Raw genomic sequence first — 55,103 nt, 5'->3', positions numbered from 1 at the left:
CGGACGGCGCGCCGGTGCTTATCGTCGATGTCGAGGACATGATCCGGTCGATGGAGCGCCTCGCCTCCGCGAACCGCCTCAGCAAGGTGCGTGAGGAGAATGTCGGCGCCCAGGTGCGAAAGCGCAAGCGGGTGCTGGTCGTGGACGATTCGCTCACCGTGCGCGAGCTGGAGCGCAAGCTGCTCACCCGGCACGGCTACGAGGTCGATGTCGCGGTCGACGGCATGGACGGATGGAACGCCGCGCGCGCTGGCGGATTCGATCTCGTCGTGACCGATATCGACATGCCGCGCATGGACGGCATCGCGCTGGTGGCGCTGATCCGCAAGGACCAGAATCTGCGGTCGACGCCCGTGATCATCGTCTCCTACAAGGACCGCGAGGAGGATCGCCAGCGCGGGCTGGAAGCGGGCGCCGACTTTTACCTGACCAAAAGCAGCTTCGACGACGACAGGCTGGTGCAGACCGTCGTCGACCTGATCGGCGAGGCGGCGGCGTGAGGATCGGGCTGGTCAACGACATGCCGATGGCGATCGAGGCTCTGCGGCGGGCGCTGGCGCTGGCGCCGGAGCATGAGATCGCCTGGACCGCGCGTGACGGCATCGATGCCGTCGAGCTCTGCGCAAGGGATAAGCCGGACTTGATCCTGATGGATCTCGTCATGCCGCGCATGGACGGTGTCGAGGCGACGCGCCGCATCATGGTCGCCACCCCTTGCGCCATCGTGGTGGTGACGAGCGATGTCGGGGTCAATGCCTCGCGCGTTTTCGAGGCCATGGGCCACGGCGCGATCGACGCGGTGGACACGCCGGTGCTGGGCGGGGCGCGCGATGGCGCCGCCGCCCTGCTCGGCAAGATCGCCACGGTCGGCAGGCTCTTGTCTCCGACCCCGCTCGCGCAGGCCGTGAAGCCTGCCGCCGGCCACGGCTCAAAACCGATGCTGGTCGCGATCGGGGCTTCGGCGGGGGGGCCGGCCGCGCTCGCGACGGTGTTGAGCGCGCTGCCGAAGGCTTTCGCAGAAGCCATCGTCATCGTGCAGCATGTGGACGAGAAATTCGTCGCCGGCCTCGCCCATTGGCTGTCGCAACAATCGCACCTGCCGGTGCGCATCGCCGCCGAGGGTGACCGGCCGCAGCCTGGGCGCGTCCTGCTCGCCGGCGCGGGCAACCATCTGGTGTTCAAGACGCCCGAAAAACTCGGCTATGCGCCCCAGCCGGTCGACAGCGTCTACCGTCCGTCGGTCGACGTTTTCTTCGAGAGCATATGCAAGCTTTGGCAGGGCCGAGCCATCGGCGTGCTGCTGACCGGCATGGGCCGCGACGGCGCGCTGGGTCTTAAAGCCTTGCGCGACAGGGGCCATCACACCATCGCGCAGGACGCCGCCAGCAGCATCGTCTACGGCATGCCCAAAGCGGCGGCGGATATCGGCGCGGCGGTTGAAATCGTTTCACTCGAACGCATTGCAGCGCGCCTCGCCGTGGCAGCCGCTGCGCGGGGCCAAGAAGGAGCTCGCCATGGAACACGCAAGTCCTGAAGACGCGGAGCTGCCCGGCGTTCCTCAGAACGACAAGGCCATGGTGCTGCTGGTCGACGATCAGCTCATGGTCGTCGAGGCGGTGCGACGCGCCCTGGCGGATGTGCCCAGGCTGGAGTTTCATTACTGCATGGATCCCGCCGAGGCCATCAAGGTGGTGCGCGCGCTAAGGCCGACGGTGGTGTTGCAGGACCTCGTCATGCCGGGCGTGAACGGCCTGGATCTCGTCAGCCAATACCGCGCCGATCCGGCAATCGGCGGCGTGCCGATCATCGTATTATCGACGAAAGAGGAGCCGGCCACCAAGAGCGAGGCCTTCCGGCGCGGCGCGAATGATTATCTGGTGAAACTGCCTGACAAGGTCGAGCTCATCGCGCGCATTCGCTATCACACCCGGGCGTATCTCAGTCAGCTTCAACGCGACGAGGCCTACCGCGCGCTGCACCAAAGCCAGCAGCAGCTCATGGAGGCAAATCTTGCGCTGCAGCGCCTCATCAAGGTCGACGGGCTTACCGGGCTCAGCAACAGGCGCTATTTCGACGAATATCTCGATGCCGAATGGAAACACGCCGCGCGCACCCAGATGCCGATTGCGCTGCTCATGATCGATGTCGATTGCTTCAAGGCTTACAACGACACATACGGCCATGTCGGGGGCGACGATACGTTGCGGAGAGTGGCCAACGCGGTCGCCGACAGTTGCAAGCGGCCCGCAGATGCGGCCGCACGCTATGGAGGCGAGGAGTTCGCGATCATCCTGCCGAACACGGACGGCGCCGGCGTGTTCGCCCTGGGCCAGATCGTGTGCCGCACCATCGAAGACCTGCGCGTCCCCCATGCCGGCTCGACCGTCGGAGGGCATGTGACCGTCAGCATCGGGGCGACATCGGCGATTCCGGGCCGGGCCTGTCAGGTGATGGCCACGTTGATCGAAACCGCGGACAAAGCGCTCTACGAGGCCAAACGAAGGGGAAAGAACTGCGCCGTCCTCATTCCCTGCGGAGGCGCGCCGGAGCGGGATCGGCAATAACTCACGCCGGAACCAAGCCGCAGCCGAAACCCCCTCCCTGGCAATGCGGCGCGCGGGGCCGATGCCGTCTCATGCGATCCCGCTCAGCCGCCCGACATCGCCGTCAGCACGTAGATTTTGGCGCCTTCGGGCAGCGGCGTCTCCAGGGCGGCGCGGCGGCCTTCGACGAAAATATTGAGATGGCGCCGGACGCGCGGGGTGGTGTCGCAGAGCCGGTCGCGCATTCCGGGCCAGCGGGCATCGAGCGCGTCGATCATCTCGCCGACCGTCGCGGCCGACATTTCGAGCTGTTTTTCAGCGCCCGGAAACAGGTCGAGAAGCGCGCGCGGCAGCGTCACCAGGACCGTGGGGGCGGATGTTGCGTTGTCTTTCGGCATCGCGGTGATTTCCTCAATTGGATCATGCGGCAGGGGCCGGTTTAGCGCAAGCGGCTCCCCTCACCCGGCCGCTTAACGGCGGGAGCCGAAGGCGACCGGTTGAGGGGGAGGCCACACGCACGGCGCCAGCCGCTAGCCCTTCATTACCAAAGTCTCCACAGAGTAGATCGGCGGCAGGTGCTCTGCGACGCAGGTCCAGCTCTCGCCCTCATCGGCGCTGGCATAGAACTGGCCGCCGCTGGTGCCGAAATAGACGCCGGGGCGGTCATGCTTGTCCGTCGCCATGGCCTGGCGTAGCACGCCGAAAAAGGCGTTCTCCTGCGGCAGGCCCTGGCGCAGCGCCTGCCAATTTTTCCCGCCATCGCGCGTCCGCCAGACGGCGGCCTTGGCGTCCGGCATGTAGCGGCCGACCTGATCGCCGTTCAGCGGCAGCAGATAGAGCGTCTCCGGATCGCTCGGATGGGCGGCCGCCGGGAAGCCGAAGGTCGAGGGCAGGCCGGCCTCGATGCTCTGCCATTCGCGGCCGCCATCGTCGCTGCGGTACATGCCGCAATGGTTCTGCTGATAGAGCCGCTCCGGCTTGTTCGCCGCCATCACCAGCGAGTGCACGCATTGGCCGAATTCGGGGTATTTCTGGTCGTCGGGCGCGTAGTCGTTGCGCGTGCCGCGATTGCGCGGCTCCCAGCTTTCGCCGCGATCGGAACTGTGGAAGACGCCAACCGAGGACATTGCCACCCAGATTTGCCGGTCGTCGTTCGGGTTGGTGACGATCGAATGCAGGATCAGCCCGGCGCCGCCCGGGTGCCATTCAGGGCGGGTCGGGTGATCGCGCAGCCCCGAAACATGCGACCAGCTCTCGCCGCCATCCTCGCTGCGGAACAGGCCGGCCGGCTCGACGCCCGCATAAAGGCAGGAGCCGCATTGCGCGAGGCTCCAGACCGATTTCACCGGCGTCTCGCCCGCCGCATAGGCGAGGCCCTCGCTCGAATGGGTCCAGGTCTCGCCGAGATCGGTGGATTTCCATACCGCCGGGCCGAACCATTCATTGCCGCCGCCGGCATAGATGGTGCCGGTCTCCGGGTCGGCGATGACGTGATTGATCGGCCATGCCGGATTGAACGGACCGCGCAAATCCCAGGAGCGCCGCGCGGCGTCGCTCTCGAACACGAACGCGCCCTTCTTCGTCCCTATCAGCACCAGCGTTTTGCTCGCCATGTCATCTTCCTTTGTTTGCCATAGACATCATTGCCCGCCGAAGCGCGCGATCAGGCTTTCTCGACGAAGCTCGGGTCCATATGCATGAATTCCCAAATATGCCCGTCCAGATCCTGAATGCTGTGGTGGAGCATGAAACCGTGATCTTGCGGCTCGCTAAACGTGGTCCCGCCCGCGTCGAGCGCCCGCCCGACCATTTCGCCGACCGCCTCGCGGCTTTCGCAGGACAGGCAGATCAGGACTTCGGTGCTCTTGGTCGCATCAGCGACCGGCTTCGGCGTGAAACTCTGGAATTTCGGATGCGTGAGAAGCATCACATAGATGTCTTCCGACACGATCATGCAGGTCGCGGTTTCATCGGTGAATTGCTGGTTGAAGCTGTAGCCAAGCTTGGTGAAGAACGCGACGGACTTGTTCAGGTCCTTCACCGGCAGATTGACGAAGATCTTGGATGCCATGGGTTGCTCCTAGCGATTGATATCGTTCTGGATTGGTCTTGCGGGTGTAAATTGTCTTTGCGGCTCAGCTATGCCGTGGCGGCCGTGTGGCAGCAGGAATCCGCGCCAGCTTGCGCCTCATACTCGTCATTGCGCTTCACCCATTCCATGATCCGGTCCTCGTTCCTTCCCTTCGGGGTCATGTCGAGATAGATGAAGGCGCCGATAACTTCCTCATTGCCGCGCGCATAGCTCGAATAGGTGTGAAAGACCTCGCCGGACTCGTCCTTGTAGAACACGCTGAATCCGGGCAGTTCGTCCAGTCCGTATTCTTCTGGGATCTCCTGATAATTGTAATAGAGCTTGCCGGAGGCCATGTCGTCCTTGCTGAAGGAGACGTGATAGTCGTAATTGAAGTCGCTGCCATAGGACGACACCCATTCGGCCGTCCAGCCGAGGCGTTTCTTATAGGCTTCCAGCTTGGCGAGCGGAGCGCGCGAGACGCGCACATAGCTGACATCGTGATGTTGGAGATGGACGAGGGCGCCTTCCGCGTGATCGGCGGCCAGGGAGCAGCTCACGCAGCCCTGATCCAGGTCCCAGCGCCACATGAAGTGATGGACGATGAGCTGGCTGTTTGCGCCGAAAAGCTCGGCGAGCGTCCGTTTGCCCTCGGCGGTGTCGAAGACATAGTCCTTCTCGACCTTCACCCAGGGCAAAGCGCGCCGCTCGGCGCTGACCATGTCGCGCATGCGGGTAAGGGCTTTTTCATTCTTGAGATGCGCCTTGCGGGCCGTCAGCCATTCCTCGCGCGAGACGATGCTGCGGGCCGGTCTCGCGGCAGTCCTGCCATTCGGGGCCATTGTCCAACTCCTCCGTCTGCGGCTTCCTCGGGGCTAAATGCCAGCTTAGGAAGCGGCGTGTGACAAAGGACGAAGCAGCAGAGCGCATCCCGACAAGGCGCCGAAAAAAAATCGCTGAGGGTTGCGGGCAACGGCAAAAAGGGCGCGGAGAGGCGCGGCCAGGCAGGGCGCCCCGCGGCTGGAGCGGCTTGCGGAGTTTTAACCCAGTTCGCTTTCCTGCACGACACGCTCGAAGCTCTCGGCGAGGCATTTGATGCGGTATTTCGGCTCGTCCGCGTCGGTGGAGAGCAAGCGCACGACCTTGCACTTGCTGGGACCGGCGCCAAAACTCATCCGGTGGGGGGTGAAATTGAGCGACTGGCCGATCTTGAACTTGTGTTCCGACATGGTGATCCTCGGGTCTTGGCAAGGGCGGACGCCTGCGCAAACGGCGCCGGCAGAAAACGGTGCCGGCGGCAAAATGTTCAAGGCATTCGGGACTAGAAATCCGGTGGGCGCGGCATCGACCGAGAATCCCCAGGTCTATTTCGGCGCCGCGCCTCGGTAAAAATACATAAGTATGGTCGCATGACAGACGCAGGAACACCATGGAATTAGCATGCGTTCCTTAGCGGGACGCAATTTACCCCTATGATAACTGTCAGCGAAATCGGCTTGTCCCCAGGGTAAAGAGAGGTTGTGCCGATGTCTGAAATGCGGTTGTCTGAGGTTCGGCTTGTCATAGGCGTCGTTAAGGACTAGGTTGCCGTCTCGACTTTGGCCAGACGATTGGTCCGTTACACCTTGGCGCTGCTAGGTGCACGTTCAGACTCTATCCAAACTTCGATATGGCGAGCGGTCGCTTACGCACCTTGCGTCGGCTGCTCATCTGCACTCGCAGTGAAAAGGTTGAATATCATGACTAACGGTACGGTTAAGTTCTACAACGGCCAAAAGGGCTTCGGTTTCATCGCTCCCGACGACGGCGGCAATGATGTGTTCGTGCATGCGACCGCTCTCGAGCGCGCTGGCATTCGCGGCCTCGCCGAAGGCCAGAAAGTCAGCTTCGAGACCGAGCGCGATTCCCGCACGGGCAAGATCGCCGTCAGCACGCTGCAGGTTTCGTAAGCCTTCAGTTTTTAGCGCGGCCCGAGGGCAGCGCCGAACGAAAGCCGCTCCCCTGGGGGCGGCTTTTCGCTGTCCGGCAACGTCAGGCGTCAGGATTGAGCGGCCACCGCATTTTCCTGCACCGGCACTTCGTCGGTCCAGACGCGGAAGCCGGACAGCACGCTCGGGCCGAAAATATGCGTCAGGGGGACATCGGCGGCGTCGCGGCCGAAGGCCATCAGGATGCGCCCGATGCGCGGCGCATTGTTGCGCGGATCGAACGTATGCCACTGGCCGCCGAGATAGACTTGCATCCAGGCGGCGAAGTCCATCGGCTCGTAAGGCGGCGGCTGGCCGATGTCGCTGACATAGCCGGTGCAATAGCGCGCCGGGATGTTCAGGCAGCGGCAGAAGGTGACGGCGAGATGGGCGAAATCCCGGCAGACGCCGCGGCGCTCGCGATAGGCGTCCGCCGCCGTGCGCGTCGGACTGGCCTCGGCATAGCCGAAAGTGATGTGATTATGGACGAAATCGCAAACCGCCTGCACGCGCGCCCAGCCGGGAGCGGTGTCCTTAAACAGCCGCCAGGCTTCGTCGGCCAGCTTATCGGTCTCGCAATAGCGGCTGCCGAGCAGGAATTGCAGCGTTTCGGCGGGCAGGTCTTGCACCTGGTGCTGGACGGCGTCCAGCTTGACGATGTCGGGGATGCCGCGATCGCGTATGATCGTATCGGTGCCGAGCGTGAAACGGCCCGCCGGCGCGACAAGGCGCGTGCACCAATTGCCGAACGAGTCCCGGTAGCCTTCGATCGGAACCGGCGGCGAGGTGGTCAGATGGTCCGGCCGCTCCAGATCCGAAACGCGCGAGAAATGCACGTTGAGCATGGCGATCAGCGGCGTGACTTGCGGAAATTCGAAGGTCAGCTCGCATCCGATTTGAATACGCACGTTGGTTCCGATCTGTGTGGAGCGAGGGTGGCCAAAATGACTGGCTTCGACAGGTCCCGGCCGCGCCCAAGCAAATCCGCGCCGTTCATCGATGCAACCCGTCAGGCGAGCTTTTGTTTCGAAAAGACTGTCTCACGCGGGGCACGATTTGGCGAGCGCGAAGATTGCGGCGCGGACGTCTCCGCCACTTATCCGCGTGTTGCATCCGCCGCGAGGCGCGATGTCTGAGCAAGGGAGCCCAGCCGGACTGGTCGCGACCGAGCTGCTCGATTGCCAGAGCTGCGGCGCCTGCTGTGCGTTTTCGCAGGAATGGCCGCGCTTCACGCTGGAATCCGATGCCGAACTCGATCTGATTCCTGCGGATTTCGTCAATGCCAGCCTGTCCGGCATGCGCTGCGAGGGCGACCGCTGCGTGGCCCTACAGGGCGAGATCGGCAAATCCACCGCTTGCGGAATTTATGGCCTGCGCCCCGACGTCTGCCGCGCCTGCCAACCGGGCGACGACGCCTGCCGCATGGCGCGGGCGCGCTACGGTCTCGACGGCGCCACATTCGGGTAAGCTACGCGCCACGCTGGAAAATCCTTCGCAATCGGGGCTGGCGCTGCCGCGATTATTCCAGCTTGGTGGCGTGATCCAAATTGCGTTTTGCCTTTCGCTCTATAATACGCCGTGTTATTTCTTGCGCTGCCTCGCTGGGGGTTCGATGCCGGGGTCACAGCCGCGAAGGACTAGGGGCACATTACGAGATTTTCGTCCTTCCGCAGCTTCGGTCTTCCCGTTGATCGTCTTCGAACATCACCGGACATCCAGGGCCAGGCGGGGCGATTTCGACGGGCCGCTGCTGGTAGGGAGCCTCGCGCGGCAACGACTTCCCAACTGCCTGACGCGCTCCGTGGAAGGACGATCCGCCTGAACCGCTTTTACGCTTCGGCCTGTGTGACCTTCGCGCCCGTGCAGCCTTGTTCGCGGCAGGGCCGCATTGAGCTCGCGATGGGCATCCGATGAATCGCACCGCAACGATGCCGCCCCGCAGCGACACGCCGGCGCCCTCGCTTATGGCGGCGGTCGCCAGCCACCCCGGCTTCTTCCTGCGGGCGGGACCGTTCCCGCTGGCCGTCATCGCAGAAGCCATCGGCGCGCAGCTCACCGACGCGGCGCAAGGCACCGCCATGATCGAGGACGTGCGTCCCTTGCGCGACGCCGGGCCTGGGCATCTGGCCTTCTTCGAGAACCGCAAATATGTCGGGCAACTCGCCGTCACCACCGCGCGCGCGTGTATCCTGGCCAGCGGCTTTGCCGCCCGCGCCCCGCGCGAGACCGCCACGCTGACCACCGCCGCGCCTTATCAGGCCTTCGCCCGCGCGCTGACGCTGTTCTATGCCGATGCTATGCGCAGCAAGGCCGCCGCCATCGGCGCCGAGGCCAATGGCGGCCTGATCCATCCGACGGCGCAGATCGCCGAAGGTGTCGTCGTAGAGCCGGGCGCCATCGTCGCGCGCGAGGCGGTCATCGGACCGGGCAGCATCATCGCCGCCGGCGCCGTGATCGGCTACCGCACCGTGCTCGGCGCGGATTGCTATATCGGCGCGGGCGCGTCTGTCACCCATGCGCTGATCGGCAATAACGTCATCATCCATGCCGGCGCCCGCATCGGCCAGGACGGTTTCGGCTTCGCCATGAGTTCGCGCGGCCATCTGAAGGTGCCGCAGATCGGCTGCGTCATCATCGGCGACGATGTCGAGATCGGCGCCAATTCCACCGTCGATCGCGGTTCCCTCGGCAACACCATCGTCGGCGAGGGCACCAAGATCGATAATCAGGTGCAGATCGCGCATAATGTGGTGGTCGGCCGTCATTGCGTGATCGTGGCGCAAAGCGGCATCGCGGGTTCGTCGGAGCTGGGCGACTTCGTCGTCATGGGCGCGCATTCCGGCGTGCTCGGCCATGTGAAGGTCGGCACGGGCGCGCAGATCGCGGGCATGGCCCATGTCAAGGACGACGTTCCCGCCGGGGCCCGCATGGGCGGGACGCCGGCGAAGCCCTTCAAGGAATGGGCGCGGGAAGTCGCCGTGCTGAAGAAGCTCGGCAAGCCCAAATCGCGCGCATCGCGCCGCCCGAAGGCGTGATGGGCGGCGAGGTCGGCGACGCACCCGCTGCTCGGTTCGCCCAAGCGCGCGGCCAGCCTGCTGGCGCCGCATTTGCCCGCGCGGCGGAGGCAGCGCGCGGCCGCAGCATCGTCGCGGCGCAGGACACCACCGAGATCAATTTCGCCGGCCGCAATAGTCGCGCTCAAGGCCGGCACGGTGGAGCTTCACCGTCCGGACGGCGGCCCAAACAGGACCCAGCCAGCCTGCGGCTCGGCCTGATCGAGGCGCGCGCAGTCGATCCGGCAGCGACGTGGACAAGCCGCTGATGTGGCGGCTTTTAATGGCTCTGCCGGCTAGGACCTTGGCCGCCCTCGCCCACCAGGGCCAAAATGTGTGAATCCCGCCGCTCCCATAGGGAGAAGGTACTCCGCTGCGGTCCGGTCGCGGCCGATCACTCGCCTGGGCGCGGCGTCAGGTCGTTGCGCAAGAGGCCGCGATAAATTTCGGCGTTGTCGCAGAGGCCAGCGAGGCGGCCGAGCTTGTCGACCAGCAGGATCGGGTGGTCGCTGCGCTGTTTCAGGGCGATGGCCTGCTGCAGCTTCAGATCGACCGGCGCCACGATCACGTCGCAGGGGACAATGCCGTTCTCGGAATTCGCGATAATGCCGATCCGGCCGTCGATCTCGACCCCGGTCGGGCAGCCGGCCTCGTCGACGGTGATGCTGACGCGCCCGTCCGGGCCGGCCAGCACCTTGAGGCCGTCGCGCGGCAGCGCCGCCGCCGGGGTCATCACCGCATTGCCGCGCAGCACGTTGAGCGGATTGACGTGCTTGACGAAATCGGTGACGTAGGCGTCGGCTGGGTGCAGCAGGATGTCCTCGGCCGTGCCCGCCTGCACGATCCGCCCGCCTTCCATGATGGCGATCGTGTTGCCGAGCTTCATGGCCTCGTCGAGGTCGTGGCTGACGAAGATGATGGTTTTCGAAATGCGCTCCTGCAGCGCCAGCAATTCGTCCTGCAGCTTGTCGCGGATGAGGGGATCAAGCGCCGAAAACGGCTCGTCCATCAGGAGGATGTCCGCGTCCGTCGCGAAGGCGCGGGCGAGGCCGACGCGCTGCTGCATGCCGCCGGACAGCTCATGCACATATTTGTCGGCCCAGCGCGACAGCCCGACCATCTCCAGCTTCTCGTCGACGATGCGGGTGTATTCGGCGAGCTTCATGCCGCGCAATTCGAGGCCGAAGCCGGCATTCTCGCGCACGGTGCGCCACGGCAGCAGGCCGAATTGCTGGAACACCATCGAGACCGTGCGTGAGCGCACGTCCCGCAGCATGGCGTCGGAGCAGGTGGCGACGTTGACCTGCTTGCCGTCATGCGAGACCAGCACTTCGCCGCGCGTCACCTCGTTGAGGCGGTTGACGGCGCGCAGCAAGGTCGATTTGCCGGAGCCGGACAGGCCCATCAGCACGCAGATCTCGCCGCGCTTCACCGCCAGATTGACGCCCGCCGCGCCGAGCACGCAGCCGGTTTCAGCGAGGATGCGCTCGCGGGCCGCCCCGGCATCGAGCAGCGCCACCGCCGCCGCGCGCTTCGAGCCGAAGATGATGTCGACATTGCGGAATTCGACGACGTTCATGGCGCTCACTCCCCCGCTCATTCCGGCCGCCGGAAAACGCGATCAAGAATGATCGCCAGGATGACGATGGCCGCCCCCGCTTCGAAGCCGGTCGCCACATTCACCGTGTTCAGCGCCCGCACCACCGGCTTGCCGAGGCCGTCCGCGCCGACAAGGGCGGCGATCACCACCATGGACAGCGACAGCATGATGCATTGGGTGATGCCCGCCATGATGGTGGGCAAGGCGGCGGGCAGTTCGACCTTGAACAGGAGCTGCGAGGGTGTCGCGCCGAAGGCGAGCGCGGCCTCGCGCAGCGGCGTCGGCACGGAGGAGACGCCGAGATGGGTGAGGCGCACCGGCGCTGGCAGCGCGAAGATCACCGTCGAGATCAGGCCGGGCACGGTGCCGAGGCCGAACAGCACCAGCGTCGGGATCAGGTAGACGAAGGTGGGGATGGTCTGCATCAGGTCGAGGATGGGGCGCAGCGCCGAGTAGAGCCAGGGCCGGTGCGCGGCGGCGATGCCGAGCGGCACGCCGATGATGACGCAGACGATGGTCGCGCAGGCCACCAGCGATAGCGTCTGCACCATCGGCTCCCAATAGCCGAGGTTGGCGACGAACAGCAGCGACAGCAGCACGAACGCGGTGAGGCCGATGCTGCGGTGGACGAGATAGGTGCCCGCCGCCGCGAGGCCGATGGCCAGCATGGGCGGCAGGGCCAGCAGCAGATTGGTCAGCCCGTCGATGATCGTGCCGAGCACCAGGGAGATGAAATCGAAAACACCGGCCGCATTCTGGGTGAGGAAGTCGATCAGCGACTTCATCCATCGGCCGAGCGGTATCTTGTGATCGACAAGCCAGTCATACATGCGCGCCACCTCGCCCTTAGAGCCGGATCGGTCATGACGGCCGCATGACCGGGCTCTAACTTATTGTTTGAGCATGATCTTCACCGCAAGAGGCCGGACCCGCATCCAGCCTTCCCGAATGATGCGGCAAGAACGGCCGCCGCGCCAGGGCCATGCGGCCGAGGCGCGGGGCTCGCGATGCGTCAGAGCTTGAGCGCGGCCTTGACGGCGGCGAGGCCCGGCTTGCCGTCGATGGTCGTCACGCCTTCCAGCCAGGGCGCCCAGGCGTCCGGATTGGCCTTCAGCCATTTCGTGGCGGCCTTTTCCGGCTCCATGCTCTCATTGAGGATGTAGTCCATGACGGTGTTTTCCGCCGTCAGCGAGAATTTGAGATTGCCGATCAGCTTGCCGGCATTGGGGCATTCCTTGGCCCAGCCGGCGCGGATATTGGTGTAGACTTCCGCCCCGCCGTAATTGGGGCCGAACACATCATCGCCGCCGGAGAGATATTTGATCGAATAGCGGGTGTTCATCGGGTGCGGCTCCCAGCCGAGGAACACGATCGGCTCCTTCTTCGGCGCCGAGCGCGCGACCTGGGCCAGCATGCCCTGCTCGCTGGACTCGACCAGCTCGAACCCTTTCAGGCCGAACTTGTCCTCGTTGATCATGCCAAGGATCAGCCGGTTGCCATCATTGCCCGGTTCGATGCCGTAAAGCTTGCCGCCGAGCTTGTCCTTGAACTTGGCGATGTCCTCGAAGGTCTTCAGGCCCGCGTCGTAAAGATAGGTCGGCACGGCCATGGTGTATTTGGCGCCGACGAGATTGGGGCCGATCACCTCGATGGATTTGTCGTCGTCATAGGGCTTGCGGTCGGCGGCCTGGGTCGGCATCCAATTGCCGAGATAAATGTCGATGTCCTTGTTCTTCAACGATACGTAGGTGACCGGCACCGACAGCACCTGGGTCTTCGGCGCGTAGCCGAGACCTTCCAGGATCGCCGAGGTGACGGCGGTCGTCGCGGTGATGTCGGTCCAGCCGACATCGGCGAAGCGGACGGCCTTGCAGCTCGCCGGATCGGCGGCGAAGGCGGAGGCGGTGCTAAGAATACCGGCGGCGAGTATCGCTGCGGCGGATGCGAAGTTCGACCTGATCATTGCTGCTCCCCATTTCCCCTGAATTCAGGACCTCGGAGCGGAAGGCGCCTGCCGAGTCGTAATCGCCCGCGCCCTTCGCCCGCTCACCCATTCTCGGCCAGCGCTGATCTGAAATTCAAACGGAATGTTAAGGATTTGTCACTGCCTATTTTTGATCATTCAATCAATGGATCTGCTCCCAAAGCAGTCAGATTTCTAAGCATTTTTCCTTAGCTTGCCTTGGAAACGGGCAGGTCTGGGCCCGTGCTTTTGTCTATTGATTGAACCTTCAATCAATGCATCATTATGGTGCGAATACCGCCCAGCCCTCGACCAAGGAGCAAGATGATGCGGGACGTTACGCTCGCCCGGGCCGAGGATCAGCGGCGGCAGCAGCTCATCGATGCCACCATCGAGACGCTGGCCGATGTCGGCTTCAGCGCCTGCACGCTCGGCGAGATCGCGCGGCGGGCGGGCGTGTCGCCGGGCCTCGTCGCGCATTATTTCGGCGACAAGGATGGCCTGCTCGAGGCGACCTTGCGGCATATGGTGAGCCGCCTTGGCCATTCCGCCGCGCGCCGGCTGAGCAGCGTCCGCGACCCGCGCGCCCGCATCCAGGCGGTCATCGACGCCAATCTCTCGCCCGAGGAATTCGAGCGCCGCACCGCCTCGGTCTGGCTCGCCTTCTGGGGCCAGGTGATCCACTCGGCGCGCTTCCGGCGGCTGCAGGCGATCTATCAGCGGCGGATGATCTCCAATCTCAGCCATGCGCTGCGCCAGCTCCTGCCGCCGCAGCAGGCCGTGGACATGGCGACGCTTGTCGCCTCGGTCATCGACGGGCTGTGGCTGCGCGCGACGCTTTCGGGCAAAAGCGAGACGGAAAGCGCCAATGCCCGCCGCTTTGCCACCGATTTCGTCGACCGGCAGCTTGGGGCCTTAGGCGCATCATCGACGCCAGCTTCCGCGCGGCGCGCGAAGGCAACGGCCACAGCGTCCGCGGCGGATCGGCCCGATGCCGCGAGCGAGACGAGCGCGACGCACTTCACCTCGATCAATCCCGCGACGGGCGAAGTGCTCGCCGAAATCAGGGTCTCGACCGCCGCGGATGTCGATGATGCCGTCGCCGCCGCCAAGGACGCGCAGACCCGCTGGGCCGCCCTGACCGGAGCCGAGCGCGCCCGCATCCTCCGCCGCGCCGCCGACCTCCTGCGCGCGAGCAATGCAGACCTTGCGCAATTGGAGAGCCGCGACACCGGCAAGCCGATCCAGGAAACCATTGCGGTGGACGTCCTCTCCGGCGCGGATTGTTTTGACTATTTCGCCTCCGTCGCCGCCACGCTGACCGGCGAGCAGATCGACCTCGGCCCATCGGCTTTCGGCTATACACGGCGCGAACCGCTCGGCGTGGTCGCCGGCATCGGGGCGTGGAACTACCCTTTGCAAATCGCCTGCTGGAAGGCCGCGCCCGCGCTCGCCTGCGGCAATGCGATGATCTTCAAGCCCGCCGAGCTGACGCCGCTCACCGCGCCCCGGCTCGAAGCCATCCTGCGCGAGGCGGGCGCACCTGACGGGCTGTTCACCGTCGTGCAGGGCTTTGCCGAGACCGGCCGCTTGCTGACCCGCCATCCCGGCATCACCAAGGTCTCGCTGACCGGCGAGGCGGGCACCGGCCGCAAGGTCATGGCGGATGCCAGCGCCACGCTCAAGCACGTCACGCTGGAACTCGGCGGCAAGTCGCCGCTGATCGTGTTCGAGGACGCCGATATCGACGACGCGGTGTCCGGCGCGCTGCTCGGCAATTTCTACTCGGCGGGTGAGGTTTGCTCAAACGGCACCCGCGTCTTCGTCCATGCCAAGATCAAGGCGGCCTTCCTCGACAAGCTGCTCGCCCGCACGAGGCGGATGAAGATCGGCGATCCGCTCGACCCGGCGACCCAGGTCGGCGCGCTGATCTCCGAGGCGCATATGCGCAAGGTGCTCGGCTCGATCGAGGCGGGCAAGCGCGAAGGCGCGGCGCTGCTGATCGGCGGCGAGCGCGTCACCGGCGGCGGCCTCGAGCGCGGCTTTTTCGTCGCGCCCGCCATCTTCGACCGCTGCACCGACGATATGAGCATCGTGCGCGAGGAGATCTTCGGCCCGGTCATGTCGGTGCTCAGCTTCCGCGACGAGGAGGAAGTCATCCGCCGCGCCAATGCCACCGATTTCGGCCTGGCGGCAGGCGTCTTCACCCGCGACCTCGCCCGCGCCCATCGGGTCATCGCGCGGCTGGAAGCGGGCACCTGCTGGATCAACCAGTACAATGTCACGCCCATCGAGCTGCCCTTCGGCGGCTTCAAGCGCTCGGGCCTCGGGCGGGAGAACTCCAGGGCCGCGATCGAGCACTACACCCAGATCAAGAGCGTCTACGTCAATCTCGCCCGCATCGAAGCGCCCTATTGAGACTCCAGATGGCCATCAACGACGTCACCACCTTCGATTACATCATCGTCGGCGCAGGCTCCGCCGGCTGCGTGCTCGCCGACCGGCTGAGCGCGGATGGCGCCAATCAGGTCTGCGTGCTGGAATATGGCGGCTCCGACCGCTCGATCCTGATCCAGATGCCCGCCGCACTCTCCATGCCGATGCGCTCGAAAACCTATAATTGGGGTTACCACACCGAGCCGGAACCAGGCCTCGGCGGGCGCATTCTGCATTGCCCGCGCGGCAAGGTGATCGGCGGCTCGTCCTCGGTGAACGGCCTCGTCTATGTGCGCGGCAACCCGCATGATTTCGACCGCTGGGAGAGCGAAGGCGCGTCCGGCTGGGGCTATCGCCATGTGCTGCCCTATTTTCGCCGGGCCGAGAAGCGCCGCGACGGCGGCAACGCCTATCGCGGCGATGCCGGTCCGCTCGCCACGCAATATGGCGCGCTGGCCAATCCGCTCTACCGCGCCTTCATCGAGGCAGGCAAGCAGGCGGGCTATCCGGCCAATGCGGATATTAACGGCCAGTCCCAAGAAGGTTTTGGGCGGCTCGACATGACGGTGAAGGACGGCCGGCGCTGGTCCACTGCGAACGCCTATCTGAAGCCCGCCATGAAGCGCCCGAACCTGACCGTGATCACCGGCGCGCTGGCGACGCGCATCCTGTTCGAAGGACGCCGCGCAATCGGCATCGCCTATGAGCGCGGCGGGCGGGCCTGCGAGTTGAGGGCGCGGCGCGAGGTGGTGCTGTCGGGCGGCCCGATCAACACGCCGCAGCTTCTGAAACTGTCCGGCGTCGGACCCGCCGGGGAACTGCGCCAGCACGGCATCGATGTCCTGCACGACCTCCCCGGCGTCGGCGAGAATTTGCAGGATCATCTGGAATTCTATTTCCAGGTCGCCTGCCGCCAGCCGATCACGCTCTATTCCTGGCAGGGCCTTTTAGGGCGGGCGAGGGTCGGCGCGCGCTGGCTCGCCTTCCGCAGCGGGCTTGGCGCGACCAACCATTTCGAGAGCTGCGGCTTCATCCGCTCGCGGCCCGGAATCGACTATCCCGACATCCAGTATCATTTCCTGCCGCTCGCCGTGAGCTATGACGGCAAGCACCTCGCCACCGAGCACGGCTTTCAGGCCCATGTCGGCCCGATGCGCTCGAAGAGCCGGGGCTGGGTGCGGCTGAAATCGGCTGACCCGCGCGACCATCCGCGCATCCTGTTCAACTATATGAGCCATCCCGACGACTGGACCGAAATGCGCGCCTGCGTGCGGCTGACGCGCGAGATCTTTGCGCAGCCCGCCTTCGATCCCTATCGCGGCCGTGAGATCCAGCCCGGCGCGGAGGTCACGAGCGACGAGGCCATCGACGCGTTCATCCGCGCCAAGGTGGAGAGCGCCTTCCACCCGTCCTGCACCTGCCGCATGGGCGCGCCGGGCGACCGCATGGCGGTCGTCGATCCGCAGGCGCGCGTCATCGGCCTCGATGCCTTGCGCATCGCCGACAGCTCGATCATGCCCTCGATCACGACGGGCAACCTCAACGCGCCCACCATCATGATCGGCGAGAAGGCGGCGGACCATATTCTCGGCAAGGGGCTGCTGGCGGCGTCGAACGCGGAATATGGCGCGCTCGGCCGCGCGGCGGAGTGAGCCTGACCGGGTTTGGGCCCCCCCGCCCTCGCACGGACCGGGCTCACCGCGCCTCGGGCTTTTGGCGGTATTTTGCGATGAAGGCGCGCAAGCGGGCGAGGGCGCCGAAATTATAGATGTCGGAATGCCCGGCCCCGTTCAGCACGGCCATCTGCTTGGGCTCCGGCGCCAGATCGAAAAGCTGCTTGCCGAGCGAGAAGGGCACGGTCCGGTCGGCGGTGCCGTGCATGATGAGGATGGGGGCTTTCACCCCCGCGATATGGCGCTTCGACTCGAAGCGGTCGACCATGAAGGTCTGCACCGGCATGATCGGGTAGAGCAGCTTTCCGACATCGGGCAGCGAGGTGTAGGGCGCGTCGAGGATCAGCGCGCCGACCGGCCGGGCCGCCGCCAATTGCACCGCGACGCCGGTGCCAAGCGATTCGCCATAGGGGATGATGTCGGAGGCCGGCAGGCCCTGCTTGCGCAGATAGTCGTAGGCGAGCAGCGCATCCGCCACCAGCGCCGTCTCGGAGGGCCTGCCGGAGCTGCCGGAATAGCCGCGATAGGAGGGCATGAACACGCCGAGGCCGACATTGGCGTACATCTTCAACCGCTCCGAGGCATCGACCAGATTGCCGGCATTGCCGTGGAAATAGATCAGCGTCGGCTGCCCCTTGGCGGCGCGCGACCACCAGGCGATGACCCGCTCGCCGTCCGGCGTGTCGAGCTTGACCTCGCGCACATCGGTCAGCCCTTCATCCTCGGGCGTGTAATAGGTCGAGTCGGGGAAATAGATCAGCCGCCGCTGCAGCATATAGAGCGAGAATGCCGCCGCCACGTACAGGCCCACGAGGCCGAGCGCGACGATGAGCAGCCCCTGCGTCACCTTCCCACCTGGGAGCTTGGGTGCAATGGCACGGCCTATCGCCGATAGGCGCGCGCCGTCAGCCAGGTCTGGGCCAGCGCGGCGACGGCGGAGATGATCGAGGACAGGATCGAGATGGTGACGGCCAAATCCTGCCGCTCGGAGGGTTTGGCGTCACTCCGGAACGACCGCTCGGCCGGGCCGGTGCCGTCAGGGCTCTTTTCGATGCCGCGCAGTTGCGGCTGCGAGGCGGTGGGCGCGCCGGCTTCCGGGAGGAAGGTCCGCCAATACAGCGCGCCGGCCGTTGCTATGATCGACACGACAAATAGAAACCTGAAAAACCGACGCATGACGCGAGCTCCCAAAACCTTCGCCGAGCGGGTGTTCTTGCCTCTGCTTACGGCTTTTCCGCGACAATTATCAAGCTCAGAAAGCTTTGACGATTTCCTCGGTCATCTTCTTGGCGTCGCCGAACAGCATCATGGTGTTGTCGCGGTAGAACAGCGTGTTGTCGATGCCCGCATAGCCCGAGGATAGCGAGCGCTTGATGAACATCACCGTGCCGGCCTTCCACACTTCCAGCACCGGCATGCCGAAGATCGGCGAGGACGGGTCTTCCTTGGCGGCGGGGTTGGTGACGTCATTGGCGCCGATGACGAAGGCGACGTCGGCCTGGCTGAAGGCGTTGTTGATGTCCTCGAGCTCGAACACCTCATCATAGGGCACGTTCGCCTCGGCCAAGAGCACGTTCATGTGGCCGGGCATGCGGCCCGCGACCGGATGAATGGCGTAAGAGACATCGACGCCGTGCTTCTTCAGCGTGTCGGCCATGTCGCGCAGCGCGTGCTGGGCCTGGGCGACGGCCATGCCGTAACCGGGGACGATGATGACCTTGGAGGAGTTCTTCAGAATGAAGGCGGCGTCGTCCGCCGAGCCCTGCTTGACGGGCCGCGTCTCGGCCTTGCCGCCGGCTGCCGCGGTCTCACCGCCGAAGCCGCCGAGGATCACCGAGATGAAGGAGCGGTTCATGCCCTTGCACATGATGTAGGACAGGATCGCACCCGAGGAGCCGACCAGCGCGCCGGTGATGATGAGAGCCGAATTGCCGAGCGTGAAACCGATGCCGGCGGCGGCCCAGCCGGAATAGGAATTCAGCATCGAGACGACGACCGGCATGTCCGCGCCGCCGATCGGCACGATGATGAGCACGCCGAGCACCAGCGCCACCACCGTGATCGCCCAGAACAGCAGCGCCGAGCCGCTGGTGCAGAACAGCGCGATCAGCACGATCAGGCCGGCGGCGAGCGCGATGTTGATGAGATGGCGGGCGGGCAAGAGGATTGGCGCGCCGGACATGCGCCCGTCGAGCTTCAGGAAAGCGATGATCGAGCCGGAGAAGGTGATCGCGCCGATGGCGACGCCGAGCGACATTTCGACGAGCGTCGCCACAGCGATATTACCGGGCGAGCCGATGCCGAAGGCTTCCGGCGCATAGAGCGCCGCGGCGGCGACGAACACCGCCGCGAGGCCGACGAGGCTGTGGAAGGCGGCGACGAGCTGCGGCATGGCGGTCATGGCGATCGAGCGCGCCGTATAGGCGCCGATGCCGCCGCCGATGGCGAGGCCGCCGACGATCATCAGCCAAGTGGTGCCGTCGCGCGGGGCGACCACGGCGAGTGTCGTCAGGATGGCGAGCGTCATGCCGGCCATGCCGAATTGGTTGCCCTGGCGCGCGGTTTCCGGGCTCGAAAGCCCGCGCAGGGCAAGGATGAACAGCACGCCCGAGACGAGATAGAGGAGCGCTACAAGATCAGCGGACATGTGGTTTTCCCTCGCCCTTAGCAAAGATCGGCGTGTTTATGGCTGCGAAGATCAGTCGGTGACTGGATGTGCGGTAACGATATCGGATGGTCGGCGGGATATTCGGCATGAAGAAGAAGGCGGCCCCCAATGCTGCTTTCTCCCCTTATTCGATCGAGATGATTTTGAGCGTCTTGGTCGCGTCGGACCAGATCGTCGGCGATGTGCCCATGCCGACCAGGCCGTCGAGATCCTTCACGTAGCAGTCGAACACATAGCTCTGCGCCTCTTCGCGCGCTTCGACCTTCAGCTTTTGCAGCAGGTCCGGCGCGAGGCCCCGGCAAACCGGGCGGATGATCACGCTGTCGCCGTCGCGCTTGGCGAAGATATAGGTCGCCTCGCCGGAATCGCTGGCTTCCTGGATGACATAGGCGTTTTCCCCGATTTCATGCAGCAGATAGGCCGACGGCACTTGCGGCGGCGGCTGGCCCTGTTCGATGAAGCGGTAGATATCGCCCTCCCGCTTCAGCGCCACGATCTGTCCTTCGTCGTCCTTCAGCGAAATCGCGGTAAACGGATATTTCGCATGGGCGGTGTCGATGAGCGGCGCGGCGGATTTGAAGCAGCCTGCCAGCGCCAGCACCATGGCCAGCGAGAGGACATGCCGAAAAACGCCGCGAGGCCCGGGTGTCATTTTTTTTCTTTCTTCTTGTACATTGCCAGCATGCGCTGGGTGACCAGGAAGCCGCCGAAAATATTGACCGCCGCCATCATCAGCGCCAGGAAGCCGAAAACCTTCGAGGCGCCCGCGCCCTGCAGCACATCGCCCGCCGCGTGCTCGACGCCGACGGCGAGGAGCGCGCCGACCACGATCACCGAGGAAATGGCGTTGGTGACGGACATCAGCGGCGTATGCAGCGCCGGCGTCACGCTCCAGACGACGTAATAGCCGACGAACACCGCCAGCACGAAGATCGAGAGCTGGAACACGAACGGGTCGACATGCGCGCCGCCCGCTGCCCAGGCCGCATTCGGGGTAAGGGCCGCCAGAGCCGCCGCCGCGCTCAAAATGCCTTTGCGTTTCATGCCTTGGCTCCCGTCAGGCTAGGGTGAACGATCTGGCCGTCGCGCGTCAGGGCGGTGCCCTTGATGATCTCGTCGTCCCAGTCGATTTTCAGCGCGCCTTCCTTCTTGTCGATCATCAGCTCGACGAAGGCGTAGAGATTGCGTGCGTACAGGCTCGACGCATTGCCCGAGACCTGCCCCGGCAAATTCAGCTCACCCATGATGGTGACGCCGTGATGGTCGACGATCTCGCCCGGCATGGTCAGCTCGGCATTGCCGCCGCGCTCCGCCGCCAGATCGACGATGATCGACCCCGGCTTCATGCTTTCGATCATCGCCTTCGAGATCAGCTTGGGCGCGGGACGACCCGGGATCAGCGCCGTGGTGATGACGATGTCCTGCGCCGTGACGTGATTGGCGACCAGCTCGGCCTGCTTGGCCTTGTATTCGGCCGACATTTCCTTGGCGTAGCCGCCGGAGGTTTCCGCCTGCTTGAATTCCTCGTCCTCGACGGCGACGAATTTGGCGCCGAGCGATTCGACCTGCTCCTTGGTCGCGGGCCGCACGTCGGTGGCCGACACCACCGCCCCGAGCCGCCGCGCCGTGGCGATGGCCTGGAGGCCCGCGACGCCGACGCCCATCACGAAGACGCGCGCGGCGGGCACCGTGCCGGCGGCGGTCATCATCATCGGCATGGCGCGGGAGAAGCGCGCCGCCGCATCGACGACGGCCTTATAGCCGGCGAGATTGGCCTGGCTGGACAGCACGTCCATGCTCTGGGCGCGCGAGATGCGCGGGATGAACTCCATCGAGAAGGCGTTGACGCCGGATTTGGCCAGCGCGTCGATCTCGGCGCCGCCGCCATAAGGGTCGAGCATGGCAGCCAGCACCGCGCCGGGCTTCATCGCAGCCAGTTCCGCGGCTGACGGACGGCGCACCTTAAGGACGATATCGGCATCCTTCAGCGCCGCCTCGGCGGTCGGCACGATGGTTGCCCCGGCATCGGCGAAGGCCTTGTCCGGAAAATGCGACGGCAGGCCGGCGCCCGCCTGAAATCTCACCTCGACGCCGAGGCCCTTGAACTTCTTCGCCGTTTCCGGCGACAGAGCAACACGCGTCTCGCCGCCGCTTTCAGCGGTAGCCGCTACCACGATCATATTTGACTCCGCGCCGCCGACCGACAGCCTGACTGGATTGAGGGCATTCTCAGACGAGGAAGATCCACATCAGGAAGAGGACGAGGACGACCCCGATCGTGCCGTACTTCACCAGCCCGGTGAACAAATCATAGGTGCGCTGATGCGCTGCGTAATCCATATTCTCATTGCCTTCAGACATATCGACTGTCATCAGAGCCTCCATTCGCCGACCGCGTGCAATTCGCGCCGGACTATAGCAAAGCTTCCGTCTACAGCAATCGCTCGTTCATGCGTCTTATAGGCCCGTTCAGTTTCGCAGGCGTATTTTGCGCCGCCCGGAGCGATCTCCCGGCGCCGCCCGTCCCCGATTTTGCTCGCGGAACCGGCCGGCTGGATTTGGTTTTGCCATACGGATTTGGTTTCATTGGGCGCAAATTTAGGCATTTGGGCGGAAAGGCGATGGGCATGAAAGGCGGGGTGAGCTTTGCGTGGGGGATTCTTGCACTGGGTTTTGGCCTCGCCGTCGGAGCGGGGGCGGGGCGGGCGCAGCAAACCGAGTTGCCGACGGACAAGGAGGGTCAGCGCCAATGCGACCGGGATCTGTGCGCGATCGTCAATGCGCCGTCCGCCTCGGGCGCGGGCCTGAAATGCGACCTCGCCGAAACCTGGTACAAGGAAGAGATCACCAAGGCGGTCAAGAAGGGCAAGATTAGCTGGCCGTTCGGCGACGCGCGCTGCTCCGCCAAGTTCGACGTCAGCCGTGCCCTGCTCGCCCCCGCCCTGACCGAGGCGAAATATACGCTGAAGGCGCCGCCGCAGCCGGTGCGCTGCGAGATCGACGCCGAGGGGGGCCGGCACGAGCTGAGAGCCAATATGGCGCCGGTGATTGAGTTCAAGGACGGTAAGGCGACCTCGGTTTCGCTCGGCCTGCAGGACATTGAGGGCACCGCGCTGGTGCGCAACGTCGTCTGGGCGGCGTGGAAGTTCGAATCGACCTTCGGCTATTTCCACAGTGATTTCATCAAGGGCGTGAACGAGTATGTCGGCGCTCACTGCCCGAAGATGAAATAGCGAGTGCCGTCGACCCGCCGCTGCTGCGGGGGATAGCAAAGCTGGGGTCTTTATTGGGTGGCTAGGACGCCGCCCCGACCAGCAGCAGCACGGCGCCGAGCGCCAGCATCGCAAGGCCGGGCCAGTTGGCGCTGAAGCCGAGGCCGCTGGCCGGCTGCTCCGGTTCCAGCGTATTGCCGGGCCGCGCCGGGCGAACGCGCCTCAGACGGCTGAACCGTCCTCCGAGGATGGGCTGAAGCGCCATGAACAGCACTCCGCAAAGGATCAACAGCGCGCCAAGCCATATGAGTGTCATGCTCGCCTCCGCTCGGGCCATCCAGACTATCGGAGTACGGATGTTTCGTCCAGGCGGAGGGTGTCGTGATTAGCAGGGGAGGTTGAGCGGCGGCAAAGCCCCCTCACCCACCCGCCTGACGGCGGGGGCCCTCTCCCTCAAGGGGAGAGGGCAAGAGGGACGAGCGGTGAAGCGATGCCCTCGATCTCGTTCGGCTTAGCCCTCTCCCCACGAGGGAGAGGGCGGACGCGAAGCGGCCGGGTGAGGGGGAGATGCTAGGCTCGGCCTAAATTACCCGCCTCAAACCAACCCCTCGAAATCCGGCGCGGGCAGGCCGCGGCGCAGGCTGGCGGCGCGCAGCGTGTTGGCGAGCAGGCAGGCGACCGTCATCGGCCCGACACCGCCCGGCACCGGCGTGATCGCCCCGGCCACCTGACGGGCCTCGGCGAAATTCACGTCGCCCACGAGCCGCGTCTTGCCCTCGCCCTTCTCCGGCGCGGCGATGCGGTTGATGCCGACGTCGATCACCGTCGCGCCCGGCTTGATCCAGTCGCCGCGAATCATCTCCGGCCGCCCGACCGCCGCCACCACCAGATCGGCGCGGCGGATGATGCCTGGCAGGTCGCGCGAGCGCGAATGCGCCATCGTCACCGTCGCGTTCTCGGCGAGCAGCAATTGCGCCACCGGCTTGCCGACCAGGATCGACCGCCCGACGACGACTGCATCGAGCCCGGTCAGAACCGGCACCACAGACTTTGCCAGGATGATGCAGCCGAGCGGCGTGCAGGGGACGAGGCCCGGCAGCCCCGAAGAGAGCTTCGCGACGTTCACCGGATGCAGCCCGTCCACATCCTTATCCGGGGAAATGCGCGCGATCACTTTCGAGGCGTCGATCTGTATGGGCAGCGGCAATTGCACCAGAATGCCGTCGACCTCGGGGTCGGCGTTCAGGCGGTCGACCAGCGCCAGCAATTCCGCCTCGCCGACCTCGGCGGGGAGGCGATGCTCATAGGAGCGCATGCCGGCTTCCTCGGTGGTGCGCACCTTGCTCGCCACATAGACCTGGCTTGCGGGATCGTCCCCGGCCAACACCACGGCAAGGCCGGGCGCCGCGCCGTTGGCCGTGCGGAAGGCGGCGGCGAGCTGCTCGACGCGATGGCGGAGCCGCGCGGCAATGGCTTTGCCGTCGATGATCGTTGCATCAGCCATGGTGTTCTCCAGATTTGAGGGCCGCCAGCTTCGCGGCGAGCCGGTCCATCAGCCCGCCGGTATCGCCGCGGACCAGGATTTGCTTCAGCCGCGATTTACCGCCGGTGACCAGTTCGGCCTTGCTTTTCGGCTGATCCAGCCAGTCGGCGATCAGCGCGACGAGGGCGGCATTGGCCTTGCCCTTCTCGGGCGCCGCCCGGACCCGCGCCTTGAGCATAGCGAGCCCGTCGTCCATGATCTCGACGCCGGTGACGGCATCGGAGCCCGCCTTCGGTGTCAGCCGCACCGCCAGGACGATCCCCTCCGCCGTGCGCCGGGCCGGCAGGGGATCGCCGGGCGCGCCGGTCACACGAAAGCGGGGATCAGCCAGCCGCCGATCACCACGTCACGCACGAAGATAAGCCCCAAGATGAGCACGACCGGCGAAATGTCCAGCCCGCCGAAATCGGGCAGCGCGCGGCGGATCGGGCGCAATGCCGGCTCGGTCAGCCGCTGCATCGAATCGGCGACCGTGTAGACGAACTGGTTGTGCCGGTTGATCACGTTGAAGGCGATGAGCCAGGATAGTATGGCGCTGATGATGATCACCCACATATAGAGTGTGATGACCATCCGGATGAAATCTAATAGCGGAATCATAGCGGGTGCCCTCTGCCGACGTCTTTGCGTGGTTTACCGCGCCCGCCTCTGAGCCGCAAGCCGTCACCCGAGCTGTTGGTAAGACACGTCGTGGTTTTTCCGCGCCTTTCACCCGTGACGGCCGCGGCGAAGCCGTCGCGTCCCTTGACGCCAGCATGGGGCGGATGTAAATGACATCTGCCGGTAAGGGGCCATAGCTCAGTTGGGAGAGCGCAGCAATCGCACTGCTGAGGTCGTCGGTTCGATTCCGACTGGCTCCACCATAATCTCTTTGCGGCACATTGCTGGCCTCGCTGACCACAGTGCGTGGAGCCGGCAAATACCATCCCACGAACCTGAATAAGCGGCCGTTTCGGTCGGTAGCAGGGCGCGGTTTCACCTCAAGACGCAATCCTTAGCAGCGGATTTGGGTGTATAAGTCGCGCCGCAGCTCCCCCTTTCGCCCAATAACCTGCATTCCCTCGAGCTTGAACAAGCTCGGAGATTGGCACGCCAATCGCCCCCTCAGAAGTCTTCCCTCACAAGCAGCCAGCCTGACCGATAGCGCAGGCGTATCAACACCATACCTTTCATCGCCTGACCCCCGTCGTACAATGCTCGAACCGCCGGAAAGCTTCGCCAGCGGTGCAGACATCGCACGCAGGTGAGGCGCCGGTGGTTTGCGCGCTGCCGCTTGAGAGCGTGTGTTCATTGACGATGCATTAGGAATTCAGATGCCGAATGTCGGTTCGACTCGCATGGCTAGGAGACGAGCATGACCGAAACCGTGACGGTTCATCCGCTTTTCGTGCGCCTGACCCATTGGATCAACGCGGTCGCCATCATCATCATGATCGGCAGCGGCTGGCACATCTTCAACAATGTGCCGCTCATCGACGGCTTTCATTTCCCGCGCTGGGCCGTGCTCGGCGGCGACCCCGAACTGACCTACAAGCTCAACAAGGACACCGGCTTCGGCAATGCGCTGTTGTGGCATTTCGCGGCGATGTGGGTGTTCTTCATCAACGGCACCGCCGCGCTGATCTACGGCTTCGCGACCGGCCGCCTGCGGCGCAACTGGCTGCCGATCCGCCCGCGCGACGTCGCGCATGATTTCCGCGAGGCGCTGCGCTTCCACCTCGCCCATGACGACCCGCGCATCTACAACGCCGTGCAGAAGCTGAGCTATGTCGGCGTGGTTCTGGCGGCCTTGCTGGTCTTCGCCTCGGGGCTAGCGATCTGGAAGCCGGTTCAATTTTCCTGGCTGACGGCGCTGTTTTACGATTTCCAGGGCGCGCGGCTGGCGCATTTCATCGGCATGAGCCTGATCGTGCTGTTTCTTCTGGTGCATGTCAGCCTGGCGCTCCTGGTGCCGAAGACGCTGGTCGCGATGACCAAGGGCTCGGTGCGGATCGCGACGCCCGACCGACCGTCCATGCAGCCGGGGGAGTGATCGGATGCCTCTCTACACGCCGAAGCGCTCGCCCCACCGGCCCGAAGGATTTGACGGCAAGGCGCTGATCGGGCCGCACCGGGATCTGCTGCACGACATCAACCGGCGCGGCGTCCTGCGCGGCGCCGTCAGCCTGGGCGCGCTGACCCTTTTGAGCGGCTGCGATATCAGCAACGAGCCGCATCTGCAATCGGTGCTGCGCGCCATCTCCGGCTGGAACGACCGCGTGCAGGCCTGGCTGCAGAACCCCAACAAGCTCGCGCCGACCTATACCGATGCCGATGTCGCGCGGCCGCCGCGCTTCAACGCCTTCTATACGATCGATCAGGTGAAGCCCGTCGATGCCGCGAGCTGGAAGCTGGAACTGGCCGGCCAGATCGCCGACAAGGCGCCTTGGACCAAGGACGCGCTCTATGCATTGCCGAGCGAGACGCAGATCACCCGGCATATCTGCGTCGAGGGCTGGGACTATATCGGCAAATGGTCGGGCGTGCCGCTGCGGCCGTTCCTGGAGCGCATCGGCGCCGATTTGAAGGCGCGCTATGTCGGCTTCCGGTGCTTCGACGGCTATTACGGCAGCATCGACATGGCGACCGCGCTGCATCCGCAAACCATCCTCGCCACCCATTATGACGGCCAGCCGGTCGAAAATCCCTACGGCTTCCCCATCCGCCTGAAGACGCCGCTGAAGCTGGGCTTCAAGCAGCCGAAATGGATCACCTCGATGGAAGTCACCAATGTCTATCCGGGCGGGTATTGGGAGGACGGCGGATATAATTGGTTCAGCGGGGTGTAGGAACGCTTCGCCGGTGCGTTATCCCCCGCTTATCCCGCCTCCGGCGCGAGCGGTGTCTCTCAGCCAAGCTTGCTGCCTTACCTGGGCATCGATGACCAGTTGAAAGCCCTTCTACCGGCCGATCGAAGGTGACGATGATGTCGAATGAGCGCCATGGCTTTTCCTGCGCCATCGCGGTGATGGCGAAGGCCTCGGAGCCGGGCCGCGCCAAGACGCGGCTCTGCCCGCCCTTGACGCCGGAAGAGGCCGCCGAATGCAATACCGCCTTTCTCAAGGACATCGCCGACAATCTGCTGGCCGCGGGCGGCACCGCGCCGATCAGCGGCTGCATGGCCTACGGACCGCCCGGGCAGGTCGCGTTCTTCGAGCGGCATTTGCCCGCCGGGATCGGCTTGCATGAGGTCTGGGAGCCCGGCTTCGGCCAGTGCCTTGCCAAGGCGATGGACGTCCAGTTCGCGGCCGGCCATGCCGCCGCCTGTGTGCTCAATTCCGACAGCCCGACCTTGCCGCCCTCGATCCTCGCCGAGGCCGCCAGCGCGCTGATGCAGCCCGGCGACCGGATCGTGCTCGGCGCTTCGACCGATGGCGGCTATTATCTGCTCGGCTGCAAGACCATGCATCCGCGCCTGTTCGAGGAGATCGCCTGGAGCACGGAGATCGTCGCCTGGCAAACGCTCGAGCGCGCGGCCGAAATCGGCGTCGAGGTCTACCGGCTGCCGGACTGGTACGATATCGACGATGCCGCCGCCTTGCGGCTGGCCGCCGCCGAGCTTCTGGATGGGCACCGCTTCCATCCGCGCCTCGCCTCGAGCGCGGCGCCGCATACGGCGGCCCTGCTCCGGCGGATGCGCGCCGAGGCGGATCTCGACCGCCGCCTGTCGCCCGGCCTGCGTGCCTCGGCATGAAGCGGCTCGGCGTGCCCTGGCCCATGGCCGCGCTCGGCGCCGCGCTTCTGGCGCTGACGCTGTACGGCGCGACCGGCCTCTACGCCCCCGAGCACGGGACCGTCATCCGCGCCGCGCTGCTGCAAGCGCCGTTTCTCGCCGCAGCCGCCATCCTGCTCTGGTTCTTCCGCGACCGGCTGCCAGGCCTTCAGTCGAAACGCACGCTGGTCTTCATTCTCGGGCTTGCGGCGATCATGCGCGCCGTCCTCGTCTTCGCCCCGCCGCACTCGACCGACATCTACCGCTATGTCTGGGACGGCCGCGTTCAGGCGGGCGGCATCAACCCCTATCGCTACATCCCCGCCGACCCGGCCCTCGCCCATCTGCGCGACGCGGACGCCATCTATCCGCACATCAACCGCCGCGACTACGCGCCGACCATCTATCCGCCCATGGCGCAACTGGTTTTCGCTGCCGCCGGGCAGATTCGGCAGAGCGTGACGATGATGAAACTCGTCATGCTCGGCTTCGAGGCGCTGGCGATCTGGGCGATCATCTTGCTGCTGCGGTCGCGCGGCCTGCCGCTGGCGCTCGTCGCGGTTTATGCGTGGCATCCGCTGGCGCTGTGGGAGATCGCGGGCAGCGGTCATGTCGACATCATCGCCGTGGCCTTCCTGCTGCTGGCCATGCTCGCGGCCGAACGCGGCAGCCGTTTCGCGGCGGGTGCGGCGCTCGCGGCGGGGGTGCTGGCGAAATACTTCCCGCTCGCCATCGCCCCGGCGATCTGGCGGCGCGGGGATTGGAAAATGCCGGCGGGCTTCGTCGCCGCGATGCTGGTCCTGTCGCTGCCCTATCTCGGCGCAGGCGGCAAAATGCTCGGCTTTCTCGGCGGCTATGCGGGTGAAGCCGGGCTGGCGACCGGCGAGGGCCTTCTACTCGCCGTCATTTTGAAGCAGGCCGGATTCGGCGACGGGTCGCTGCCGCTGTTCCTCATCTTCGGCGCGGCACTGCTCGGCGGCCTCGCCCTGCTGGCCGTCTTCCGCAAAGATCCGGACAGGCCCGGCCTGCCCGTCGCGCTCGCCCTTGCCACCGCCTTCACCGCGCTGCTGTCGCCGCCGCACGCCTGGTATTTCCTCTGGCTGATCCCCTTGCTCTGCTTCACGCCGTCGCTCGCCGTGCTCTACCTGACCCTGTCCGCTTCGGCGCTCTATTGGCTCGGCTGGCCGCCCAGCATCGCGGGGGCCGCCGTGGTCTACGCCCCGTTTCTCATCCTGCTCGTAATGGAAAATCTCAAAATTTTCTCGCCAAAGGAGGCGCGCCGTGGCCGTGCAATCGCCTGAACCCCTCGCTGTTCCGCTCGACCCGCGCCGCTATTTCGAGCGCATCGGCGACCAGCGCACGCCCGTCGCCGCGCAGGACCCGGTCTGCCTCTATCTGGAGACGACCAATCGCTGCAACCTGCTCTGCACCACCTGCCCGCGCACCTATGAGGAGCTGGAGCCGCCGTCCGACATGAGCTGGGAGCTGTTCACCAGCATCATCGACCAGTTCCCACGGATCGAGCGCGTTGTGCTGCACGGCGTCGGCGAGCCGATGATGGTGGCGGAACTGCCCGCCATGGTCCGCTACATCAAGGCGCGCGACGCCTACGCCCTGTTCAACACCAACGGCACCTTGATGCGCGAGAAGAAGAGCCGCGAGCTGATCGAGGCCGGGCTCGACGAAATGCGCATCTCGCTCGATGCCGCCGATGCCGAGACTTTTGCGCTGGTGCGCGGCCGTGATCTGTTCGACCGGATCGTGCGCAATGTGAAGGCTTTCGTCGCGCTGAAAAAGGAGATGGGGGCGGAAAGCCCTCGCCTGTCGCTCTGGCTGACGGGCCTGAAAGAGACGCTGGTGCAACTGCCCGACTTCATCCGACTCGCGCATGAGATTGGCGTGCCGGAGGTGCATCTGCAGCGCCTCGTCTATTTCGACGCCAACCCGGTCGGCCTTGCCCGCCCGGAAAGCTCCCTGTTCGAGCGCCGCGACGCCGAGGAAGGCGATTATCTGCTGGAAGCCGAGCGCGTCGCCGCCGAGCTTGGTGTGTTCTTCGATGCCTCGGGCGCGGCGGAGCCGGAGGCGAGCCTCACCCGCATGAGCGGGGAAACGCCCTGGTCGCTCTGCCGGCGGCCGTGGTCGCTGATGTATTTCACCGCGCATGGGCGGGCGCTGCCCTGCTGCATCGCGCCCTTCTCGATGCATGGCTATCAGAATTTCACCCTCGGCAACGCGAAGACGACGCCGCTCGCCGAGATCTGGAACGGCCCGGCCTACCAGGATTTTCGCGCCCAGTTGTTGAGCGATGCCCCGCCGAAAGCCTGCGCCGGCTGCGGCTGCCGCTGGAGCTTGTGATGAGCGCCCCTGCGAACGGTCACGTCTTCACCGGGGATGTTCGCCGCCCGGCAAGGACGGGCGTCGCGGTGGTGATCCCGGTCTGGAACGAGGAAGCATCCATCGGCGGCGTGATCGACCGCATTCCGCGCGCCGCCGTCGACGAGATCATCATCGGTGATGGCGGCTCGCGGGACCGCACCGTCGAGATCGCCGAAGCCAAGGGCGCGCGCGTCATCCATGCGGGACGGGGCTATGGCCGCGCCTGTTTCGAGGGCGCCAATGCGGCGGCGCCAGCCTCCGACATCATCGTTATCATGGACGGCGACGGCAGCGACTTCCCCGAGGAATTGCCTAAACTCGTCGCGCCGATCCGGGCCGGCGAACGGGATTTCGTCATCGCCTCTCGGGTGCGCGGCGCACGGCAGCCCGGCGCCATGGGCTGGCACCAGATCGCCGGCGGCCGGATGATCGGCGGCGCGATCGGTGCGCTCTACGGCGTCCACTACACCGACATGTGCGCCTTCCGCGCCATCCGCCGCGATGCGCTGGCGGCGCTCGACATGCGTGAAATGACCTATGGCTGGAACCTGGAAATGCAGATGAAGGCCGCGCGCTCCGGCCTGCGCATCCTGGAGATCCCCGTGCCCTACGGCGTCCGCACCGGCGGCCGCTCCAAGGTCGCCGGCTCGCTGCGCGGCACGCTGCGCGCCGGGCGGCAGATCCTCGCCACCTTCGCCCGCGTCGCCCTCAACCGCCGGGGCGGATGATCCAGTCGGAATGCCTGTCGTGTATCTGCCCTACCGACCGGGGTGCCAGCCATGTTGGCGGCGCGCCCACCGAGGCACGCTGTCTCGCTGACCGGCTTCGCGGCGCGTGGTCCAAAAGCGGCTTGCAGCAGCCTGCACTTCACAGTTTCTCAACGCAATATCACTGGAAGTTTCATTCCAGTGTCCGCACGTATTATGCATAAGTCAGACCTATCAGCCTGACCTTAAGTGGGGACTTATAGGGGCCGAAGAATGGAAATGCGCCAAATTCTGTACTTCCGCGCTTTGTGCGAGGAACTCAACTTTACGCGCGCCGCCCGTCGCTGCAAAGTTTCTCAACCTTCGCTGACACGGTCTATTCTGCTTCTGGAGCAAGAGTTCGGCGGACCTCTCTTCCACCGCGAGAGGTCGAACACTCATCTTTCTGAACTCGGGCAGATCGTAAAGCCGCATCTTGATCAGGTCTTCCACCAAGCCGGCATTGCCGCCGCGCAGGCGCGGGAATTCCGGGAACTGAAGCTGCGCTTGAAGCTGGGCGTGATGTGCACCATCGCCCCTGGCGATCTCGTCCAGCTCTTTTCGGCGGTGCGCGCGGAGAATCCGGGCATCCAGTTTGACGTTGTCGACGGCGTGGCCGAGGACATTTCCGCAGCCCTTCAGCGCGGCGAGCGGGAGGTCGCGATCTTGTCGACACCCAAGGAGCAGCGACAGCCCTTCCTGCATTACCTGCCGCTCTATAAAGAGCAATTCATGATCGGCGTGCATTCCGGACATTATCTGGCGGCCTATGCTGCCGTTCATCCCAAGGATCTTCAGGGCGTGCCGTATCTCTACCGCGTGCATTGCGAGTTCGCGGAACTGAAGCGGCGGACATTCAGCCAGCAGGGCGTCGACCATGATACCGTGTACCGCAGCGATCGCGACGACTGGATCTTGGCGATGGCGGCGGCCGGCATCGGCTATGCGTTCTTACCCCAGCATTGCCTGACGCACCCGCAGGTCGTGGCGCGGCCGCTGGTGAACCCCGAATTTTGGCGCGAAGTCTGCCTGGTGACCGTTCGGGGGCGCCCTCACTCGCCGGCAGTCGGCGCGCTCGTGCACGAAGCCATGCGGAGAAGATGGGCCGGTGATCGATCTCCCAGCGAAACGGTTTTAAGCGCGTCGTAAGCCGCGCGTAAAACATGCCGCTCCGTCGCCGCCCTACCGGGCCGGGCGCCTACAGGCACCTCGGCCTTAGCCCCGGCGCGGTCACCAACGGACGTCCCTGCCTCCCCTCGGCGGCGGCATGCGTGGAGGCTGGGGTTGCCGCGCACCATGCTGCCGGTGCCCTTGCGGCTTCGGCTGCTGGAAATGCTGCGGCGCGGGGAGGGCAAGCGGCGCCGGCCTGGATTGACGCGGGCGCGGCCGGATCTGCAACTCCTCTTCCTCCTCCCATTCGGCGTCGATCTCATCCAGCCCCACCCACAGCACATAGGCGCAGGCGAAGGCGAATAGATTGATGCCGAGATAGGTCGAGCCGGTCGGCACGTTGCGCGTGACCTGCTGAAACACCGTGCTCCAGCCGAGCGACCAGTAGAGGTCGATGTCGGGGCCGCTCGGCTTGCTCATGAACAGCAGCGTGAGGTTAATGCGGTCATCGAGCAGCATGACCAGACCCGAGCCGGTGATCACCAGCGCCGGCAGCAGCACGATGTGATGGGTGATCGACAGCAGAAAGCCGAGGCGCAGCCTCTGCAGCATCAGGATCGCGCCGGCAAGGCCAAGCAGTTGCGCCACGAGGAACAGGCCGACGAACATCGTGTTGCGGCCGACCGGCATATTTACAAGGATCCGAGGATCGACCCCCCACAGGTTGAACCCGGCACTCATAATCTGGATATACGCAATGATTTGGCAGATGATCAGAGCCACCCCGTCCCCCTCAGCCTCGTGGCTTGCGGCAGGACATTAGGGCTTAATCTTGGCGCGAAAGCGTCTTGGCGCACTGCGCGGCTGAAGAAAATTACGTAGTGTTAAGATGGGAGGCTGGCCTCCCATGCCTTTGATCGGGGTGAGCGATTTGGAGAGGGGCGCCGCGCCCAAGTCGGCGCAGGCAGCCCGCTTCCTTCAAGTCGGAATGCGTCGATGTTCGATCGCATCGCGCAGCTCGGTCAGGGCCGTCTTGAGCTCCTGGTCGGTCGTTTTTGCAATCTGCTGCGCCAGCCGCTGGTTGAGATCCGCCCTGTCCTGCTCGGCAAAGATCGGATGGTAGGACGGGAGCTCCGCGAGTGCGCCGCCGATGATCTTGAGCATGTCGGATTTGGAGTAGAGCTTGGTCTCCGCCATGCTTTGCACCAGCCCGATATAGATCTGACGGGCGTCGCTCTTGATCTGTTTCATATTGTCGACGTGGTACTGGTATCGCTTGTCCTTCTGAAGGTTTGCCAGATAGGGCTCGCTGATATCGAGCAACGTGCCCGCCGCTTTGGTCTCGTAGACCATCAGCCTAGCAAGCTCGGTGGCATAGGGTTTGCCCTTATGGGTTTCGTTCGAATAGAGCGTGACGAGCCGGTGGAGCGGCTGCAGGACCGGCTCCAGCTTCTGAAAGCGCAGGGTGATGGCGATTTCCTTGTTCAGCCCGACGCGAAGGGGAATGTTGTCGATGCTGACCATCCGCTCGAAAACCAGCTTCGTGCCCGCGCCCGATAAAGTCGGCAGCGCCAGGCCGCCCGTCTCGATCCGCTGCGCCAGGGCATCATAATGGGTGGAGTTCCACGCTTCGTCATCCGGGGGGTAGCTCACCCCGCTTTCCGCCTGGGCAGAGTAAATCGCTGAAAGCGCCCCCAAGAGCAGCCAAGCCGATGCCATAAGTATTTTGAGCAATTGTCCCATGAAAACTCCCTCTCCTAGGCGGACCGTTGCGCTCGCTGGAAGACACTATCGTCTCATCTATGTGGCAGGAGTCTGGTCGAGGCTGCCCTCCTGGGGCCGAAGCCAGGCAAAAATCGCCGACCGCGCCCGTCCAACAAAAGCCGCTTCCGTCTTGTAGAAGTCCTGTCGCGTCTCGATTAACTAGAGAAAGCGCGGCCAACCGATGCGCATCACAACCGCCCGCCTGATCGCCTGCCTCGCCGCCACCGGCTTGATGGCGGGCTGCGCCGGCTCTTCAGGTCCGAAGATCTCGGCCGTCGACAAGAGCTTCCTTGGAGGCATCGGCAGTTACGACCAGAACCACGACGGCGCCGTGACTTGCGATGAATGGCGCGTGGCGGCCGCCAACCTGTTCACGAAAGCCAATAAATCGGGCAGCGGGGCGCTGACCGAGGCCGAATACGGCAATCTGATATCGATCGACCGCACCTTCCAGGTGGCGACGTTCAAATATTACGACGTCAATGGCGACGGCAAGATCGACAAAAAGGAATTTGTCGACCGGCCCAATCCAGCGTTCAATTACGCGGACAAGGACAAGGATTGCCGGCTGACCGATCTCGAATTGCTCACGGCAAACAGTCTTTCGGCGCCGCCGCCGCAATCGCAGTCGGCCCATGCCCGCGTCACCGGCGCGCCCTCCGGAACGTCGGCCGCGCCGGGCGGCAGCCGGTATTGACTTGGCCGTTCCTGGTCACCGCCCACGCCAGCCTGCGGGTTACCTATATGAGCGGAGGCGGCCATCATGTCGAACCCCGCGAGGCAGATATGGACGCAAGATCGTCGCGGCTGATCCCCGATCGGATTGGCCTTACGCTTTCGCTGGTACTGTTTGGCGTGCCCGCACTCGTGCTCTGGCTTGCTACGGCTGTCGTGTTGCCGGCGCTCGTGGCGCGTGGATGGGAACCCCTCTCGGCATGGTTCCTCGCTGGAATGCTCGCCCTTGGACCTCTACTGGCCGCTGCCCTGGCGGGAGCTTGGACGGCGCTGCCCGACGCATCGTTTCCGGCGATCCTGCGGCATCTGCGCGTTCAGCGCCTCAGCGCCAAAGATTGGCGCGCCGCCGGACTTGCGCTTGCTGTCACCATTCCAGCCATGGGCGCATTGCAACTCTTCAATGCGCTCGTATGGCCGCGATTGCCGCCCCACCCGACTTTCATAACCGTACAGGCTCTTGAGCCGGGGCGTTACTATCTGTTCGCCCTGTGGTTGCCCTTCTTCGCCGTCAACATTGTCGGCGAGGAGCTTTGGTGGCGCGGGTTCGTTCAGCCCCGTCAGGAGCCCGTGTTCGGCGCCGGCACGTGGGCCGTCCAGGGCCTTCTTCACGGCGCCTTCCATTTCAGTTTCGGACCTGGCGTCATGTTTATTCTGTGGCCGGTCCTTTTCAGCATTCCTTGCGCCGTGCAACGCACTCGGAACACATCCGTCGGTATGCTGATTCACGCAGGCGTCAACGGGCCTGCTTTCCTAGCTGTTACCCTCGGCCTTTTCCCCGCCTGACCGCTGGCGTCGCCCCGCTTTCCGCCTGCGCGGAGTGAATCGCCGCGACCGCCGTCAAGAGCAGCGTCACCGGCGCGCCCTCCGGAACGTCGGCCGCGCCGGGCGGCAGCCGGTATTGACGGAGATGCTGGCGGTCGCATCGCATCCTTATTGCGGCTTGCCGTCCTCGCCCCCGCCGGCGCTCGAGAACCACAGGTCTTTATAGACCGCGACAGCGGTTTCATCGGGCGAACGATCGCGCGTCAGCCAAAGCGAACGCACCGCCCAGGCCTCCGCCGCGCTCGGCGTTTTGATGCGCTGATCTACATCCGATGCGCCGATGCAAGGTATGAACCACGCGGGCTTGAGCGGCGTTGCCGCATAGCCGTGTTCCGAGCGCGTCACGATCAGGGCAAGCCCGGTGCTTTGGTTGGCCTGCCAGGGGAAAATAATCCGCCCGCCCGGCCGCAAAGCGTCCAGCCATTTCGTCGGAAGCGCCACCACGCCGGCATTGACATAGATCAGATCGGCGCCGGGCAGCGGCAGCGCGGTCGCATCGCCGGTCACGACTGAAATGCCCACGAACGGCTCGAGATTTTCGCGCGCACGCTCGGCCAGGCTCTCCTCGATCTCGAACGCATGCACGTGGCCATTCGGGAGCACCAGCATGGAAAGAAGTGCGGTGTAATAGCCGGTTCCCGCCCCGACATGGATGATCGTCTCGCCCGCTTTCGGGGCCGACGCGCCGATCAGGGCGGCGTGCAGGAAGGGCTCGCCGTTGTTGATCCCCTTTTCAGCGTCGAGGGCGACGAGGACGTTCTGGTAAAGGTGGACGGGATCGGCGCTAGGCGTTTCAATGTACCGGCGGTTGACCATGATCCGCCAAGGCCCGGGGCCTAAGAAGACCTCGCGCGGCACCAGCTCGAAAATGCGCTCCAATCGCTCGTCGGCGGAATTGCTCGCCAGCGCCATCATCTTCGCGTGGAAGGCTTGAATCTCATTCAGGCTGGCATGGCGATTTCCGGTCACGACGTCACCCCCCGTCTTATGTCGTCGATCCGATTATGCCGGTTGGCGCCAATATTGCGGACCCTTGATTGCGATGCCCAAGGAAACTATATACCAATCCGGCGCCCAGCACGGGGGTTTGGCGGGCTCCCCGCGGTTCGCCGCCGCTTGACTTATATGCCATGTGCGGGAATGGGTGGAGCGGGTGATGGGAATCGAACCCACGTCTTGAGCTTGGAAGGCTCTTGCTCTACCATTGAGCTACACCCGCATGCGGCTCCAGTTTAGCCGGAAGGCTTTCATAGTTCAAATTGAGGCTGGCGGCAAGCGGGGGTCTGAAGCAGGAGCGACAAGGCAAAGCGGCTCAGGGGTAACATGCATCGGACTGGTGAAAATTTCACTAGGATGATGCCTGAAAGACAATGGCTGTTGTAATTTGGCTCTAGGCAGCCCATCTGGAGTGTGTTACTCAACCCCCCTTAGCGCCTTAACCGATATCAGTTTTCGCATCTCGCCAGCGATAATTATGAAAAATATGCTTCGCTGGCTGGTGCGTTGTGCTTTTGTCGAAGGGGCTTTGATATGGCTCCTTGAAGGAGTGTAGCTCAATCGGCTAGAGCACCGGTCTCCAAAACCGGGGGTTGGGGGTTCGAGTCCCTCCACTCCTGCCAGTGAGAGCGACTTGGCCGAACCGGGCTGCACCTGATCCGCGGCCAAGTGCTAGAGGTCCAGAAATTTCCGAAATGGCTAAGACCAACCCCTTCGAATTCATCCAGCAGGTTCGCGCGGAAACGGCAAAAGTGACGTGGCCGACCCGCAGCGAGACGATTGTCACGACGATTATGGTCGTGATTATGGCGATTATCGCCGCAATATTCTTTTTCCTGGCGGACCAGTTTGTAAGCTGGGGAGTGAGCCTGTTGCTCGGCCTCGGGCGGTAGACTTAACGCGTCGTTAAAGAAGAACGGGTAAAACCATGACGAAGCGTTGGTACATTGTTCACGCGCACTCCAATTTCGAGAAGAAGGTCGCCGAATCCATCAAGGAGCGCGCGACGACGGCCGGACTCGACACTCTGTTCGAGGAAGTTCTCGTGCCCATGGAAGAAGTCGTCGAAGTGCGGCGCGGGCGCAAGGTGAACGCCGAACGCAAGTTCTTTCCCGGCTATGTGCTGGTGAAAATGGACATGACGGATCAGGCCTACCACCTGATCAAGAACACGCCCAAGGTCACGGGCTTTCTGGGCGCGAACAACAAGCCCATGCCGATTGCCGAGTCCGAGGCGCTCCGCATTCTTCAGCAGGTGAAGGATGGCGTCGAGCGGCCGAAGCCGTCGGTCACGTTCGAAATTGGTGAGCAGGTGCGCGTCGCGGATGGGCCTTTCGCCTCGTTCAGCGGCCATGTCGAGGAAGTCGACGAGGAGCGCGCACGGCTCAAAGTCGCGGTTTCCATCTTCGGCCGGGCGACGCCCGTCGAATTGGAATATGGCCAGGTCGAGAAAGTCTGACCTGGCTTTTCGTGCGGGAGGATTGCGGGGACACGCCATAGCCCCGAAGGTCCGCACCGCAAACCCTAAACGGTAGAGAACCTTGTCGGTTCGAAAGGGAACAGATGGCAAAGAAAATCGCAGGATCGTTGAAACTTCATGTGAAGGCCGGCCAGGCCAATCCGTCGCCGCCGATCGGCCCGGCGCTCGGCCAGCGCGGCATCAACATCATGGAGTTCTGCAAGACGGTCAACGCCGCCACCAAGGACATGGAGCCGGGCTCGCCGGTCCCCGTGGTTATTACCTATTATCAGGACAAATCCTTTACGCTTCAGCTCAAGACGCCGCCAGCATCCTTCCTTCTGAAGAAGGCGGCCAAGATCGGCAGCGGCTCCAAGGAGCCGGGCAAGGGCGCCAATGTCGGCAAGGTCACCCAGGCGCAGATCCGGGAGATCGCCGAAATCAAGCTGAAGGATTTGAACGCGAATGATGTGGAGCAAGCGATGAAGATCATTGCGGGCTCTGCGCGTTCCATGGGAATAGCGGTTGAAGGGTGAGCGCCATGGCAACTATGGGTAAGCGACTGAAGGCCGCTCACGAAGGCGTCGACCGGCTGAAACTCTATGCAGTCGATGAGGCGGTGAAGCTCGTGAAGGAGCGCGCCAAGGCAAAATTCGACGAGACCGTTGAGATTGCTCTCAATCTCGGCGTCGACCCGCGCCACGCCGATCAAATGGTGCGCGGCGTGTGCAATCTGCCCAACGGAACCGGCCGTACGGTGCGCGTCGCGGTGTTCGCGAAAGGCGACAAGGCGGACGAGGGCCGCAAGGCCGGAGCTGACATTGTCGGGGCCGAGGATTTGATGGCTGAGATCCAGGCCGGCAACATCAACTTTGACAGATGCATTGCGACACCCGATATGATGCCTCTGGTCGGACGTCTCGGCAAGGTTCTGGGCCCGCGCGGCCTGATGCCGAACCCGAAAGTCGGAACGGTGACCATGGATGTCGCCGCTGCCGTCGAAGCCGCCAAAGGTGGCGCGGTCGAATTCCGCGTCGAGAAAGCCGGCATCATTCACGCCGGCATCGGCAAGGCGAGCTTCACCGAGCAGGCGCTTTTGGAGAATGTGCGCGCTTTCACCGATGCGGTGATGAAGGCCCGGCCGACGGGCGCCAAGGGCACCTATCTGAAGAATGTCGCCCTGAGCTCCACCATGGGGCTTGGCGTCAAGGTCGAGCCGGCGACGGTCACGGGAACGCATAATAACGCAGGCTGACGCATTTATTGCAAGTCCGCCGGGTTTTCCGGCGGACCATTTTCACCACCGGATGGCCGGTGGACAGTACCGCCGGACCGCCGGCGGAAAGTTTCAAGCGCAAATCGCGTTTGAGAGCGCGCATCCGATGCCTCGGCATCTGGTGCGCGTACCTGTCCAAGACTGCAGGCGCCTTCGGGCTTAATTTTGCCGGCAATAGACGGGGGAGAAAGCTGATTTCGCCAAGTTCCGTTTGGCGGATTACGGCTGTACGCCCTTGGGACAGGCCTAAGCCAAGTCGCTTAGCCCCTCACAGGGTGGCGGCGTAATCGAACGGGTGGAAGGGCTCACATCGGGCCGTTCCGCCAAATTTTGGAGAGACGCGGTGGATAGAGCCCAGAAAGAAGAGATGGTCGAAGACCTCGGCCAGATCTTTTCACAGTCCGGCTCTGTCGTCGTTGCACGATACACCGGACTTACGGTGGCCCAGATGACTGATCTCCGGACGCGCTTCGGCGCTGCCGGCGCGCAGTTCAAGGTCATCAAAAACCGCCTCGCCAAAATCGCGCTGGATAACACCGGTAATGGAACAGCGCGCAACATGTTCGTCGAGCCGACCGGCATCGCCTATTCGAGCGATCCGGTCGCCCCAGCAAAGATCGCGGCCGAATTTGCCAAGACAAATCAGAAGTTCGTCATCGTCGGCGGCCTTCTCGGCAACGTCACGCTGGGTGAAAACGAGGTCAAGGCGCTTGCCACGATCCCCTCGCTCAACGAATTGCGCGCGCAGCTCCTCGGTGTGCTCAACGCTCCTGCAACCAAGCTGGCACGGACGCTGAACGCGCCCGGCGTCGGCCTCGCGACCGTGCTTGACGCCTATGTGCGCAAGCAGGGCGAAGGCGAGCAGGCGGCGGCCTAGAAGCGCGATCGAAGCGAAAGCACAAACGGAACCTGAAGGTTAGAACAATGTCTGACAAAATCGAAAAGCTGTATGACGAACTGTCCAAGATGACGGTTCTGGAAGTCTCCGGGCTCATCAAGCGCCTCGAGGAAGGCTGGGGCGTTTCCGCCGCGGCTGCGATTCCGATGGGCGTGCCGATGGGCGGCGGCGCAGGCGCTGCCGCCGAAGCGGTCGAGGAGAAGACCGAGTTCGACGTCATCCTGACGAGCGCCGGCGCTCAGAAGATCAACGTCATCAAGGAAGTGCGCGCGATTACCAGCCTCGGCCTGAAGGAAGCCAAGGACCTGGTCGAAGCGGCTCCGAAGGCGATCAAGGAAGGTGTCTCCAAGGCCGAGGCCGAAGAGATCAAGAAGAAGGTCGAAGCCGCAGGCGCGACGGTCGACATCAAGTAGTTGTTTTGGGGGCGGCGGTCCTGTCCGGACCTCTGCCCCCTGGACAGTTAACGCGCGAAACGATCGACGGTTCTCCTCAAACGCTCAAAGGCAGCGCGTTTGCGGAGAGCCGTTTACGAGTGATATGAGGAGACGATATGGCGCAATCTTTCATCGGCCGCAAGCGGGTGCGCAAGGGCTTCGGCCGCATCGCTGAAGTGGCGGAGATGCCCAATCTGATCGAGGTGCAAAAGCAGTCCTACGACCAGTTTCTCATGGTCGATGAGCCGAAGGGCGGGAGGCCGGTGGAGGGCCTTCAGGCTGTCTTCAGCTCAGTGTTTCCTATATCAGATTTTTCGGGCCGTGCCCAGCTTGAGTTTGTCAGCTACGAGTTCGAGCAGCCGAAATATGATGTTGACGAGTGCCAGCAGCGGGGCATGACTTTTGCCGCGCCGCTGAAGGTTAAACTGCGTCTGATCACCTTCGACATCAACGAGGAAACCGGCGCCCGCTCCGTCCGCGACATCAAGGAGCAGGACGTCTATATGGGCGACATGCCCTTCATGACGATGAACGGCACCTTCGTCATCAACGGCACCGAGCGCGTCATCGTCTCGCAGATGCACCGCTCGCCGGGCGTCTTCTTCGACCATGACCGCGGCAAGACCCATTCCAGCGGCAAACTGTTGTTCGCGGCGCGCATCATTCCCTATCGCGGCTCCTGGCTCGATTTCGAATTCGACGCCAAGGACCTCGTCTATGTCCGTATCGACCGGCGCCGGAAGCTTCCCGCGACGTCGCTGCTCTATGCGCTGGGCTTCGACGACGAAGAGATCCTGAACCTCTTCTACGACCGCATCGACCTTGTCGGCGACAAGAAGAGCGGCGGCTGGAAGATGCCCTTCGTCGCCGAGCGGATGCGCGGCGTCAAGGCTTCGCACGACATCCTGAACGCCGCGACCGGCGAAGTCGTCGTCGAGGCCGGCACCAAGCTGTCCGCGCGCCAGGCCAGGAAGCTGGCCGAAGAAGGGCTGAAGACCATTCTGATCCCGGACGAGGCGATCTACGGCCGCTATCTGGCGGACGACATTGTCAACCTCGACACCGGCGAGATCTATGGCGAGGCCGGCGACGAGCTGGACAAGGAGCTGCTGGAGTCCCTGCGCGAGCATGGGCATTCCAAGCAGCTTTCGCTGCTCGACATCGACCATGTCACGACCGGCGGCTTCATCCGCAACACGCTGCACAACGACAAGAACAACAATCGCGGCGATGCGCTGCTCGACATCTACCGGGTGATGCGCCCGGGCGAGCCGCCGACCATCGAAGCGGCCGAGAACCTGTTCCAGGGCCTGTTCTTCGACTCCGAGCGCTACGACCTGTCCTCGGTCGGCCGCGTGAAGATGAACATCCGCCTGGAGCTGGAATGCCCGGACACCGTGCGCACGCTGCGCAAGGAAGACATCATCGCGGTCATCAAGACGCTGGTCGCCCTGCGCGACGGGCGCGGCGAGATCGACGACATCGACCATCTCGGCAATCGCCGGGTGCGCTCGGTCGGCGAGCTGATGGAGAATCAGTATCGCATCGGCCTTCTGCGCATGGAGCGCGCCATCAAGGAGCGCATGTCCTCGGTCGATATCGACACGGTGATGCCGCAGGATCTCATCAACGCCAAGCCGGCATCGGCGGCGGTGCGTGAGTTCTTCGGCTCCTCACAGCTTTCGCAGTTCATGGACCAGACCAACCCGCTCTCCGAGATCACGCATAAGCGGCGTCTCTCGGCGCTTGGGCCGGGCGGTCTGACCCGCGAGCGCGCAGGCTTCGAAGTCCGCGACGTGCATCCGACCCATTACGGCCGCATCTGCCCGATCGAGACGCCGGAAGGCCCCAATATCGGCCTCATCAACTCGCTGGCGACCTTTGCGCGCGTCAACAAATACGGCTTCATCGAAAGCCCGTACCGGCGCGTCAAGGACTCGAAGGTCACGGATGACGTCGTCTATCTGTCGGCAACCGAAGAGGCCCGCCATTACGTGGCGCAGGCCAATGCGGTGCTGTCGGATGACGGCCAGCTCACCGAGGATCTGGTGGTGTGCCGCCATGCCGGCGACGTGTTCCTGGAGCCGCCGGGCCGGGTCGATCTGATCGACGTGTCGCCGAAGCAGGTGGTTTCGGTCGCAGCCGCCCTGGTGCCGTTCCTGGAAAATGACGACGCCAACCGCGCTCTGATGGGCTCGAACATGCAGCGTCAGGCCGTGCCGCTGATCAAGGCGGAAGCGCCGCTGGTCGGCACCGGCATGGAATCGGTGGTGGCCCGCGACTCGGGCGCCGCGATCGCCGCGCGCCGTTCGGGCGTCATCGATCAGGTGGACGCCACCCGTATCGTCATCCGGGCGACTGACGAGACCGATCCGTCGAAATCGGGCGTCGATATCTACCGGCTGCGCAAGTTCCAGCGCTCGAACCAGAACACTTGCATCAACCAGCGTCCGCTGGTGCGGGTGGGCGACCGGGTGGAAGCCGGCGACATCATCGCCGACGGTCCCTCGACCGACATGGGCGATCTGGCGCTCGGCAAGAACGTGCTGGTCGCCTTTATGCCGTGGATGGGGTACAATTTCGAGGACTCCATACTTATATCCGAGCGTATCGTGTATGATGACGTCTTCACCTCGATCCATATCGAGGAGTTTGAGGTCACGGCTCGCGACACCAAGCTCGGGCCGGAGGAGATCACGCGCGATATTCCGAACGTCTCGGAAGAAGCGCTCAAAAATCTCGACGAGGCTGGCATCGTCTATATCGGCGCCGAGGTAAAGCCCGGCGACATTCTGGTAGGCAAGATCACGCCGAAGGGCGAAAGCCCGATGACGCCGGAGGAAAAGCTCCTGCGCGCCATCTTCGGCGAAAAAGCCTCCGACGTGCGCGACACGTCGCTGAAACTGCCTCCCGGCGTCACCGGGACGGTGGTGGAAGTGCGCGTGTTCAACCGGCATGGCGTCGAGAAGGACGAGCGCGCCATGGCGATCGAGCGCGAGGAGATCGAGCGTCTCGCCAAGGACCGCGACGACGAGCTGCAGATCCTCGACCGCAACGTCTATGGCCGTATGCGCGACATCCTGATGGACAAGGAAGTCGCCCGCGGGCCGAAGGGCATGCGCAAGGGCTCCTCGGTCACCACCGAGACGCTGAGCGACGTGCCGCGCAGCCAGTGGTGGGAAATCGCGCTGAAGGACGAAGGCGCGATGGCCGGCATCGAAGCCATCCGGCGGCAATATGACGACGCCAAGAAGCGGCTGGAGCAGCGCTTCGTCGACAAGATCGACAAGCTGAAGCGCGGCGACGAGTTGCCGCCCGGCGTGATGAAGATGGTCAAGGTGTTCGTCGCGGTGAAGCGCAAGCTGCAGCCGGGCGACAAGATGGCCGGACGTCACGGCAATAAGGGCGTCATCAGCCAGATCGTGCCGATCGAGGACATGCCTTATCTCGATGACGGCACGCCGGTCGACATCGTGCTGAACCCGCTCGGCGTGCCGAGCCGCATGAATGTCGGTCAGATCCTGGAGACCCATATGGGCTGGGCCTGCCGCGGTCTTGGCGCGATGATCGGCGAGGCTGTCGACAAGTACAAGGAGAGCCAGAAGGCCGGCGAGCTGAAGAAGCTGCTCGGCGAGGTCTACGGCAAGAACGAGACCATCGAGACGCTGGACGACGGCCAGCTCGTCGAGCTGTCGGAAAACCTGCGCCGCGGCGTTCCTGTCGCGACCCCGGTGTTCGACGGCGCGGGCGAGGCGGATATCGTCACCATGCTGAAGCAGGCCGGGCTCGACGCGTCGGGCCAGGTGACGCTGCATGACGGCCGCACCGGCGAGCCCTTCGATCGTAAGGTGACCGTCGGCTACAAATACCTGCTGAAGCTTCACCATCTGGTGGACGACAAGATCCACGCGCGCTCGATCGGACCCTACAGCCTCGTCACCCAGCAGCCGCTGGGCGGCAAGGCGCAGTTCGGCGGTCAGCGCTTCGGTGAAATGGAGGTGTGGGCGCTCGAAGCCTATGGCGCCGCCTATACCTTGCAGGAAATGCTGACGGTGAAGTCGGACGACGTGGCAGGCCGCACCAAGGTCTACGAAGCCATCGTGCGCGGCGACGACACCTTCGAGGCGGGCATTCCGGAGAGCTTCAACGTGCTCGTGAAGGAAATGCGCGCGCTTGGATTGAATGTCGAGCTGACGACGGTGGCGCCGCCGGAAGGCAAGCTGCCGAAACCATAATAGGCAAACGGGGAATGGCTGGCATGGCGATGCCGGCCATTCCGCTTACGCCGGCGGAGCTGCCGCCGGCCGATCTGACGGCGGAACGCGAGTGCCAAGGAATGTCGGCAGGTCTTTAGAAAACGCGTTGAGCACGGGAGCCGAGCCCGGCGATGCCGCGAAAGACACGAGCTGCCTCGAGCATCTCATTTAGGAGTGACGGATGAATCAAGAGATCACTAATCTCTTTGCCCCACAGGCCCAGACCCAGTCATTCGACCAGATTCGGATTTCCGTCGCAAGTCCGGAAAAGATCCTGTCCTGGTCCTATGGCGAAATCAAGAAGCCCGAAACCATCAACTACCGCACCTTCAAGCCGGAGCGGGATGGGCTTTTTTGCGCGCGCATTTTCGGTCCGATCAAGGACTATGAGTGCTTGTGCGGCAAATATAAGCGGATGAAGTACAAGGGCGTCATCTGCGAAAAATGCGGCGTGGAAGTGACCCTGACCAAGGTCCGCCGCGAGCGCATGGGCCATATCGAGCTGGCGGCTCCCGTCGCGCATATCTGGTTCCTGAAGTCGCTGCCGAGCCGCATCGGCCTGATGCTCGACATGACGCTCAAGGATCTTGAGCGGGTGCTCTATTTCGAGAGCTATATCGTCGTCGAGCCCGGCCTCACCCCGCTGAAGGAGAAGCAGCTCCTGTCCGAGGATGAGTTCCTCAAGGCGCAGGAGGAGTTCGGCGAGGACAGCTTCACCGCCGGCATCGGCGCCGAGGCCATCCGCGACCTTTTGATCGCCATGGACCTGGAGACGCTGCGCGACGAGATCCGCGTGGAGATCGCTCAGTCCACCACGGATCTGAAGCCGAAGAAGCTTGCGAAGCGCCTGAAGGTCATCGAGGCCTTCATCGAATCCGGCAACCGCCCGGAATGGATGATCCTCACCGTCGTCCCGGTTATTCCGCCGGAATTGCGCCCGCTCGTCCCGCTGGACGGCGGCCGCTTCGCCACGTCCGATCTGAACGACCTCTATCGCCGCGTCATCAACCGCAACAACCGTTTGAAGCGGCTGATGGAGCTGCGCGCGCCTGACATCATCGTGCGCAACGAAAAGCGCATGTTGCAGGAGTCGGTCGACGCCCTGTTCGACAACGGCCGCCGCGGCCGCGTCATCACCGGCGCCAATAAGCGCCCGCTGAAGTCGCTCGCCGACATGCTGAAGGGCAAGCAGGGCCGCTTCCGGCAGAACCTGCTCGGCAAGCGCGTCGACTATTCCGGCCGTTCGGTGATCGTGGTCGGCCCGGAGCTGAAGCTGCATCAATGCGGCCTGCCGAAGAAGATGGCGCTGGAGCTGTTCAAGCCGTTCATCTATTCGCGGCTGGACGCCAAGGGCTTCGCCGCCACCGTCAAGCAGGCCAAGAAACTGGTCGAGAAGGAGAAGCCGGAAGTCTGGGACATCCTGGACGAGGTCATCCGCGAGCATCCCGTGCTGCTCAACCGCGCGCCGACCCTGCATCGCCTGGGCATCCAGGCGTTCGAGCCGGTGCTGGTCGAGGGCAAGGCGATCCAGTTGCATCCGCTGGTCTGCGCGGCCTTCAACGCCGATTTCGACGGCGACCAGATGGCCGTTCACGTGCCGCTCTCGCTGGAAGCCCAGCTTGAGGCCCGCGTGCTGATGATGTCGACCAACAACATCCTGCACCCGGCCAACGGTGGCCCGATCATCGTGCCCTCGCAGGACATCGTGCTCGGCCTCTACTACCTGTCGCTGGCGCGTGACAACGAGCCGGGCGAAGGCAAGATCTTCGGCGGCGTCGCCGAGATCCAGCATGCGCTCGACAATGGCATCGTCACCCTGCACACCAAGGTGAAGGGCCGCTTCAAGAATATCGGCCCCGATGGCGAGCCGGTCACCCGCGTCTATGAGACGACGCCGGGCCGGATGCTGCTGGCTGAAGTGCTGCCGCAAAAGCCGGGCGTCGGTTTCGAGCTGGTCAACCAGCTCCTGACCAAGAAGACCATCGCCAAGCTGATCGACGCCGTCTACCGCGACTGCGGCCAGAAGGAGACGGTGATCTTCTGCGACCGCATCATGGCACTCGGCTTCAAGCACGCCTGCCGTGCCGGCATTTCCTTCGGCAAGGACGACATGGTGATCCCGCAGACCAAGGCGAAGATCATCGCCGACACCCAGGATCTCGTGCGCGATTACGAGCAGCAGTACAATGACGGCTTCATCACCCAGGGTGAGAAGTACAACAAGGTCGTGGACGCCTGGGCAAAATGCACCGACCGCGTCGCCAAGGAGATGATGGACCGGATTTCCTCCGTCCAGCTCGACAAGGAGACCGGCCGCGAGATGCCGATCAACTCGATCTACATGATGTCGCATTCGGGTGCTCGCGGCTCGCCTGCGCAGATGAAGCAGCTCGCCGGCATGCGCGGCCTGATGGCCAAGCCGTCGGGCGAAATCATCGAGACGCCGATCATCTCGAACTTCAAGGAAGGCTTGACCGTTCTCGAGTACTTCAACTCGACCCATGGTGCTCGCAAGGGCCTCGCCGACACGGCATTGAAGACGGCCAACTCCGGCTATCTGACGCGCCGCCTCGTCGACGTGGCGCAGGATTCGATCATCACCGAGCAGGATTGCGGCACCGACAAGGGCATCAAGATCACCGCGGTGATCGATGCCGGCGAGGTCGTCGTGGGCCTTGGCGACCGTGCGCTCGGCCGTACCGCGGCCGACGATATCGTCGCTCCGGCGACCGGCAAGGTCATCATCAAGTCGGGCCAGCTCATCGAGGAAAGCGAAGCCAAGGCGATCGAGGACGGGCAGGTGCAGGAAATCCGCATCCGCTCGGTGCTGACTTGCGAAACCCGCAACGGCGTCTGCGCCGCTTGCTACGGACGCGATCTGGCACGCGGCACCCGCGTCAATCTTGGCGAGGCTGTCGGCGTCATCGCCGCGCAGTCGATCGGCGAGCCTGGCACGCAGCTCACCATGCGCACCTTCCATATCGGTGGCACGGCGCAGGTGGTGGACTCGTCCTTCATCGAGACCAACTTCGCCGGCAAGATCAAGATCCGCAACCGCAGCGTCAATCGCGACGGCCAGGGACGGCTTGTGGCGATGACCCGCAACATGGCTGTGATCGTCACGGATGAGGACGGCAAGGAGCTTGCCACCTACAAGATCATCCAGGGCGCGCATATGAAGGTCGACGAGGGCGACACCATCAAGCGCGGCGCGCGCTTGGCGGAATGGGACCCTTACACCCGTCCGATCCTGAGCGAAGTGGATGGCATCGTCGATTTCGAGGATCTGACCGAGGGCCTGTCGGTCAACGAGCAGACCGAAGAAACGACCGGCATCACCCACCGCGTCATCATCGACTGGCGCGCGCATCCGAAGGGCTCGGTGCTGAAGCCGGCCCTGGTCGTCAAAGACAAGAAGGGCAAGCTGCATAAGCTCGCCCGTGGCGGTGAAGCACGCTACCTGCTTTCGGTCGAGGCCATTCTCTCGGTCGAGCCGGGGCAGGCGGTGAAGGCGGGCGACGTGCTGGCGCGTATTCCGCTGGAATCGGCCAAGACGCGCGACATCACCGGCGGTCTGCCGCGTGTTGCCGAGCTGTTCGAGGCTCGCCGTCCGAAGGATCACGCCATCATCGCCGAAATGTCCGGCACGGTGGAGTTCGGCCGCGACTACAAGAACAAGCGCCGCATCACCATCAACCCGGATGACGAGAGCCTGCAGGCCATCGAATATCTCATTCCGAAGGGCAAGCATCTCTCGGTGCAGGAAGGTGACCGCATCGAAAAGGGCGAGTTCATCATGGACGGCCATCCGGCGCCGCACGACATTCTGGCGATCAAGGGCGTGGAGGAGCTTGCCGCTTACCTCGTCAATGAAATCCAGGACGTCTACCGGCTGCAGGGCGTGACGATCAACGACAAGCATATCGAGGTGATCGTCGGGCAGATGCTGCAAAAGGTGGAGATCGAGGATCCGGGCGACACCGACCTGCTCAAGGGCGAGCAGATCGACCGGGTCGAGCTGGAGGACGCCAACGCCATCATCGAGAAGAATGGCGGGCGCCCGGCGAAGGGCAACCCGGTGCTGCTCGGCATCACCAAGGCGAGCCTGCAGACACGCAGCTTCATCTCCGCCGCCTCCTTCCAGGAGACGACCCGCGTGCTGACCGAGGCGGCGATCGCCGGCAAGGTCGATACGCTCGACGGCCTGAAGGAGAACGTCATCGTCGGCCGGCTGGTCCCGGCCGGCACGGGCGGCATGATCTCGCGCCTGAAGAAGATCGCCGCGCATCGCGACGAGCTGATCGTGGCCGAACGCGGCCGCGGCCAGGTGGACAAGCCCGGCGAGCCGGCGCTGCCTCCGGTGGCCGAGCGCCAGGGCGCGCAAGCTGCTGAATAGGCTGAGATATTGAATGAGAGCGCGCCGGGTTGTCCCCCGGCGCGTTTTTTTTGGCCATAATGTGGACGGAAAAACGCGGCTGGTTAACGGCTTGTAAAATTTTCCCGTCTAATTGCCGCTTATGCTTGGAAAATCCATAAATTTTGGCTATTTTGGTCACCTGCACTGCGCTGACGCTAGAAAGCCTCCCGCGCAGGCCGGTTGAGGGAAAAGCTGTCTTTCCGTCCCGAACGCACCGGTGACTTGCAGCTAGGGGCAGATGAGCTAAGACGACAAACGAAGCCGAAACATCCGAGTGCGTTTCGCGTATTCTGACGTGCAGCGCGTTCGAGGGATATTTGGCGTTTGTTTATTGGGAGTGTCATCGAATGTCGGGGGATAGACCCGTGAAGCGGCCTGGACTGTTTTTGGCCGCGATGCTGACCTTTTGTGGCGGCGGCTTTCTTGGGGGCGAGATTGCCCCGGCCCGCGCCGAAGAGACCGGCACACTGCGTTCCGAATTGATCCCTCAGAACGAGATATTGGTGCAAAACCAGGGTGCGGGCGACAGCTTGCCGGTCACCTACAATGTCCGGATCAGCAAGGAAACGGACCGCATCAAGCTCAAGGGCAGCATGTCCTCCGAGGAGGACTACAAGACCCTGATCGGCCTCGTAAAGGCCAGCTTCCCCTCCGCCGACCTGACCGACCGGGTCAAGGTGCGCGAGCAGGCCGCGGTCTCCGAAGTCAAGGTGGGCGGCTTGAGCTTTGCCTTGAAATTGCTCGGCTATCTCGAAAGCGGCCAAGCCTCCGTCGACAATAACGGCCTCGCCATCGAGGGCGCGGCAAGCAACGGCGCGGTGCTGAGCGAAGTCCGGGAATTCATCGAGCGCGACAAGCCGACCGGCGTCGCCCTTCGCAATATTCGCATCGCCCCTCCCGCCCGCGTCTGGGCGGCGACCATCAGCCCCGACGCCACCTTACGCATATCCGGTGTGATGCCGGATGAAAGCGGCAAGAACAAGATCGCCGCCGCAGCCCGCCGCGCTTTTTCCGAATGTGAGATCACCAACAACACAGCCGTTAACGCCAGCGTCCCGGACCGATGGACGAAGGCGGGCCTGCACGCGCTGAAACTGCTGCGGCTGTTGAACCGCGGCACCGTCGAAGTCACCGACCAGACCATCCAGCTCAAGGGCGACGCGCCGAGCGAAACCGCCCTCCAGTCCATAGACCTTCTCGCCAGCGAATTTCCCAGCGGTTTCGCCCTGAAGAGCGAAGTTACCGCGCCCATGCGCCCCGGCGTCGCCGCCATTCCTCCGGACGAGACTCTGCATTAAAGCGGACGGCCGGTCGCGAAACCGGCCGGAGAAGGCCAATGCAACTCAAGGCAAGCTGTCATTGCGGACGGACGCAGTTCGAGGTCAGCGAGGCGCCGGCCAGCGTGACGCGCTGCACCTGTTCCTATTGCGCCAAGAGCGGCGGCCTATGGGCTTATTACAAGCCGGAGCAATTCCGGCTCACGAGCCCCGCCGAGAATGTGGCGACCTATCTGTGGAACACCTTCACCGTCAAGCATCGCTTCTGCGCGACTTGCGGCTGCACGACCTACGGGGAATCGCCGGATTTCTCGAGCGGCGAGCCGGATTTCGACAATCCGAAAATTGGGGTCAATGCCCGGCTGTTCGATGATTTCGACCTCGACGCCGTACCGGTGCAGGTCATCGACTGCAGGAATCTTTGGTAAGCCCATCGCCGCTCAGAGCTTGACCGCGAGCACCTCCATGAATGCGCGCCGGTCCTTGCAGACATCATAGCGCGCCGGGCGGAAGCCGTGGTCCGCCAGCAGCGCGTAAAGCCGCTCGCGGGTGAAATTGTGGTGGTGCTCGATCTCGCCCCAATAGGGATCGCCCCCCGCGGCATCGAGGGCGCGCCAGACCGAAGTCGCCATGTTCGGCATCGCCAGGAACAATGCGCCGCCCGCCGCCAGCAGGCGATGCGCGGCGCCGAGGGCGGCACGCGGGTCGCGAAGGCGCGGGAACCCCTCGACCATCGAGATCGCGCCGAACCGGCCGGGCGCGTCGAGCGCTTCCAGCGGGCAGGCATAGGCTTCATAGCCCAGCGCCCTGAGCGCCTCGGCATTGTCGCGGCGCAGGTCGATGGCGGCGGGCCGGAACCCCCATTCCTCCGCCGCAAACATCAGCGCGCTGTCGCCCGCTCCGACATCGAGCCAATCGCCCAGCGGACCGGTCCTGGCCACCTTATCGACGATCCGGGCGCAGGATAGGCGCCGCGCCTCGATGTCCCGGCAGCCGGGTGGCGGCGGCACGACCTTCGCGGCGATCAGCTCCGAGGCCATCGGCGTGAAGGTCGCCTCGGTAAAGACGTGCCCGCAGGCTTCGCAGCGCAGCCACCGCAGGATCGGCGGCAGCATCGAATCATAGCGCGGGTGGCGGGTGCAATCGGCGGCCTTGAACAGCGGCGTCTCCCGGCCGTCGCAGAGCGGGCAGGCCTCGTAGCGGATGCGCATAGCGGGGCGCTCGGCGAGCGTCTCCTGCGCCGGCTGCGGCGGCAGCAAGACGGGCGGCTTAAAGCTGCGGGGCGCGGGCGCGGCATCGTCGACTTCGGCGACGCTGAAGGGGCGCGGCCCGTCCCCGTCATGCAGCTCCGCCATGTGCTCGAAGGCGGCTTCCAGGCCGCGCGTATAGCGCGCCGCGTCGAACAGGCGCGCGCCCTGCCGGTTCAGCCGCAGCCGGTCGCGGATGGCGGCCAGCCCATCCGGATCGCGCGCCAAAGCCAGCGCCATGGTCTCATATTGCTCGGGCCAATAGGTGATGAGCTCGGGACAGCCGACAGCCCGCAGCAGGCTGCCGCAGACGCGTCCGACAAAGCTCTCGCCCGCGCAGGTCAGCACCGGCAGGCCGGCCCAGATCGCGTCGCTCGCGGCCATGCGGGCATTCACCGGCAGCGTGTCGAGAAAGAGATCGGCATGGCGGTGGCGTGCAAGATGCTTGGGGAACTCCAATTTCGGCGCGAAGACCAGCCGGGCCGGGTCCAGGCCCATCGAGGCCGCCTTCGCGCGCAAAGATTCGCGCACCAGCGCATGGCTCTCCAGCAGCCACAGCACGCTTCCCGGCACGCCTTGCAGCAGCCGCACCCACAGCGCGAAATTTTCCTGCGAGATCTTATAGCTGGCATTGAAGCAGCAAAAGACGAAACCCTGCGCCGGCAGTCCGCATTCGGCGCGGGAGGGTCCGTCCCAGACGATCGGCCGTTTGGTGTCGCTCGGCTGATAGCAGCCGGGCAATTGGACGATCTTCTCATCGTAGAAAGGCTGCTGGTCCATCGGCAGGCTGAAATCGTCAGCGATGACATAATCGATGAAGCTTGCGCCCATCGGCCCGGGATAGCCGAGATAGCTGACCTGGATCGGCGCCGGGCGGCAGGCGAGGATTTCCGGACGCGCGCCCGGCAGATAGCCATTTAGGTCGACGAGAATGTCGATGCCGTCATGGCGGATGCGGCGGGCGGCGTCGGCATGGGCGAGCGGAGCGATGACGGCGAATTTGTCCACCCCCTCCATCAGGCGGCGGCGGGCGTCGCTGCCATCGTCGCGGCCGTAGCAATAGCCGAAAATCTCGAAACGCCGCCGGTCGTGCCGCTCGATCACCCCGGTGAGCAGGCTCGGCGCGGCATTGGCGCGGAAATCGGCCGAGAGATAGCCGATGCGCAGCCTGTCGCTGCCCGAGGCGCTGCGCAATGGCCGGTGCGAGGACGGCACGGCGGCGGCGCGCGTCAGGCCATTCGCCCAGGCGCGGGCGCTCAGCAGATGCGCCTCGGGGCCGCAATGCATGTTCAGCACCGGCAGCGGCGCGATGCGATGGCCCTGGCGGAAGGTTGAGGCGAGGATGACCTGTTCGGCGGCGGCGATGCCGTCCCAGTCGCAGGCCTGGCGTCGCAGCCGGTAATGCTCGGCAAGCGCTTGCGGCTGGCTCGGCGCGATGGCCAGCGCCTTGGCGGAGGCCGCGAGGGCGCCGTCGAGCTGGTCCTCGGCCGAGAGCGCGCCGGCGAGATTGACATAGGCGACGACCAGTGCCGGCTTGAACTCCAGCGCGCGCAGATAGGAGGCGGCGGCGTCGCGATACAAGCCCTTCTGAGCCAGCGCCACGCCCAGATTGGAATAAGCCTCCGCATAGTCCGGCTTCAGCCCGATGGCGGCCCGGCAGGCCTCCAGCGCCTCGCCATGGCGGCCCAGGTCGCTGAGCGCGACGCCGAGATTGTTTTGCGCCTCGGCATAATCGGGCCGCAACCCGATCGCCCTGCCATGGGCGCGGATGGCGTCATCGATCTGGCCGGCTTCGTGCAGCGCACAGCCGAGATCGGAATGCACCGGGCCGTAATCCGGCTTCAGCGCGATGGCGCGCCGGTAGGCGTCGATGGCCTCGGTATTGCTGCCCGCCGCGCGCAAGGCGTGGCCGAGCGCGATCAGCGCTTCGGCATGGCTCGGTACCAGCGTGACCGCCTGACGGCAGACGGCCAGCGCCTCGTCGGTCCGGCCGAGCATGACCAGCGCCGCGCCGAGGCTGGCATGCGCATCCGCCGAGCCCGGCGCTATGGCGACGGCCCGCCGGTAGCATTGCGCCGCGTCGCCGAATTTGCCCCGCGCCTTGAACACCGCGCCGAGATTGGCATAGGCCGGCAGAAAGCCGGGCTTGAGCGCGATGGCCCGCTCGCAAGCGGCCTGCGCCTCGGCCATCTCGCCGAGGTCCTTCAGGATCACCCCGAGATCGGAATAGGCTTCGGCAAGCCCCGGATGCACGGCGAGGCAGCGCCGCATCAGCCGCGCCGCGCGCTTCAATTCGCCCTGCTTATAGGCGATCAGCCCGAGCAGATGCAGGCTCCGCCAGCTCCCCGGCTCCAGGGGAACGATGCCCTCGATGACCGGGGTGGCCTCGTCCAACCCCTCAGCCTTGAGATAGCCGATCGCCTGAAGCTTACGGTTCGCCAGCGGCGGGGGACGCGACGGCGTTGCCGCCTCCTGCCGGTTCTTTAAGTCCATAAGCGCTCCGCTTCCTCTTTCCGGCCAGTTAGGCCGTGAAACGCCTGCGCGAAGCTGACTTCGGGGAGATGTGGAGCGGGCGGCCTGTATTTCCTGTTCGGCCCACGCGGATCCGGTGGGCGGCGCGGCATCCGAATCACCGCCTGCGGTGAAGAGGCGCAGCCATTAGGCGGGCGCTCCGGGCCTTTGCGAGCGTCCGACCGGCAAAACCGCCTTGGAATGGCTCGCGAATTGCGATTGCACGCGAGGCGCGTCCCTGCAAAACCTTTGCCCATTTGACGCGGGGCGGGCAAGCTGCTTAGATTCTCCTTGACTGT

At 64.4% G+C, this 55,103-nt stretch carries 52 protein-coding genes, 3 tRNA genes and 2 pseudogenes (1 of these 57 running past the window's edge); 32 read left to right on the top strand and 25 right to left on the bottom strand.

Annotated elements, in window-relative coordinates:
- The 3 genes in view from BLEFHOIH_RS14910 to BLEFHOIH_RS14900 are tightly spaced (each overlapping or abutting the next) and all read left to right on the top strand, a layout consistent with a single transcriptional unit that may run on beyond the window.
- On the top strand, positions 1-500 hold the 3' portion of the coding sequence (locus BLEFHOIH_RS14910; protein ID WP_088346792.1) for a hybrid sensor histidine kinase/response regulator. Its footprint begins 1,780 nt before the window's first position; the window shows 500 of its 2,280 coding nt (coding positions 1,781-2,280); its start codon lies off the left edge, out of view; its stop codon occupies positions 498-500.
- Positions 497-1,534 carry a chemotaxis response regulator protein-glutamate methylesterase gene (locus tag BLEFHOIH_RS14905; RefSeq protein WP_088346790.1) on the top strand — a complete coding sequence of 346 codons (1,038 nt, stop codon included), beginning with the start codon at positions 497-499 and terminating at the stop codon, positions 1,532-1,534. Before BLEFHOIH_RS14910 ends, BLEFHOIH_RS14905 begins: the two co-directional genes overlap by 4 nt.
- Complete coding sequence (locus BLEFHOIH_RS14900) at positions 1,461-2,564, top strand: diguanylate cyclase (RefSeq protein ID WP_280950374.1); 1,104 nt, start codon at positions 1,461-1,463, stop codon at positions 2,562-2,564. Before BLEFHOIH_RS14905 ends, BLEFHOIH_RS14900 begins: the two co-directional genes overlap by 74 nt.
- 83 nt (positions 2,565-2,647) lie before the next feature.
- Here the strand turns inward: BLEFHOIH_RS14900 and BLEFHOIH_RS14895 are convergent, their stop codons facing one another.
- The 5 genes from BLEFHOIH_RS14895 to BLEFHOIH_RS14875 form a co-directional block, all read right to left on the bottom strand.
- Positions 2,648-2,941, bottom strand: a complete 294-nt coding sequence (locus BLEFHOIH_RS14895) for a MoaD/ThiS family protein (RefSeq protein ID WP_088346788.1) — start codon at positions 2,939-2,941, stop codon at positions 2,648-2,650.
- A gap of 132 nt (positions 2,942-3,073) precedes the next feature.
- Positions 3,074-4,156: a glycoside hydrolase gene (locus BLEFHOIH_RS14890; protein WP_088346786.1), complete on the bottom strand. Its 1,083-nt coding sequence runs from the start codon at positions 4,154-4,156 to the stop codon at positions 3,074-3,076.
- 50 nt (positions 4,157-4,206) lie between these two features.
- On the bottom strand, positions 4,207-4,614 hold the full coding sequence (locus tag BLEFHOIH_RS14885) for a VOC family protein (protein WP_088346784.1): 408 nt from the start codon (positions 4,612-4,614) through the stop codon (positions 4,207-4,209).
- Between the two features lie 68 nt (positions 4,615-4,682).
- Positions 4,683-5,456: a thioredoxin family protein gene (locus BLEFHOIH_RS14880; protein ID WP_088346782.1), complete on the bottom strand. Its 774-nt coding sequence runs from the start codon at positions 5,454-5,456 to the stop codon at positions 4,683-4,685.
- A 198-nt stretch (positions 5,457-5,654) separates the two neighbouring features.
- Positions 5,655-5,843, bottom strand: coding sequence for a hypothetical protein (locus BLEFHOIH_RS14875; protein ID WP_088346780.1), 189 nt, complete (start codon positions 5,841-5,843; stop codon positions 5,655-5,657).
- Between the two features lie 510 nt (positions 5,844-6,353).
- Here BLEFHOIH_RS14875 and BLEFHOIH_RS14870 point away from each other — a divergent pair.
- Positions 6,354-6,563 carry a cold-shock protein gene (locus BLEFHOIH_RS14870; RefSeq protein ID WP_088346858.1) on the top strand — a complete coding sequence of 70 codons (210 nt, stop codon included), beginning with the start codon at positions 6,354-6,356 and terminating at the stop codon, positions 6,561-6,563.
- 89 nt (positions 6,564-6,652) lie between these two features.
- On the opposite strand, the gene BLEFHOIH_RS14865 is transcribed toward BLEFHOIH_RS14870, so the two are convergent.
- Positions 6,653-7,489: a transglutaminase family protein gene (locus BLEFHOIH_RS14865; RefSeq protein WP_088346778.1), complete on the bottom strand. Its 837-nt coding sequence runs from the start codon at positions 7,487-7,489 to the stop codon at positions 6,653-6,655.
- Between the two features lie 220 nt (positions 7,490-7,709).
- Here BLEFHOIH_RS14865 and BLEFHOIH_RS14860 point away from each other — a divergent pair, with 220 nt between their 5' ends.
- The 3 genes from BLEFHOIH_RS14860 to BLEFHOIH_RS14850 all read left to right on the top strand — a co-directional run bounded on the left by BLEFHOIH_RS14860 (position 7,710) and on the right by BLEFHOIH_RS14850 (position 9,903).
- The gene (locus BLEFHOIH_RS14860) at positions 7,710-8,048 is read left to right on the top strand and encodes a YkgJ family cysteine cluster protein (RefSeq protein ID WP_088346857.1); all 339 of its coding nucleotides are present in this window, start codon (positions 7,710-7,712) and stop codon (positions 8,046-8,048) included.
- A gap of 443 nt (positions 8,049-8,491) precedes the next feature.
- Positions 8,492-9,616, top strand: coding sequence for a UDP-3-O-(3-hydroxymyristoyl)glucosamine N-acyltransferase (gene lpxD / locus BLEFHOIH_RS14855; protein WP_245297020.1), 1,125 nt, complete (start codon positions 8,492-8,494; stop codon positions 9,614-9,616).
- Entirely contained in the window at positions 9,616-9,903 is a 288-nt protein-coding gene (locus tag BLEFHOIH_RS14850) for a hypothetical protein (RefSeq protein WP_088346776.1), read from the top strand. Before lpxD ends, BLEFHOIH_RS14850 begins: the two co-directional genes overlap by 1 nt.
- 125 nt (positions 9,904-10,028) lie before the next feature.
- Here the strand turns inward: BLEFHOIH_RS14850 and choV are convergent, their stop codons facing one another.
- The 3 genes from choV to BLEFHOIH_RS14835 form a co-directional block, all read right to left on the bottom strand.
- The gene (choV, locus tag BLEFHOIH_RS14845; protein WP_088346774.1) at positions 10,029-11,213 is read right to left on the bottom strand and encodes a choline ABC transporter ATP-binding protein; all 1,185 of its coding nucleotides are present in this window, start codon (positions 11,211-11,213) and stop codon (positions 10,029-10,031) included.
- 17 nt (positions 11,214-11,230) lie between these two features.
- A complete protein-coding gene (gene choW, locus BLEFHOIH_RS14840; protein ID WP_088346772.1) occupies positions 11,231-12,064 on the bottom strand; it encodes a choline ABC transporter permease subunit in 834 nt (277 codons plus the stop codon).
- A gap of 182 nt (positions 12,065-12,246) precedes the next feature.
- The gene (locus BLEFHOIH_RS14835) at positions 12,247-13,197 is read right to left on the bottom strand and encodes a choline ABC transporter substrate-binding protein (protein ID WP_088346770.1); all 951 of its coding nucleotides are present in this window, start codon (positions 13,195-13,197) and stop codon (positions 12,247-12,249) included.
- 285 nt (positions 13,198-13,482) lie between these two features.
- On the opposite strand from BLEFHOIH_RS14835, the pseudogene betI reads away from it, so the two are divergent.
- The 3 genes and pseudogenes from betI to betA form a co-directional block, all read left to right on the top strand.
- Positions 13,483-14,097, top strand: a pseudogene (betI, locus tag BLEFHOIH_RS27270) (transcriptional regulator BetI); the annotation flags it as partial.
- Positions 14,098-14,199: 102 nt separating this feature from the next.
- Positions 14,200-15,615, top strand: a pseudogene (gene betB, locus BLEFHOIH_RS14830) (betaine-aldehyde dehydrogenase); the annotation flags it as partial.
- 8 nt (positions 15,616-15,623) lie between these two features.
- Positions 15,624-17,285, top strand: coding sequence for a choline dehydrogenase (gene betA / locus BLEFHOIH_RS14825; protein WP_088346766.1), 1,662 nt, complete (start codon positions 15,624-15,626; stop codon positions 17,283-17,285).
- Positions 17,286-17,328: 43 nt separating this feature from the next.
- Here betA and BLEFHOIH_RS14820 read toward each other — a convergent pair whose 3' ends face one another.
- From BLEFHOIH_RS14820 to BLEFHOIH_RS14790, 7 genes are all read right to left on the bottom strand, one after another.
- A complete protein-coding gene (locus tag BLEFHOIH_RS14820) occupies positions 17,329-18,153 on the bottom strand; it encodes an alpha/beta hydrolase (RefSeq protein ID WP_245297019.1) in 825 nt (274 codons plus the stop codon).
- A 35-nt stretch (positions 18,154-18,188) separates the two neighbouring features.
- Complete coding sequence (locus tag BLEFHOIH_RS14815) at positions 18,189-18,482, bottom strand: hypothetical protein (protein ID WP_125461723.1); 294 nt, start codon at positions 18,480-18,482, stop codon at positions 18,189-18,191.
- Positions 18,483-18,558: 76 nt separating this feature from the next.
- Positions 18,559-19,953, bottom strand: a complete 1,395-nt coding sequence (locus BLEFHOIH_RS14810) for an NAD(P)(+) transhydrogenase (Re/Si-specific) subunit beta (RefSeq protein WP_088346762.1) — start codon at positions 19,951-19,953, stop codon at positions 18,559-18,561.
- A gap of 145 nt (positions 19,954-20,098) precedes the next feature.
- Positions 20,099-20,626, bottom strand: a complete 528-nt coding sequence (locus tag BLEFHOIH_RS14805; protein WP_125461722.1) for a hypothetical protein — start codon at positions 20,624-20,626, stop codon at positions 20,099-20,101.
- Positions 20,623-21,018, bottom strand: coding sequence for a proton-translocating transhydrogenase family protein (locus tag BLEFHOIH_RS14800; protein WP_088346758.1), 396 nt, complete (start codon positions 21,016-21,018; stop codon positions 20,623-20,625). Before BLEFHOIH_RS14800 ends, BLEFHOIH_RS14805 begins: the two co-directional genes overlap by 4 nt.
- Positions 21,015-22,154 carry a Re/Si-specific NAD(P)(+) transhydrogenase subunit alpha gene (locus tag BLEFHOIH_RS14795; protein ID WP_088346756.1) on the bottom strand — a complete coding sequence of 380 codons (1,140 nt, stop codon included), beginning with the start codon at positions 22,152-22,154 and terminating at the stop codon, positions 21,015-21,017. The genes BLEFHOIH_RS14800 and BLEFHOIH_RS14795 overlap by 4 nt, the downstream gene beginning before the upstream one ends.
- Positions 22,155-22,203: 49 nt before the next feature.
- Positions 22,204-22,347 carry an aa3-type cytochrome c oxidase subunit IV gene (locus BLEFHOIH_RS14790; RefSeq protein ID WP_125461721.1) on the bottom strand — a complete coding sequence of 48 codons (144 nt, stop codon included), beginning with the start codon at positions 22,345-22,347 and terminating at the stop codon, positions 22,204-22,206.
- Between the two features lie 254 nt (positions 22,348-22,601).
- Between BLEFHOIH_RS14790 and BLEFHOIH_RS14785 the strand changes: the two genes are divergently transcribed.
- Entirely contained in the window at positions 22,602-23,207 is a 606-nt protein-coding gene (locus tag BLEFHOIH_RS14785) for a hypothetical protein (RefSeq protein WP_125461720.1), read from the top strand.
- Positions 23,208-23,268: 61 nt separating this feature from the next.
- Here BLEFHOIH_RS14785 and BLEFHOIH_RS14780 read toward each other — a convergent pair whose 3' ends face one another.
- The 4 genes from BLEFHOIH_RS14780 to BLEFHOIH_RS14765 form a co-directional block, all read right to left on the bottom strand.
- Positions 23,269-23,502: a hypothetical protein gene (locus BLEFHOIH_RS14780; RefSeq protein ID WP_088346854.1), complete on the bottom strand. Its 234-nt coding sequence runs from the start codon at positions 23,500-23,502 to the stop codon at positions 23,269-23,271.
- A gap of 279 nt (positions 23,503-23,781) precedes the next feature.
- Entirely contained in the window at positions 23,782-24,690 is a 909-nt protein-coding gene (gene folD, locus BLEFHOIH_RS14775; RefSeq protein WP_088346751.1) for a bifunctional methylenetetrahydrofolate dehydrogenase/methenyltetrahydrofolate cyclohydrolase FolD, read from the bottom strand.
- Positions 24,683-25,039 (bottom strand): DUF167 family protein, encoded by a 357-nt coding sequence (locus tag BLEFHOIH_RS14770; protein ID WP_088346749.1) that lies wholly within the window; start codon positions 25,037-25,039, stop codon positions 24,683-24,685. The genes folD and BLEFHOIH_RS14770 overlap by 8 nt, the downstream gene beginning before the upstream one ends.
- The gene (locus BLEFHOIH_RS14765; protein ID WP_088346747.1) at positions 25,036-25,329 is read right to left on the bottom strand and encodes a YggT family protein; all 294 of its coding nucleotides are present in this window, start codon (positions 25,327-25,329) and stop codon (positions 25,036-25,038) included. The genes BLEFHOIH_RS14770 and BLEFHOIH_RS14765 overlap by 4 nt, the downstream gene beginning before the upstream one ends.
- Positions 25,330-25,516: 187 nt before the next feature.
- Between BLEFHOIH_RS14765 and BLEFHOIH_RS14760 the strand changes: the two genes are divergently transcribed.
- The 8 genes from BLEFHOIH_RS14760 (at position 25,517) to BLEFHOIH_RS14725 (ending at position 32,751) form a co-directional block, all read left to right on the top strand.
- A tRNA-Ala gene (locus BLEFHOIH_RS14760) sits at positions 25,517-25,592 on the top strand.
- 491 nt (positions 25,593-26,083) lie between these two features.
- A complete protein-coding gene (locus BLEFHOIH_RS14755) occupies positions 26,084-26,761 on the top strand; it encodes a cytochrome b/b6 domain-containing protein (protein ID WP_088346745.1) in 678 nt (225 codons plus the stop codon).
- 4 nt (positions 26,762-26,765) lie between these two features.
- Complete coding sequence (locus BLEFHOIH_RS14750; protein WP_088346743.1) at positions 26,766-27,557, top strand: molybdopterin-dependent oxidoreductase; 792 nt, start codon at positions 26,766-26,768, stop codon at positions 27,555-27,557.
- A gap of 137 nt (positions 27,558-27,694) precedes the next feature.
- Complete coding sequence (locus BLEFHOIH_RS14745; RefSeq protein WP_170937167.1) at positions 27,695-28,462, top strand: TIGR04282 family arsenosugar biosynthesis glycosyltransferase; 768 nt, start codon at positions 27,695-27,697, stop codon at positions 28,460-28,462.
- On the top strand, positions 28,459-29,781 hold the full coding sequence (locus BLEFHOIH_RS14740; protein WP_088346739.1) for a glycosyltransferase 87 family protein: 1,323 nt from the start codon (positions 28,459-28,461) through the stop codon (positions 29,779-29,781). Before BLEFHOIH_RS14745 ends, BLEFHOIH_RS14740 begins: the two co-directional genes overlap by 4 nt.
- On the top strand, positions 29,762-30,835 hold the full coding sequence (locus tag BLEFHOIH_RS14735; protein ID WP_245297018.1) for a radical SAM protein: 1,074 nt from the start codon (positions 29,762-29,764) through the stop codon (positions 30,833-30,835). The genes BLEFHOIH_RS14740 and BLEFHOIH_RS14735 overlap by 20 nt, the downstream gene beginning before the upstream one ends.
- Complete coding sequence (locus BLEFHOIH_RS14730) at positions 30,835-31,584, top strand: glycosyltransferase family 2 protein (protein WP_088346737.1); 750 nt, start codon at positions 30,835-30,837, stop codon at positions 31,582-31,584. Before BLEFHOIH_RS14735 ends, BLEFHOIH_RS14730 begins: the two co-directional genes overlap by 1 nt.
- A 252-nt stretch (positions 31,585-31,836) precedes the next feature.
- Positions 31,837-32,751, top strand: coding sequence for a LysR family transcriptional regulator (locus BLEFHOIH_RS14725; protein WP_088346735.1), 915 nt, complete (start codon positions 31,837-31,839; stop codon positions 32,749-32,751).
- Positions 32,752-32,832: 81 nt separating this feature from the next.
- On the opposite strand, the gene BLEFHOIH_RS27530 is transcribed toward BLEFHOIH_RS14725, so the two are convergent.
- Both BLEFHOIH_RS27530 and BLEFHOIH_RS14715 read right to left on the bottom strand, forming a co-directional pair.
- Positions 32,833-33,402: a hypothetical protein gene (locus BLEFHOIH_RS27530; RefSeq protein ID WP_088346733.1), complete on the bottom strand. Its 570-nt coding sequence runs from the start codon at positions 33,400-33,402 to the stop codon at positions 32,833-32,835.
- Positions 33,403-33,690: 288 nt separating this feature from the next.
- On the bottom strand, positions 33,691-34,365 hold the full coding sequence (locus BLEFHOIH_RS14715) for a hypothetical protein (protein ID WP_088346731.1): 675 nt from the start codon (positions 34,363-34,365) through the stop codon (positions 33,691-33,693).
- A 292-nt stretch (positions 34,366-34,657) separates the two neighbouring features.
- Between BLEFHOIH_RS14715 and BLEFHOIH_RS14710 the strand changes: the two genes are divergently transcribed.
- Positions 34,658-35,173: an EF-hand domain-containing protein gene (locus BLEFHOIH_RS14710; RefSeq protein WP_088346729.1), complete on the top strand. Its 516-nt coding sequence runs from the start codon at positions 34,658-34,660 to the stop codon at positions 35,171-35,173.
- Positions 35,170-35,994, top strand: coding sequence for a CPBP family intramembrane glutamic endopeptidase (locus BLEFHOIH_RS14705; RefSeq protein ID WP_088346727.1), 825 nt, complete (start codon positions 35,170-35,172; stop codon positions 35,992-35,994). The genes BLEFHOIH_RS14710 and BLEFHOIH_RS14705 overlap by 4 nt, the downstream gene beginning before the upstream one ends.
- 147 nt (positions 35,995-36,141) lie before the next feature.
- Here the strand turns inward: BLEFHOIH_RS14705 and BLEFHOIH_RS14700 are convergent, their stop codons facing one another.
- Complete coding sequence (locus tag BLEFHOIH_RS14700; RefSeq protein ID WP_245297016.1) at positions 36,142-37,002, bottom strand: methyltransferase domain-containing protein; 861 nt, start codon at positions 37,000-37,002, stop codon at positions 36,142-36,144.
- Between the two features lie 176 nt (positions 37,003-37,178).
- Positions 37,179-37,252: transfer RNA gene (locus BLEFHOIH_RS14695), tRNA-Gly, on the bottom strand.
- 323 nt (positions 37,253-37,575) lie between these two features.
- Between BLEFHOIH_RS14695 and BLEFHOIH_RS14690 the strand changes: the two genes are divergently transcribed.
- The 11 genes from BLEFHOIH_RS14690 (at position 37,576) to BLEFHOIH_RS14640 (ending at position 51,474) form a co-directional block, all read left to right on the top strand.
- Positions 37,576-37,652, top strand: a tRNA-Trp gene (locus BLEFHOIH_RS14690).
- Between the two features lie 72 nt (positions 37,653-37,724).
- Positions 37,725-37,922 (top strand): preprotein translocase subunit SecE, encoded by a 198-nt coding sequence (gene secE, locus BLEFHOIH_RS14685; protein ID WP_088346725.1) that lies wholly within the window; start codon positions 37,725-37,727, stop codon positions 37,920-37,922.
- A 35-nt stretch (positions 37,923-37,957) separates the two neighbouring features.
- A complete protein-coding gene (nusG, locus tag BLEFHOIH_RS14680) occupies positions 37,958-38,488 on the top strand; it encodes a transcription termination/antitermination protein NusG (RefSeq protein WP_088346723.1) in 531 nt (176 codons plus the stop codon).
- A gap of 104 nt (positions 38,489-38,592) precedes the next feature.
- Complete coding sequence (gene rplK, locus BLEFHOIH_RS14675; RefSeq protein WP_088346721.1) at positions 38,593-39,024, top strand: 50S ribosomal protein L11; 432 nt, start codon at positions 38,593-38,595, stop codon at positions 39,022-39,024.
- 5 nt (positions 39,025-39,029) lie between these two features.
- Complete coding sequence (gene rplA / locus BLEFHOIH_RS14670; RefSeq protein ID WP_088346719.1) at positions 39,030-39,743, top strand: 50S ribosomal protein L1; 714 nt, start codon at positions 39,030-39,032, stop codon at positions 39,741-39,743.
- Between the two features lie 364 nt (positions 39,744-40,107).
- Complete coding sequence (rplJ, locus tag BLEFHOIH_RS14665; RefSeq protein WP_088346717.1) at positions 40,108-40,641, top strand: 50S ribosomal protein L10; 534 nt, start codon at positions 40,108-40,110, stop codon at positions 40,639-40,641.
- A 47-nt stretch (positions 40,642-40,688) separates the two neighbouring features.
- Positions 40,689-41,075 (top strand): 50S ribosomal protein L7/L12, encoded by a 387-nt coding sequence (gene rplL / locus BLEFHOIH_RS14660; RefSeq protein ID WP_088346715.1) that lies wholly within the window; start codon positions 40,689-40,691, stop codon positions 41,073-41,075.
- A gap of 137 nt (positions 41,076-41,212) precedes the next feature.
- Positions 41,213-45,331 carry a DNA-directed RNA polymerase subunit beta gene (gene rpoB / locus BLEFHOIH_RS14655; RefSeq protein ID WP_088346713.1) on the top strand — a complete coding sequence of 1,373 codons (4,119 nt, stop codon included), beginning with the start codon at positions 41,213-41,215 and terminating at the stop codon, positions 45,329-45,331.
- Between the two features lie 202 nt (positions 45,332-45,533).
- Complete coding sequence (gene rpoC, locus BLEFHOIH_RS14650) at positions 45,534-49,748, top strand: DNA-directed RNA polymerase subunit beta' (protein WP_088346711.1); 4,215 nt, start codon at positions 45,534-45,536, stop codon at positions 49,746-49,748.
- A gap of 386 nt (positions 49,749-50,134) precedes the next feature.
- On the top strand, positions 50,135-51,067 hold the full coding sequence (locus tag BLEFHOIH_RS14645; RefSeq protein ID WP_125461719.1) for a hypothetical protein: 933 nt from the start codon (positions 50,135-50,137) through the stop codon (positions 51,065-51,067).
- A 38-nt stretch (positions 51,068-51,105) separates the two neighbouring features.
- Positions 51,106-51,474 (top strand): GFA family protein, encoded by a 369-nt coding sequence (locus BLEFHOIH_RS14640; RefSeq protein WP_088346707.1) that lies wholly within the window; start codon positions 51,106-51,108, stop codon positions 51,472-51,474.
- 12 nt (positions 51,475-51,486) lie between these two features.
- Here BLEFHOIH_RS14640 and BLEFHOIH_RS14635 read toward each other — a convergent pair whose 3' ends face one another.
- Entirely contained in the window at positions 51,487-54,786 is a 3,300-nt protein-coding gene (locus BLEFHOIH_RS14635) for a tetratricopeptide repeat protein (RefSeq protein ID WP_088346705.1), read from the bottom strand.
- Positions 54,787-55,103: the final 317 nt, after the last annotated feature.

The organism is Rhodomicrobium sp. R_RK_3, assembly GCF_002198715.1.
Taxonomy (GTDB): Bacteria; Pseudomonadota; Alphaproteobacteria; order Rhizobiales; family Rhodomicrobiaceae; genus R-RK-3.
The sequence above is the reverse complement of the archived record's forward strand: the minus strand, read 5'-3'. Positions and strand labels throughout refer to the sequence as shown.

Excerpts from the sequence above, each read along its gene's own strand:
- BLEFHOIH_RS14895 (WP_088346788.1), bottom strand. The coding sequence starts at position 2,941 with ATGCCGAAAGACAACGCAACATCCGCCCCCACGGTCCTGGTGACGCTG.
- BLEFHOIH_RS14890 (WP_088346786.1), bottom strand. The coding sequence starts at position 4,156 with ATGGCGAGCAAAACGCTGGTGCTGATAGGGACGAAGAAGGGCGCGTTC.
- BLEFHOIH_RS14885 (WP_088346784.1), bottom strand. The coding sequence starts at position 4,614 with ATGGCATCCAAGATCTTCGTCAATCTGCCGGTGAAGGACCTGAACAAG.
- BLEFHOIH_RS14880 (WP_088346782.1), bottom strand. The coding sequence starts at position 5,456 with ATGGCCCCGAATGGCAGGACTGCCGCGAGACCGGCCCGCAGCATCGTC.
- BLEFHOIH_RS14875 (WP_088346780.1), bottom strand. The coding sequence starts at position 5,843 with ATGTCGGAACACAAGTTCAAGATCGGCCAGTCGCTCAATTTCACCCCC.
- BLEFHOIH_RS14870 (WP_088346858.1), top strand. The coding sequence starts at position 6,354 with ATGACTAACGGTACGGTTAAGTTCTACAACGGCCAAAAGGGCTTCGGT.
- BLEFHOIH_RS14860 (WP_088346857.1), top strand. The coding sequence starts at position 7,710 with ATGTCTGAGCAAGGGAGCCCAGCCGGACTGGTCGCGACCGAGCTGCTC.
- lpxD (WP_245297020.1), top strand. The coding sequence starts at position 8,492 with ATGAATCGCACCGCAACGATGCCGCCCCGCAGCGACACGCCGGCGCCC.
- BLEFHOIH_RS14850 (WP_088346776.1), top strand. The coding sequence starts at position 9,616 with ATGGGCGGCGAGGTCGGCGACGCACCCGCTGCTCGGTTCGCCCAAGCG.
- choV (WP_088346774.1), bottom strand. The coding sequence starts at position 11,213 with ATGAACGTCGTCGAATTCCGCAATGTCGACATCATCTTCGGCTCGAAG.
- choW (WP_088346772.1), bottom strand. The coding sequence starts at position 12,064 with ATGTATGACTGGCTTGTCGATCACAAGATACCGCTCGGCCGATGGATG.
- BLEFHOIH_RS14835 (WP_088346770.1), bottom strand. The coding sequence starts at position 13,197 with ATGATCAGGTCGAACTTCGCATCCGCCGCAGCGATACTCGCCGCCGGT.
- betA (WP_088346766.1), top strand. The coding sequence starts at position 15,624 with ATGGCCATCAACGACGTCACCACCTTCGATTACATCATCGTCGGCGCA.
- BLEFHOIH_RS14815 (WP_125461723.1), bottom strand. The coding sequence starts at position 18,482 with ATGCGTCGGTTTTTCAGGTTTCTATTTGTCGTGTCGATCATAGCAACG.
- BLEFHOIH_RS14810 (WP_088346762.1), bottom strand. The coding sequence starts at position 19,953 with ATGTCCGCTGATCTTGTAGCGCTCCTCTATCTCGTCTCGGGCGTGCTG.
- BLEFHOIH_RS14805 (WP_125461722.1), bottom strand. The coding sequence starts at position 20,626 with ATGACACCCGGGCCTCGCGGCGTTTTTCGGCATGTCCTCTCGCTGGCC.
- BLEFHOIH_RS14800 (WP_088346758.1), bottom strand. The coding sequence starts at position 21,018 with ATGAAACGCAAAGGCATTTTGAGCGCGGCGGCGGCTCTGGCGGCCCTT.
- BLEFHOIH_RS14795 (WP_088346756.1), bottom strand. The coding sequence starts at position 22,154 with ATGATCGTGGTAGCGGCTACCGCTGAAAGCGGCGGCGAGACGCGTGTT.
- BLEFHOIH_RS14790 (WP_125461721.1), bottom strand. The coding sequence starts at position 22,347 with ATGACAGTCGATATGTCTGAAGGCAATGAGAATATGGATTACGCAGCG.
- BLEFHOIH_RS14785 (WP_125461720.1), top strand. The coding sequence starts at position 22,602 with ATGAAAGGCGGGGTGAGCTTTGCGTGGGGGATTCTTGCACTGGGTTTT.
- BLEFHOIH_RS14780 (WP_088346854.1), bottom strand. The coding sequence starts at position 23,502 with ATGACACTCATATGGCTTGGCGCGCTGTTGATCCTTTGCGGAGTGCTG.
- folD (WP_088346751.1), bottom strand. The coding sequence starts at position 24,690 with ATGGCTGATGCAACGATCATCGACGGCAAAGCCATTGCCGCGCGGCTC.
- BLEFHOIH_RS14765 (WP_088346747.1), bottom strand. The coding sequence starts at position 25,329 with ATGATTCCGCTATTAGATTTCATCCGGATGGTCATCACACTCTATATG.
- BLEFHOIH_RS14755 (WP_088346745.1), top strand. The coding sequence starts at position 26,084 with ATGACCGAAACCGTGACGGTTCATCCGCTTTTCGTGCGCCTGACCCAT.
- BLEFHOIH_RS14750 (WP_088346743.1), top strand. The coding sequence starts at position 26,766 with ATGCCTCTCTACACGCCGAAGCGCTCGCCCCACCGGCCCGAAGGATTT.
- BLEFHOIH_RS14745 (WP_170937167.1), top strand. The coding sequence starts at position 27,695 with ATGTCGAATGAGCGCCATGGCTTTTCCTGCGCCATCGCGGTGATGGCG.
- BLEFHOIH_RS14740 (WP_088346739.1), top strand. The coding sequence starts at position 28,459 with ATGAAGCGGCTCGGCGTGCCCTGGCCCATGGCCGCGCTCGGCGCCGCG.
- BLEFHOIH_RS14730 (WP_088346737.1), top strand. The coding sequence starts at position 30,835 with ATGAGCGCCCCTGCGAACGGTCACGTCTTCACCGGGGATGTTCGCCGC.
- BLEFHOIH_RS14725 (WP_088346735.1), top strand. The coding sequence starts at position 31,837 with ATGGAAATGCGCCAAATTCTGTACTTCCGCGCTTTGTGCGAGGAACTC.
- BLEFHOIH_RS27530 (WP_088346733.1), bottom strand. The coding sequence starts at position 33,402 with ATGCCGGTCGGCCGCAACACGATGTTCGTCGGCCTGTTCCTCGTGGCG.
- BLEFHOIH_RS14710 (WP_088346729.1), top strand. The coding sequence starts at position 34,658 with ATGCGCATCACAACCGCCCGCCTGATCGCCTGCCTCGCCGCCACCGGC.
- secE (WP_088346725.1), top strand. The coding sequence starts at position 37,725 with ATGGCTAAGACCAACCCCTTCGAATTCATCCAGCAGGTTCGCGCGGAA.
- nusG (WP_088346723.1), top strand. The coding sequence starts at position 37,958 with ATGACGAAGCGTTGGTACATTGTTCACGCGCACTCCAATTTCGAGAAG.
- rplK (WP_088346721.1), top strand. The coding sequence starts at position 38,593 with ATGGCAAAGAAAATCGCAGGATCGTTGAAACTTCATGTGAAGGCCGGC.
- rplA (WP_088346719.1), top strand. The coding sequence starts at position 39,030 with ATGGCAACTATGGGTAAGCGACTGAAGGCCGCTCACGAAGGCGTCGAC.
- rplL (WP_088346715.1), top strand. The coding sequence starts at position 40,689 with ATGTCTGACAAAATCGAAAAGCTGTATGACGAACTGTCCAAGATGACG.
- rpoB (WP_088346713.1), top strand. The coding sequence starts at position 41,213 with ATGGCGCAATCTTTCATCGGCCGCAAGCGGGTGCGCAAGGGCTTCGGC.
- rpoC (WP_088346711.1), top strand. The coding sequence starts at position 45,534 with ATGAATCAAGAGATCACTAATCTCTTTGCCCCACAGGCCCAGACCCAG.
- BLEFHOIH_RS14640 (WP_088346707.1), top strand. The coding sequence starts at position 51,106 with ATGCAACTCAAGGCAAGCTGTCATTGCGGACGGACGCAGTTCGAGGTC.
- BLEFHOIH_RS14635 (WP_088346705.1), bottom strand. The coding sequence starts at position 54,786 with ATGGACTTAAAGAACCGGCAGGAGGCGGCAACGCCGTCGCGTCCCCCG.